Here is a 57,671-nt window from a genome sequence, read left to right as displayed (position 1 = left end):
AAACGTAGATTTAGTAGGGAACGAAGAATTGGTAGTTACATCAACAGATGGATCAAGAAACATATCGTCAGAAATGCGATTGACTGTTAAAGATACGACAGCACCGGCAAGCACCAACGGTGAATGAAGTGACAAGTGAAGGTACACAAGTAACAGGAACAGGCGAACCAGGCTCCACAATAACAGTGAAGTTCCCAGATGGAAGTGTGTTAACAGGTACAGTAGATGACCAAGGAAATTACGTTATTGATTTACCAGCTGATAAGCAATTGAATGGCAACAAAGAGTTAATTGTTACGGCTACTGACTCATCAGGAAACGTATCGTCAGAAACGCGATTAACGGTTAAAGATACGACAGCACCTGTAGCCCCAACGGTGAATGAAGTGACAAGTGATGGCACGCAAGTAACAGGAACAGGCGAACCAGGATCAATAATCACAGTTAAATTCCCAGATGGAAGCACATTAACAGGCACAGTCGATAATCAAGGAAATTACGTGATCAATTTACCAGCTGATAAGCAATTGAATGGCAACGAAGAGTTAGTTATCACCTCAACAGATCCATCGGGTAATGTATCACCAGAAACAAGATTGACTGTTAAAGATACGACAGCACCTGTAGCTCCAACGGTGAATGAGGTAACGAGTGGAGACATGAAAGTAACAGGAACGGGCGAACCAGGCTCAACAATCACAGTGAAGTTTCCAGATGGAAGTACAGTTACAGGTACAGTCGATAATCAAGGCAAATACGTAATTAATATACCTACTAATGTCAATGTAAAACCTGGGGATAAAATACAAGTGTCAGCGATTGATAAGAAAGGCAATACATCTAGAACAACAATTATCGTGAGTAGCAATAGTAATTCAACCTCTAACCAATCGAATGTTCACGATAATACTAGCAATAATTATGATTCAAGCAATAAATTAGGTTTGAATGGAAATAAAGCGAAAGATGGAAAATTAAATAGAAATATAAATAGTAGCAACAAACTTTCGAATACTTCAATTAACGATAAAGCTGAAACAGCAGAAGGTTCGAAAGGCGATGTTTTACAAATTAAAGATAAGAAAGGTATTATTTCAAATCTGAATAATGACAAAAATAAACTTGGTAACTCAGATAATAAAAAGGTAGATAAATTACCTGACACGGGTGAAAGTGAGAACCAAGCCAATGGATTATTAAGTTCATTATTAGCTATGATTGGTGCGTTCTTATTAATTGGAAGACGTCGAAAAAATAAAGAAGATCACCAATAAAAATTAATATTATAATGAGAAAGATATTATAGTATTACAAAATCAATAAGACGGAATGCTCTTTAGATAGAGCTTCCGTCTTATTTTTACTATATAACTTATTAATGATATGCCATTTCTAAAAATATAGCTTAGGCGTATAATGGAATAATTACTAAGGAAGGGTGTGGGAAAATGCAAAAAGCTTATCGGCAACTCGTATTAGGGATGATTTGTTTGTTTATTGTGATGGCAATTGGTCGTTTTGCATACACACCTATTATGCCATTTATGCAACAAACGGGACATATGGATAATCAGAGCGCAGGATTACTGGCAACTATTAATTACTTAGGTTATTTAATTGGAGCAATTATTCCTATATGGATAGTTGTATTTAGCAAGGTTACAGATTTGAAAGTTTACTTACTGATCAATATAGTTTCAACAATATTGATGGGACTGTTTGATAATTTTACACTGTGGATTATTTTTCGTTTAATTGCAGGTATCACGAGTGGAACCGTTTTTGTCTTAGCCTCAAATGTGGCCCTCGAAGCATTGAGAGCAGCGAACAAAGGTCGTATCTCAGGTATGCTTTATAGTGGTGTGGGTCTAGGCATTTTCACAAGTAGTATATTTATATTTTTATTCACTACAGAAAATAATTGGAAGACAACGTGGGTTTTACTTGGTATTTTTGCTTTAGTTATGGGAAGTTTTGTAATTTTTGGTATGCGTCAAAATTCAAATATTGAAAATGAAACACAAAACTTAAATGAAAAAGAAGATAAACCAAAAGTTAAGTTGAATAAAAAATTTATTTGGGGATTTTCAATAGCGTATTTTTGTGAAGGTGCGGGTTACATAATTACAGGAACATTCTTAGTAGCAATCGTTAAATCTATACCTGAGTTTGCAGATTATGCGGCGTTAAGTTGGATGTTTGTAGGGTTGGGAGCTATTCCATCTACGATTTTATGGTCTATGATGGCTGAAAAATTAGGACACGGTAAAGCAACTAATTTAGCATTTATTTTACAAATTATTGCCGTGATATTGCCTGTTTTTTCAGAAAGCATGACGAGTTTAGTGATAAGTTCTATTTTATTTGGTGCTACGTTTCTTGGTTTAACGACATTGTTTATGTCTAAAGCACAAACGTTAATGTTTCAAAGTAATAGTAAAATAAATTTAGTTGCTTCATTAACTGTTATTTACAGTTTGGGACAAATGATTGCACCAAGCACTTTCTGGTGTATTAATTGGTGAATCAGGAAATTATAATGCAGCATTAATTTTTGCGGCGACTATACTTTGCGTTGGACTATTAAGCAGTATGTATAGTTATAGAGTCAGAAATTAAATGATATATTCAAAAGAGAAAACTGGTTTAAAGAAATAAAAAAGTTAGAAGAGTTATATACACGTGTAGAAGCACTCTATGCAGGCTTTTTAGCAGTCATAATACTTTTGTGTAAATTGACTTTTTGTGGTAATATCGTCATGGATAAAAATTCGAGATAATAATAGATAAGAAGGTTTAAATATATATGAAAGAAAATTTTTGGCGTGAATTACCGCGTCCATTTTTTGTTTTGGCACCAATGGAAGATGTTACAGATGTTGTTTTTCGTCATGTTGTCAGTGAAGCAGGCAGACCTGACGTTTTCTTCACTGAGTTTACAAATACAGAAAGCTTTTGCCACCCTGAAGGTGTACACAGTGTACGCGGACGCTTAACATTTACTGAAGATGAACAGCCTATTGTCGCTCATATTTGGGGAGATAAGCCAGAGCACTTCCGTGAAATGAGTATCGGTATGGCAGAAATGGGCTTTAAAGGCATAGATTTAAATATGGGCTGTCCAGTGCCGAACGTTGCAACGAAAGGTAAAGGTTCAGGTCTAATTCAACGTCCTGAAACTGCAGCTGAAATTATTCAGGCGGCTAAAGCAGGAGGTCTGCCAGTAAGTGTTAAAACTCGACTTGGCTATTCTGATATTGATGAGTGGAGAGACTGGCTGACACATGTGTTCGAACAGGATATTGCGAACCTGTCGATTCACCTTCGGACGCGCAAAGAGATGAGTAAAGTAGATGCGCATTGGGAATTAATTGGAGAAATTAAAAAGGTTCGTGATGAAATTGCACCAGAGACATTGTTAACGATTAATGGAGATATACCGGATAGAAAAACAGGCCTTGAACTGGCAGAGAAGTATGGTATTGACGGTGTAATGATTGGACGTGGGATTTTCCAAAACCCGCATGCATTTGAAAAAGAACCGAGAGAACATACGAGTGAAGAGCTTTTAGGGCTGTTAAGACTTCATCTTGACCTATTCGACAAATATACAAAAGAAGAAACGCGTCAGTTTAAACCATTACGCAGATTCTTTAAAGTATACGTACGCGGTATCAAAGGAGCAAGTGAACTGAGACATCAGTTAATGAGCACAAGTACAACGGATGAGGTTCGGATACTCCTTGATGAATTTGAAGCACAAATGACACCTATGGAATAACATTCATAAACTTGGACGAAAATGGTGAAGAAGTATAAAGAAACGACTTAAAAATCTTGATTTTAAGATTTTTAAGTCGTTTTTTGTTTGATTGTTAATGAAATAATGAATGCAATAAGCATGAAAGCTGTGATCATAAATACAACACCTGGCCATTGTATCAACCCATAGAAGATACCTGCTAATGTACCCCCAATAGATGAACCCATGTAATAAAATAATAAATATAAACTAGATGCTTGCGCTTTATGATGTTCAGCACGACTTGCAACTACACCACTTGCTATCGCGTGACCACTGAAAAATGCATAAACACTGAATGCCAATCCGAGTATTTTAAAAACTAAAAAAGGTAAAAGTGTAATCCAAATACCAACGATTAATAGTAAGATGCTAAATTTTAAGGCATTTAATGTACCTAATTTAGTACGTAATTTTGCATTTAATATAGAAGATATCATACCAATTAAGAATAATAAGTAAACAAAGCTAATAATACTGTCATGCAATTGATAAGGTTTAGCCGCCAACACAAAGCCAATATAGTTAAAAGCAGCGATGTTACAGCCTAATAATAGAAATCCAATCATAAAAGGTTTTAGTAAACGAATGTTTTTCAAATGTTGACTATAGCTCAATACTAAAGCTTTAACAGAAAAACGTTGCTTCTCAAAATGTCGAGATGCTGGTAGTAAGAAAGCAAATAATATTGTCGCGACAACACTAATAACTGCAATGGAGAATAAGCCGACTTGATAACCATAAATACTTGAAATAAATCCAGTGAATATTCTACCAAACGCACCACCAAAGGCATTGCCACTTATATAAATACCCATTGCCTCGGGTAAACTATGCGCAGAAATTTCTTCACCGATATATGCCATGGCTATAGAGGGTAAGCCTGCTAAACAGATACCTTGTATAAGCCTAACAATTAAGAAGGTATTGAAATCTGTAATAAAGGGTTGCACTAGTGCTAATAATGACACCGAAATTACAGAAAAAATCATAATAGGTTTACGTCCAATTACTTCTGATATTGCACCAAAAAATAACATAGCAAAAGCTAATGTCAAGGTTGCGACCGACAATGCCAAACTTGCAACAGTTTCACTCACATTAAATGATTGTGTGAAATGGGGGATCAATGGTTGAACGCTATATAGTATTGAAAAAATAGTGAATCCTGAAATGAAAAGCGCAACGATAATTTTAATATATGCTTTTGAACCTCTATTTACATAGCTGTTTTTCAAATCCTCCATTATATGCCCCCTTCATTCTTAATATATCTATAGTATCACGTAACAAATAATATAAAAAAGGCATTAGTTCTTTTAAAAGGTGTAATGCTATAATTTTTTATGTCATTGAGAAGTGGTTATGTTTAAAATTTATACCAAGCATATTTTAATATATATTATAGATAGAATTTTCAAAATAATTACAGGTGTCTCAAATCAATTACCAAAAAATTAAAAATCAGTTTCTGCTATTCTCTTAATATAATTTCTTTGCTATTGTTAGCTAAGGAAAAATTTTGGGAGGATTTATTAATTATGAAAAAAATCGTTACAGCAACAATTGCTACATTGTCATTGGGAGCAGTGGGCATAGCACAGTCAGACGCAGAAGCATCAGAGAATAATCAATCAGGTACGCAATATTCAAGTAACCAATCTACAAATGATATCTTTGAATATGGTTATATTGATGAAGATAATAGTGGGAATTATCACCATACATTAGATGGAAACTGGGATCAATCAATGTTTGATCAACAACAATATTATTTCTATTTAATTGATGAAGAAGGAAATTACCATTATTACTATTTCCCTATGAATGATCAAGGCACAAACTCAACAAATACGAATGCAACAAATGCATATAATGATAACAACTATAGTGCTGATAAAAGTCATGAAGCTGTTCAACAGAGTGGCTACGATGTAAATGAAGCACCAACGCAATCACAAGAAGCACCACAAAGTTCTAATAATGAAGTTTCTGCTCAAACTTCATCACAAGAACAAAGCACAACAACTAACGACAACGCATCTTATACACAAAATAATACATCATCAAACGAAAACTATGAAAGTAGTTATACACGCAATGACGGTAATGGTGTTGAAGATGTGAAACAAAATGCAACGTCAAATAACGTAGAGAACACAACAAATACACCTGCTACAGAATCAACAAACACAAATAGTTCTAATGAAGGACAAGCTACGCAACAAGAAGCGGCACCTTCATCAGAAGCTTCAAACAACAATAACAGCACGAACACATCAGAAGCTTCAAACAATAATACATCATCAAACAATAATAACAGCACAAGTTCATCAAATTGGTTAACAAGTAATAGTCAAATGCAACCATATGGTCAATATCATGGTGGCGGGGCACATTACGGTGTCGACTATGCAATGGATGAAAACACGCCAGTATATTCATTAGCAGATGGTACTGTTGTACAAAGTGGTTGGAGTAATTATGGTGGCGGAAACCAAGTTACAATCCAAGAACAAAATAGTGACAACTATCAATGGTATATGCACATGAATTCATTAAACGTTCAAAAAGGTGACCAAGTTAAAGAAGGACAACAAATCGGTGAATCAGGTAGCACTGGTAACTCTACTGCACCACATTTACACTTCCAACGCATGGAAGGCGGAATTGGTAACGGTTATTCAGTAGACCCAACTTCATACGTAAACTCAAAAGCATAAATTAAGATGATAAAATAAAACGTTCTTGAAATTCTGTTATAGAATTCAAGGGCGTTTTTTTATATTAATATGCAGAATTAATAAAGAATATTTGAAATATCTTTGAGACCATATCATAATTGCATTAAATTTAAATTGAAGAGGATGATGGTATGTTTACTGTTTATGGACATAGAGGTTTACCAAGTAAAGCGCCAGAAAATACGCTCGCATCTTATAAAGAAGCTGGAAATACGCCTGGATTAAAATGGATTGAGTTAGATGTAGCGATTACCAAAGATGAACAGTTGATTTTAATTCATGATGATTTTTTAGATAGAACAACGAATATGGTAGGAGAAGTGACACAATTAAATTATGACGACATCAAAGATACATCAGCAGGTAGCTGGTTTGGAACAGAATTTGAAGCAGAAAAACTACCTACGTTTGATGAAGTAATTGAATTGGCAAATGCCTATAATATGAACTTGAATATTGAATTGAAGGGCGTTACAGGTCCGAATGGCACAGTACTGTCAGAAAGTATGATTAAACAAGTTGCAGATAAATTAAAAGATTTAGATGTGGAATTAAAAGTATTGATATCAAGCTTTAATTTGGTTTTAGTGAAATTAGCAGAGCAGTTCATGCCAGACTATGAGAGAGCTGTCATATTTAAATCTGCAGCTTTTGGTGATGATTGGAGAACGCTATTAGATTATTGTGGTTCGAAAATAGTGAATATTGAAGATGCTAAATTGACGCAAGCACGTGTTAAAAAAATCAAAAATGCTGGATATGTGTTAAATGTGTGGACAGTAAATAAGCAATTGCGTGCAAATCAATTAGCGAATTGGGGCGTTGATGGCATTTTTACAGACAAAGCAGATGAAATGATTCATTTAGAAAGATTATAGAATCGTACTTGTGAGGTGGGTAGAGGAAATCAAATGTCGAATTTTGATTTCCTTCCACTTCTTTTTATCAATATAATTTAAAATCAGAGGTCCTTTGTCTTAATTATACATTAAATAATAATATTATTATAGACTACTTCTTTATTGTTTAGCAGTTTATACTGGTGAATAGCTTAGATGAAGAAGGAGTGTTGAACAATGGTAGAACAAAAAGAAGTGTTGGATCAAGGACCATTTTTTCATGGGACAAAGGCTGAATTACAAATAGGTGATTTACTACAAACACAGCGAATTTCTAATTATCAAAACCGTAAAATGAACCATATTTATTTTACTGGCGCTCTAGACACAGCTAAGTGGGGGGCAGAACTTTCGGTCGCATTAGCTGACGAACCGGCACAAGAATACATTTATATTATTGAACCTATTGGGCCATTTGAAAATGATCCTAATGTCACAGATAAAAAATTTCCTGGTAATCCAACTCGCTCATATCGCTCGAAGGAACCTTTGAGAATTGTAGCAAAATTAGCTACATGGGAACGACACTCGAATCATGATATTGAACAAATGTTAAAAGGGTTAGCACAATTACGTAAAGATGGATTAGACATTATTGAAGATTAATATACAACTGTAATGAAAATAATGTAAAGCAGTCTATAATTAATAACAGTGGGCTGCTTGTTTATATAAAAAAAGATTATTCTCAGTGAGGTATTATCTGTCACATATTAGTGTTAAAATTCATTTGATAAATGAGATGGATCATATCGATTTTCAAAGCAATATAAACAGATGTAACGCTTGGAATTCGATAAAATAGTATAGTTATTATGTATGTAATATTCAAATATAAATAAAAAGGATTAATAAATGATATGTTTCGAAAATTTATAAGTGTAATACCGACTGCTATTTGTGGCTTAGCATTGGGTATTTCAGCATTAAGTAATCTTTTGTACATTATGGATAGGAATGTTTTAGCTACAATATTTTTAATTATTAGTGTTATTGTGGTTGGATTATTTATACTAAAATGTATACAATTTCCTAGCATTGTATTGAAAGAATTATCTGACCGTAATATATGTGCGACTTTTCCCACGTTTACAATGACGTTTCTGACATTACTTTATATCTTATACCACCAACTGAATATTACCTGGGGAATCATAATTTGGTTGTGGTGGTTCGTTGTGATACTGCAGTTTGTTATTATTGGGTTATTTATTTATTACCATATTTATTTACATGAAAATGAACGTATCGTTCCGAGTACCAGTTGGTTTGTTACATTTGTGGGAATTGGCGTTATTTCAGAAACTGCTGAAGATTTTTCACCATTCTTTGGGGAATTGATCGTGTATATAGCGACGCTATGCTTTTTAGTATTAATATGTATCGTACTGTTTAAAAAGACATGGCGATTATATAACGAAAATCAATTTCCTATGACAATCATCATAGCGAGCACCAGACTTCACTTTGTTTAAACGGTTATTTATTAAGTGTAGTACATACACAAATGTTTTACATTATAACGATGTTGATTATCTCTCAACTCATATTTATATACTCATTAACATTTATACCGAAATTATATAAATTGAATTTTAGATTTTCATTCTCAGCATTAACCTTCCCGTGGGTGACAACAGCGACATCACTCTATAACTTACTTGAAATTGAATCTTTACCTCATAAAGTACAAAGTGTGTTGTATTTTGTAATGATATTTGAAGTGATATTTGCAATCGTGACTGTGATTTACGTGATTTTAGGATATGCTTCATTTCTAAAGAAACGTACAATTGAAATAAAATAACCTAAATTAAAGAACGAACCTATCATCTAGTCAGCATAGTGGGAGTGGGTATACGAAATTAAATTTTGATTTCGTATACCCACTCCTTTTTAACTGCAATGAATTGAGTCGTTTTAACTGACGGATTTGCTTGCTTCAAATAGAGCATCTAGATGACTTGTAGTTAGTGCTGTATTTTGATTGAGTGCTTTAACATCGTTATAAAGTGCTTCAAGCTCTTTAAAAGAACCTTGTGTTTGATTGATGAGGCCAATGTTCATAACTGTTTTTAATACTATATTGGATAATCCTTTGAAATTTTTAAATATAACAGACTGTGCTTTTGGTTTTATAGTATGGCCTTTGTGTTCTAACAATTGATGTAGTTCAGTAAAAGCAGCTATCGTTTCTTTGGTTATCGTATGCGCACTAGTGTCTTGGTTTTGTTTTAGAATAAATAACATGTTTAAAGGTAAGACTAAAGCAGCGTGTGACATCAACCAATCTTCAAAGTTCTGCTCATAAGTTAGTTTGATTTTCGCATTTTTAAATATTGAATTTAGTTTGTCTGAGAACGTAATTTCTCCATGCATGTTTCCTACTTTGAGCTCTCCGAGCATTAAATCTTAAAATATTAGTATGGCTTGCTTCTCTTGAACCACCAGTCATTAAAAAGCCGAAAGTGATATGCTTAAGGTGATTACTCTGTTGTGTCAATGTGCTTTGTAGTAATTTAGGATCCATGTTATTTCCAATGAAAATAATGTTTTCACTTTTGTTTTGAGCTAATGTTGGTACGACATTGTAAAAATCTGAATATTTCATAGTTACAAAAATAACGTCATATATATCATCTTTTGAAAGTGTGCTTGTCGTTGTTATATGTTCATTTGTCGTTTTTCTTTGCAATGAATGCTTAAGTTTCAAACCTTTTTGATTCAAGTGCTCTAAAGTTTTTCCACGTGCAAACATTGTAATGTCATTATCTTTGGTATTTAGTGCGTGAGCTAAAAATTGCCCCTGTACACCCGCACCATATATTAAAATTTTCATATCATTATCACTCCAATTTAGTTATTGAACAATTGTTTAATAACTTGAAGTTATCATCAATAAGATTTAAACTCAATGAACAATACAACCTTGTTGATGTTTAATGAACAAATATTGAAAATTGTTGATATTAAAAGGAGTTAAAATGGATAAACGAAAAGAAAAATCCCAAAAACTTATTATTCGTAGCTTTGTTGAACTGATTAGAGAAAAAGACTTTGATAAAATATCAATGAATGATATTGCTCAACATTCCAATATAAATAGAGGTACGATTTATTTGAATTTTATAGATAAGTACGACATTTTAGATCATGCAATTGATTATATTTTGGGCGCAGCAGTTGATAAATGCAATATTTATCTTGCAGAATCAGGAGATAATAAAGAAACGTTGCGTGAAGTCATGTACGTGATTGACGATCAGTACGATATTTTGAAAACTTTGGTTAAAAAGTCAGATCTTAATATGCTTAAGCAAACATTATCAAAGAAAATGCGCGACACCATAAATAAACAAAACAGTGAAATTACTGCCCAGTTTTTATCCTCTGCTGTAGTAGGCATTATTATATGGTGGATTGAAGAATCAAAACCATGTGATATAGATACTTTAGTAGGAGAGCTTTCCGGATTATTGGAGCCACATTTAAAGCACTTGTAGAGTTCGACTGAAGTGTTATCAATACATTAATTAGTAACCCCCCACTGATGCGCTAAAAATTACAAAAAAGGAATGTGAATAATGGAAGGTAATAATAATGATTATGAGAATTTGTTATTTTATTTTGCTTACAAAACGTTTATAAATACAGCAGATGAAATTATTGAAGCATATGGCTTAAATAGACAACATCATAGGTTCTTGTTTTTTATCGAAAAAGTACCTGGAATTACAATAAAAGATTTATTGAAAAGTTTAGAGATTTCTAAACAAGGCAGTCATGCAACGTTGAAAAAATTAAAAGATGAGGCATATATCACTGAACAACCCACTGAAGCGGATAAACGTATTAAAGCTTTGTACCCCACAGAAAAAGGAAAAAAATTAGTACAAGAACTTAATAAAACGCAAAATGATTTATTTCAAGATATACAGAAAAAAGTAGGCAATGATTGGTATGCGATAATGGAAGAATTTGCTTCTTATCGTACAGGATTCCAAGAAGTGAAATATTTAAAAGACGAGAATAAGAAAGACTAAATTATAAAAATCACTTTATGCCATTTAAATATTAAACATTTTCTAACCACAAATGGTGTAATTAACTTGTTGAATTACTATTATGAAATAAAGAAGAGGATGATTATATGGTTAAGATAGCAATTGCAGGGGCCGGAGCAATGGGTGGTCGTGTTGGAACGCAAATTGCCGAAGCAGGATATGATGTAACTTTAATAGATTATTGGACAGAACACATTACGAATATTCAGCAACATGGCTTGAATATACAAACAGAAAATGAAACATATCATATTAATATCAAAGCGCAGTTGCCAGAACAAATCGATGAACAATATGATTTGATTATCATTTTAACCAAAGCGATGGATTCAGAAGCAATGATCGAGGCGTTGAATGAAGCTAATGCGATTAAAGAAACGACGGCGGTATTAACAATGATGAATGGCTTAGGACATGAAGAACGTTTTGCCAAAATTATACCGAAATCACAAATATTTTTAGCAGTCACGATGTGGACAGCAGGATTAAGAGGCCCTGGACAAATACTATTAGAAGGTACAGGAACAATAGAACTGCAACGTGCAGACGGTGGCGAAGACTATCGTACAGAAGCGATAAATACAATTTTTAATAATGCAAAATTAAATTCTACGATCAGTGACAACGTCTTTGAATCTATATGGTCAAAAGCTACATTGAACAGTGTATTGAATCCATTATGTACGATTTTAGATAAAACAATAAACCAATTTTCACAATATGAACAAGCACGACAAATGGTTATTCCTATTATTGAAGAAATTGTAGCTGTAGCAAAAGCCCGTGGATTAGAACTCAATTTTGAAAATTTAATTAACAAAATTGAAGTCGCTTATCCAATTGAATCACAAGGCTTACATTATCCATCGATGCATCAAGATTTATATAAAGGGCGTCTAACAGAAATAGATTATTTAAATGGACAAATTGTTACATACGGTAAAGCCTGTGGTGTGGCGACGCCGAATAATGAAATGCTGACACATATGATTCATCAGTTAGAATTAACATATAAAAAATAGCGAAAAATAAAGTCAACATCATTGACCTTTCATCTTAATTAAGTTAAGTTTGTAGTGTAATAGAGATGGATAAAAAAGGGGAAATGATGAATGAAAAAACGTATAGGACAATATTTAATGGACTGTATCAGTGCTGTTGGCGTTGATAAAGTGTTTGGTGTGCCAGGTGACTTTAACCTTACTTTTCTAGATGATATTATTCGTCGTGATGACATAGAGTGGGTTGGTAACACAAATGAATTAAATGCTAGTTATGCGGCTGATGGCTATGCGCGCTTAAAAGGGATGAGCGCAATGGTAACAACATTTGGTGTAGGAGAACTCAGTGCTGTTAACGGTATTGCTGGCGCATATGCTGAACGTGTTCCGGTTATTCAAATTACCGGTGCGCCTACAAGAGCAGTAGAAAATGCAGGGAAATATGTCCATCATTCCTTAGGAGAAGGGAATTTTGATGACTATAGAAAAATGTATGAGCCGATTACAACGACACAAGCGTATCTTACGCCTGAAAATGCCCTAGTAGAAATACCTAGAGTAATTGAAGCAACACTAACTGAAAAACGTCCAGTGCATATACATTTACCAATTGACGTAGCAAGCGTAGAAATTGAAGTAGACCAACCGTTTGAATTGCCGCAACATCAGGAGATGGATGTTGCTAAGTATGTGAACATGATTAAAGAAAAGTTACAAAGTGCAGATAAACCAGTCATAATTACCGGCCACGAGATTAATAGTTTTGATTTACATGAAAAGCTTGAGCAATTTGTGAATCAAACGCATATTCCTGTAGCACAACTATCACTAGGCAAAGGTGCTTTTAATGAGGAAAATCCATATTACATGGGTATTTATGATGGCTCATTAGCAGAAGAAGATATTAGAAATTACGTGGATCAAAGTGATGCAATTTTGAATATTGGAGCGAAATTAACAGATTCAGCAACTGCAGGATATTCATATCAATTTGATATTGATGATGTCGTTATGATTAATCATCGTCATTTCAAAATGAATGAAACGAAAGATATGGGAGTCGCACTGATCGATTTATTGGATGGCTTAAATACAATTAATTACGTTAATGACACAACGTTCCCTCAATTTCAACGTCCTGAGGAAAACCAATACGATTTGAATGGAGATCCTTTATCTCAAGCAACTTATTTTAAAATGATGCAAGATTTTATTAAGCAAGATGACGTGATATTAGCTGAACAAGGCACATCATTCTTTGGTGCTTATGATTTAGCGTTATATAGTAACAATACATTTATAGGACAGCCTTTATGGGGTTCAATCGGCTATACACTACCGACGACACTGGGCACACAAATGGCAAATACACAGCGCAGAAATTTATTGTTAATTGGAGATGGATCTCTACAATTAACAGTACAAGAAATGTCTTCGATGATCAGAGCGCAAATCAAACCGATTATTTTTGTTATTAATAATGATGGTTATACAGTTGAACGTAAAATTCACGGAGAAAATGAGCCATACAATGATATTAAAATGTGGGATTATAAATTATTACCAACAGTCTTCGGTGGGAAAGATGAAGTCATCGTACACGATGTGACAACAAGTGAGACACTACAAAATACATTCTTCGAAATAGAGGCACAACCAGACATGATGCACCTAGTTGAAGTGAAGATGGCAGTACATGATGCACCACATAAATTAAATGCAATTGGCCAAGCATTTGCCAAACAAAATGGTTAAATTCACATAAAACCTAACAAGAAAGCATTGGACATGATACGGTCCAATGCTTTTTACATATTTTGAGATATTAATTCATTTTTACAAAGCAATCACGTGATATAAAAAAGACAAACAAAGCTGTTTTATCTGCTCAGTTTGTCAGTATTTTAAATTAATCTTTTTCTATTGCTTTATAATCTACTTGATCATAGTTTGTTTCAAGCTTACGTAACTCGTCACGGGTTTCTTTTTTTAACCCTTCGCCGTAGTCCATCATTTTAACGATATCTTTAAAAGCTGCGTATGGAATCGCGAGTTCATCAATATCGTCGATTGTTACATGTAAATCAATATCCTCTGGACGATCTTCTTGTAATTTTAAGACAAAATCTGGCTCTGTCACAAATGGAGACGACATCCCTACCATATCTGCATGTTGTAAGGCATCGAGCGCACTTTCAGGTGAATTAATACCACCACTAGCAATGACAGGAATTCTACCATCAAGGTAATCATGGACGACAGCATTGACATATTGTCCTGTGTGCTTGCCGTCAGAACGGACTTTATTTTGATAAATTTGACGTCCCCAACTTGCGATTGCTAAATATTGCACATTCGCTGTATCTAATACCCACTCTAGATGTTCGTTGAATTCGTCTATTGTATAACCGACATCACTACCTCGTGTTTCCTCAGGTGTAGCGCGATAGCCTAAAATAAATTGTGGTGGTGCTTCTTTATCAATGACATCTTGTACAGCGCCTAGTATTTCCAACCCGATACGTGCACGATTTTCCAAATTTTGATTTCCATATTGATCTGTTCGTTGGTTAGAAAAAGTAGAGAAAAATGTTTGTATAAGTAAGCGTTGGGCAGCTGAAACTTCTACACCATCAAAGCCAGCTTGTATAGCACGAGAAGTTGCCTCGGCATATTGACGCGTTACAGAGGTAATTTTATCTACAGACATAGCTAGAACGTCATGTTGAATAGGGACATTTAAAGACATAGGGCTTGGGCCATAAACTTGTCCATAATTTAAGATGGCTTGATTTGAAAATCGGCCTGCATGTGTCAGTTGTAAAATGGCTTTATTGCCATTTTTTTTCATTGCAGTTGCTAATTTTTTCAAACCAGGTATACAACTGTCATCAGTGATGCTAAAACCATATTCAAATAATTGACCATAAGGTTCAATATAGGCTGCACCTGTTACTTGTAGGGGCGCAGCGTGTGCCCGACGTTGTGCATAAAGTAGGTCTTGCTCGGTAATATGACCGTCTTGTGTTGAGGAATTCGTAGTCATAGGTGATAGCACAAAACGGTTATTGAAGACGACGCCATTGGGTAATGTTAATGGTTCGAATAATGCTTGATAATGAGTTTTCATAACTATAACCTCTATCTTCGTTGTAATATGTAATTTCAAATTAACACTAATAGGATATAGTGGTCAATTAAATAAAAATTATGGTGATTTTTTCAAGCAAAATGTAACAAAAATTTTCTATATCAGTTATCCTAGAGAGTGAGGGTAATTTAAAATGGGGAACATGTTTTGCAGTAACGTGTGCAAAGCTTTGTACATGGAATTTAGCATAACGGAGTTACGATATACACTCAAGCGAAAGTGCTTACATGATAAGCCCAAATAAAGTATATAAGGTCAGTACCGGTGGAGGTGGTCACACACGTGGTTCAATTGAATATTTTAGACTATGCTGTGATAGATGAAGGCAAGTCAGCACAAGATGCCTTACAAGACACAGTACGCTTAGCACAATTAGCAGACAATCTTGGTTATAAGCGCTTTTGGATGACGGAACATCATAATGTACCAGCATTTGCATGTAGCAGCCCAGAATTATTGATGATGCAATTACTGGCAAAGACGAAGCAAATTCGACTCGGTTCAGGTGGAGTAATGTTACCGCATTACAGCCCGTTTAAAGTGGCAGAAAATTTTCGATTATTAGAAGCATTTTACCCAGGCCGTGTAGACTTAGGTATCGGTAATAATTCTGGTACACCCAGTGTAAAACAAGCTATGAATGAAACGAAAACACATTTCTTAGACTACGAGCAGTCTATTACGGATGTGCGACACTATCTAACGGAGCATGAACCAGAGCAACGTTTTAAACAAGTATTCGCACAACCTCGTGTGACGACGATGCCTCAAATGTGGCTGTTAAGTACGAGTGTATCATCAGCACAAATGGCAGGACGTCAAGGCATAGGCTACACACTAGGGACTTTTTTATTACCTAATGAAAAAGCAATTAAAAAAGCTGAAAGTAGTGTGCAAGCTTATAGAGAAGCCTTTAAACCTACGGCATTAAATATGAAGCCTACTGTTATGCTCACTACATTTGTTGCAGTTGCTGATACAGCATCAGAAGCCGAAGCACTGGCACAAGCGTTAGACGTATGGCTATTAGGTAAACAACAATTTGCCGAATTTGAGCACCTGCCTTCTATCGAAACTGCAAGATTGTATCAACGTTCTGAAAGAGATGAACGTTTGATTACTCAAAGCCGTGCTCGTATAATTGTAGGTACAAAAGAAAGTGCAAAAAAACAAATAGACACAATGATTCAAACATTTAATGCTGACGAAGTGATGGTTGTACCCTTGATTCCAGACATAGCGCAACGCTGTCGTACAATCGAATTACTCGCGCAAATATATTTATAACAAGTTGGAGAAAGGAAGATATTTTATGAAAAAATTAGCGAATTATTTATGGGTAGAAAAAGTTGGAGAACAGTATGTATACAGTATGACACCTGAATTACAAGATGATGTAGGAACAGTAGGTTATGTTGAATTTATGGGTGGAGACGATATTAAAGTGGACGACGAAATCGTTAGTATTGAAGCTTCTAAAACAGTATTAGACGTTCAATCACCATTAGCAGGTAAAATTGTTGCACGTAATACAAAAGCTGAAGATGAACCAACACTTTTAAATTCTGAAAAAGCTGAAGAAAATTGGTTGGTTAAATTAGAAAATGTTGACGAAGCAGCATTTAATGCACTTCCTGAGGCATAAAATATGCAACAAACAGAACGTTTGGCGTATTTGATTGAGTATTTGTGGCAAGAGACACATGACGGTGCCATTGCAGACTTACCTGATACGGAAGCAGAACGTTTCGAAATGTTTCGAAGGTTAGTAAATGTAAGGCCAAGCAACACCGATTGCAGCAGATTTTATTGAGATGCAGGATGTATTTTTAAAAAATTACAATGCGCAACAAGTTACGTCTCTAACATCATTAACCCCATATCTCAATGACGATATATATTTATGGCAAGGTGATATCACGCAGCTTGAGGTAGACGCCATTGTAAATGCGGCTAACAGTAAGCTGTTAGGCTGTTTTGAGCCGAATCATAACTGTATCGATAATATCATCCATACTAAAGCAGGCGTCCAGTTACGTTTAGCTTGTGCAGATTTAATAGATAAACAAGGTAGACGTGAAGGTGTTGGTAAAGCAAAAATCACCCCTGGTTATAACTTGCCTGCTCAATATGTCATTCATACAGTGGGACCACAAATTCGTAAGACACCGGTGTCACAAATGAACCGTGATTTACTTGCGCGCTCGTATCGAAGTTGTCTCGAACTTGCGGATCAGCAAAACTTATCAAGTATTGCTTTTTGTTGTATTTCAACAGGCGTATTTGGTTTCCCTCAAGATGAGGCAACACAGATAGCAATTTCGACTGTAATGCATTATAAACAAGAACATCATTCTGATATAAGTGTGATTTTCAATGTATTTACAGATAAAGATGCTCGCATTGTATAAGGAAGGACTGAAACATTATGACTGAATCAACTTGGGATGTCTTAACTACAAATTATGATCGACAATCCGATATATTAGCAGATGCTTTAAATGAAGCGGAAGCAGTTGTAGTTGGGATAGGCGCCGGTATGTCAGCATCAGACGGGTTTACGTATATAGGTGAGCGTTTCACACAAAATTTCCCAGATTTTATTAAAAAATACGGTTTCTTTGATATGTTACAAGCAAGTCTTCATACATTCGAAAGTTGGCAGGAGTATTGGGCATTTCAAAGTCGATTTGTTGCGCTGAATTATTTAGACCAACCTGTAGGCGCATCTTATACTGCGCTTAATCAAATTTTAAGTCATAAAGATTATCATATCATCACGACGAATGCAGATAATGCATTTGCAGTGGCAGATTTTGATTTGGATAAAGTTTTTCATATTCAAGGAGAGTACATCTTGTGGCAATGTAGTCAACATTGTCATGCGCAGACTTATCGTGATGATGCTCGCAATACGTCAAATGATTGCAGAACAAGAGCATATGGAAGTGCCACGAGAACTCTTGCCGCATTGCCCTAAATGTGATGCGCCGATGGAAATTAATAAGCGAAAAGCACAGGTTGGTATGGTAGAGGATGCAGATTTTCATGCGCAGTTATCTCGCTACAATCAGTTCCTTGAGGCACATAAAGAAGATAAAGTATTATATCTAGAAATAGGTATCGGTTATACGACACCACAATATGTGAAACAACCTTTTCAACGCATGACACGACATAATCCAAATGCCTTATTTATGACAATGAATAAGAAAGCATATCGTATTCCAGAGAATATTCGAGATAGAACAATACATCTAACTGAAGATATTTCAACACTCATGATAGAAGCCAACAAAAAATTAACTATATAGGAGAACAATATGTATTTAATTGAACCTATTCGCAATGGCGAATATATAACAGATGGTGCAGTTGCATTAGCGATGCAAATTCACGTTAGCCAAAATATATTTTTAAATGAGGATATCTTATTTCCGTATATCTGTGATCCAAAAGTGGAGATAGGTCGTTTTCAAAATACTGCGGTAGAAATTAACCAAGATTATTTAGACGAACATGGTATTCAAGTCGTTCGTCGTGATACAGGTGGTGGCGCAGTTTATGTAGACAGTGGTGCAGTGAATATGTGTTGTATTTTAGAAAAAGACGATACAATTTATGGTAATTTCAAACGCTTTTACGAACCAGGTATACAGGCTTTACATCAACTGGGTGCAACAGAAGTTGTGCAAAGTGGACGTAATGATTTAGCCATTCACGATAAAAAAGTATCTGGGGCGGCAATGACTTTGATTAAGGGACGTATCTATGGTGGCTATTCTTTATTATTGGATGTAGATTATGAACCTATGGTTAAAGTATTGAAGCCGAATCGTAAAAAGATAGAATCTAAAGGTATTAAATCTGTAAGATCACGTGTAGGCAATATTCGTGAATATTTGGCACCAGAATATCAAAATGTAACGATCCATGAATTTAAAGATTTGATGGTTAAAGAGATTTTAGGCATTGATGATATGAATGACGCAAAGCGTTATGAATTAACTGATGCTGATTGGGAAGCCGTTGATGAAATGCTAGCCTCAAAATATAAAAATTGGGAATGGAATTTTGGTGGTTCTCCACGCTATGAATATAATAGAGACGCGAGATTAGCGGCAGGCACGATTGATATCTCTCTTTCTGTAGAAAAAGGACGTATTTCAGCATGTCGTATTTATGGAGATTTCTTTGGTCAAGGCGACATTAAAGATGTTGAAGAACAACTCAAAGACGTACGTGTAGTCAAAGAGGATTTGTTAAAAGCTTTAAGTGAAATAGACATTACATATTATTTCGGTAAAGCCACTGCAGAAGAATTAGTAGATGTAATATTAAGTTAATGAACATTGATTATCAAGGCTGGGACATAAATACATGTCTCAGCTTTAATTATTATATACAAGTTGGTCATCATGCCATTTACTGATTTTACAAATGAATGTATTAAAAAGGAAAAGCAGTTTATTATGTTTTCTTTGATTTGAAAAATAGCTTAAGGGTAAAAGATGAAGAGATTCGAAATACAATTAGCTTTTACTTAAGGAGGTTGTAGCATGGATAAGCAACATATTAAAGAAGCGCTAGATAAGCATTCAGAAATAATTATCGAAACTATAGAACATGACCGCATTACTGTAAAGAAAATTGAAGATAACGACGATGCACAGTATTTACATGTATTGGAGCCTAAAGACCAAAAAGTAGAAATTGCTAAAATTACAGATCTCCAAGAAAATAACTTTAATCAATTATAATCAATATGTATAAAAGATATAATGTACCCCGCATCCTAATTAAAAGAATGCGGGGTACATTGATTTAGCTAATTAATTTAAATTTAGAGTACGTTTGCTCGCGCGTTGATCTGTAACAATGAGTAGTACATTACCCTGATCCATAAGTTCTTCGTAATCTTGTGCATCACTTTCAGAAACGCCAAGAATTTGTAACTTATCTCTTAGTTGATCACCTTGTTTTGGTTCTTTTTCGCCAACATTGGAACGATTGTAATCAATGCCAGAGACTTCTGTATTTTTCACGATACGTGCTGTATGATCGGCATCATGAGATAGAACATAAATGTCTTTTGCATTAATTTTTTGATCTTTCAATGTGTTGATATTAATTTCAATATCTTCGTCATTTGAATAAGCTTTAACAATTGGTGTCATATACATACTCCTTTAATAATTGAATTATTTTATAATGCCACTATTTGTTTTTTCATTTTCATTGACCGTTTTAAGACGTTCATAACGATCATGTGCGATATAAAATTTAGTGTGTTTAAGAGAAAAGTCATATAGTTCTTCTCTTTTAATACCTTCAGGCATTTCAAATTCTGTCACGACTTTTTCTTCACTTTGATTTTCTACTTGTACGACTTGTTCAGGTTCAACATCTAATGTTTCTTTAGGATAAACCAAAGCAATTGTTGTTTTACTTTCTTTAACATCTTCTAAATTTTCTATTTGAAAAGCTTCGTTAATATAGTTTTCTACTCTTTTTTCGCGTTTACGTTTTCTTTTATTAACTGCGCCTTCCTTTTTATAATTTTTTCGGAAAATGAAATAGATAATTAAAACGATTACTATAAATATTAAAAAATAAAATATGGACACAAAAATGCCTCCTTTATTTAAAGAATATAAAATGATTTTATGTTATACCTTTATACTAATTGTATACCACTAGTGAGATTTTCAAAACAAAATACGAATTGTATCAAGGCTGTAGTTTTTGAATTGCATGATGAATTCAAATATAATGGTATATTGAATGGATTTTAAAATAGCTATCAATAATTTAATATTGCACCAAGTGATAATACATCATCATTTAGATTAAGTGAGAAGGAGAGACAAACATGAAATTAGGTATCGTAGGGGCGGGCAAGATTGTCAAAGAAGCATTACCAGTGATGGAAGAAATTTCAGACATTGAGTTTCATAGCATTGTTTCAACAGGAAGAAATCCAGAAAATGTAGAAAGTTTACAAAAACAATTTAATATTAAAACAATTTTTACAGACTATAATCAGTTTCTTCAAGATGAAGATATGGATACGATTTATTTAGCTGTACCAAATCATCTGCACTTTGATTATGCACGCAAAGCAATTGAGCAACAGAAGCATGTAATATGTGAAAAACCATTTACTTTAACTAAAGAAGAATTAACAACATTAAAAGCATTGGCTGAAGCGCATAACGTTATTATTATCGAAGCTATTACTAACCTTTATTTGAGTAATTATGATGTATTGAAACAATCTGTGAGTGAAATAGGGACTTGTAAAATAGCCCAATTTAATTATTCACAGTACTCTTCAAGATATGATAATTTCAAAAAAGGCATCATTCAACCTGCTTTCGATCCTGAGAAGGGTGGAGGCGCACTCATGGATATCAATGTATACAATATCCATTTAGCAGTTGGGCTCTTCGGTATGCCTAAAGGTGTTGCTTATTTTGCTAACGTTAAAAACGATATTGATACATCTGGTATCTTAAATCTTGATTATGATGAAATGAAAGTTGTTTGTATTGGTGCAAAAGACTCTAGTTCTGACAATCAGTCGTACATACAAGGTGAAAATGCAACAATTCATATTAAAGGTCCAACAAATGAACTAAAAGCGTTTGATCTAACATTTAACCAAGGTGGTACGCAATCATATCAAGTTAATCAACAAAAACATCGTATGTACGAAGAATTTGTGAAGATGGTTCAGATTATTAATGATAAAAACTTCGATTTAGCAGAAGAAAAATTAGAACATAGTATTCAAGTTGTTGAAGTACTTGAACTTGCATTAGATAGTGCAAATATTAAAGTAGGTCCTTCTCTAAAATAATTTAAGCAATAAAAAATCCAGTACTTCACTTAAGTGTGAGTGCTGGATTTTATGCTGTCTCTTGAGTTTTTAATTTTGAAGCAGTCTTTTGTGCACGCTTTCCGCGGGCACAGCCTCAGCCTGTAGTCTTTGGCTCGTGCTAGGTTATTTTATTCGTCTATTTTAATGTGGTTATAAACTTCATGCTGTATTTCATTGTAAACAGTTGAGAAAGACTTGCCAGATTGAATTGCTGCATTTTTTACATCTTCAAATTCTGGTTTCGCTTTGATAATTTTATTATGCATCATGCCTATTTTCACTAATATAGCACCATACTTTGTGTGAATTGTTTGAAACTGGCGATGGAGAATTTTGCGATTGACTGCATAACTTCTTACACCTAAAGAGGTTGTATTTTTAAGTATATAGTCTTCAAAGTATTGTGCGTCGTCAATTTTACTAATCACTGTAAGTTGTGTGGCGGGCCTACTTTTCTTCATCGTAATTGGAGTAAAGTAAGCATCTAACGCACCGTCATCCAGTACTTGTTCTATAAAGAAACCAAGCATCTCTGGTGTCATATCATCAATCTGGCACACTATCACTTGGACTTGTGTCGGCGTGTTTTCTTTTACTGTATATTGAATTGTTCGTAAAACATTGGGAAAATCGAAATCTTTTGTGCCACAACCATAACCGATTTGCTCCATGGTTACTGCGGGTAAAGGGCCGATTTCCGAAACCAATGCTTTAATAAAACCAGCGCCAGTCGGTGTTGTCAATTCACTGTTAACATCAAATGAAGCAAGCGGGATGCCTTTGAGTATTTCAGCAGTAGTCAGGGCAGGCACTGGATAGACACCGTGTGCGATATTGATTTTCCCGTTACCAGTTGGAATAGGCGAGGCATAGAGTTCATCTATAGCTAAATCTTCTAGTGCAAGACATCCGCCAATAATATCAATGATAGAGTCCATAGCACCAACTTCATGAAAGTGAACATCTTCAACAGACATACCGTGAATTTTAGCTTCTGCGTGTGCGATCACGTCAAATACCCTGAGGCTTCGATCCTTTACTCTGCTTGGCAAGCTACTCTCTTTGATCATCTTAAAGATATCTGATGCTTTTCTATGATGGTGCGCTTCTTCGAAATCAATGTTAAGTGACATGGCTTGAATGCCTTGTTTGTTTTGAGTTGAGAAGTCGAGTTTGAAATGATTGAGCGGTAATGTTTTTAATTGTGATTCAATAAAGGTGACATCCGCACCTAAATCTACAAGTGAAGACAATAACATATCTCCGAGCAATACCGGCGTGACAATCAAGATAAATCGCTTTGGACATAATGTTTCACTCCGTTCTAAGCATTTTCAATCATTTTTATAATCATTGCGGCATTATAGCCACCGCCAAATCCATTATCAATGTTGAGCACACTCGTACCAGGTGCACAAGAATTAACCATAGATAATAGTGTGGTAACGCCATCTAAATTGGCGCCGTAACCAACGCTCGTAGGTATTGAAAAGACTGGGTGATCAACTAAACCGGCAACAACACTAGATAGCGCGCCCTCCATACCGGCGATAACTACGGACACCTTACTTTGACGAATTGTTTCGATATGTGCAAAAAGACGATGGATGCCTGAAACACCTACGTCATAAAAACGTTGTACTGAAATACCCATAACTTCAGCTGTAATAGCCGCTTCTTCGGCTACTGGTAGATCAGACGTACCGGCGCAAATAATCGCCGCAAAATGTTCCGTTTTATTAATTTTATTAACAGGTGTACAAACGATACGTGCTGTCTCATGGTATTCAAGTTGTGGATATTTAGCGATGATATCATCTGCTTTAATTTGATCAATTCTAGTAATTAAAATGACTTCATCATGCTTTATTAATGTGTGTACGATTTCGTCTAATTGCGTTACAGTTTTTCCTTCCCCAAATATAACTTCTGGAAAGCCTTGTCGTTTTGTTCTGTGTAAATCAATTTTTGCAAAACCTAATTCATCATAATGACTCAATTTATCTTTTGCTTCTGTAATGGAAAGCGCATTCTCTTTTACCGCTAGAAGTAATGACTCTATTGGGTCTTGGTTTTCAGTCATAGTTATGCCACCTTTATTTTGTTAAATCTCATCTTGTGTATTGATGACTTCATTCATGCTGCCTGTACGATAGCCCTCTAAATCAATAGTTACATAATCAAAACCAAGTTCTTTCAAGCGAAGTGTGATTTGATTTTTATATTGAAGCACTGCGAGGATAGCTGTGTCGTCTACTTCTATTCTTGCGATATTATTATGATAGCGTACTCTGACATGATTAATGTTTAAGCTTAAAATGAATTTTTCAGCTTCATTTACTTTGTTAACCTTTGTGAAATTTAAAGGTTCACCATAAGGAATTCGAGATGCCAAGCTACATAATGCAGGCTTATTCCATACAGGTAGATCATTGGATTTACTTAGTTCTCTAATTTCAGATTTATACAATTCAACTTCTTGTAGCACACTTCTAACACCGAATTCAGTTCTTGCTTTGAGCCCAGGTCTGAAGTCATCTAAATCATCCATAATCATGCCATCGAGAACATAGTCGAAATTGTAGTTTACTCTTAAGTCTTCAAGTTTTGAATATAATAAGCGTTTACTGTAATACCAACTGCTTGGTGTGTTTTCAACTATATTTGGATCTTTTAATTCTTCAATTTCAGTTTCTATCACATTGGCATTTAGTGATTCAGCTAAACGAAGGGCTTGGTCAAATTCTTCATTTCTAAATAATTCGGATTTTACAATAACTGCTTTTACATTGTCAGTGCCGAGTACATCGATAGCTTTCTTTAATACAAAGCTACTATCTACACCTCCTGAAAAAGCGACGATTACACGATTCATATTTTTTAATACACGTTCTAATTGTTGTTCTTTAGTTAATACTTCAGTTAACATAATGATTCCTCCTAAATTATGATTCTACGTATGGGATAGTAAGTGGACCGAGTGGCATAACACCTATCGTCATATCTTTTCCATATTTATCTTCTAATGCTTTAAGTGTCTCATTAATATTATGCACCGGATGCAACATGGCATCTTGGGTTTGTTGGTCACTGAGTTTAGAATATAAATAAACATCAGCGAAAGTTTGAATCACAGCCTGTTTTTGTACTTGCCATTGGTCAAGCATCGCGAAGTTAGGGTCACTGATCATGTCGACAAGCCCTTGAGGGGAGTCAGCCATTTTTAGTATCTCTGCATAATTGCCATGATTAGGATAGCCATCGCTACATTCAGATAACATGATAATGCTGCCACCTTCTTTAACTACTTTATGTGCTCGCACTCATGCCTTTAACTGTTTGATATAAGTTTTGATCTAAAGGATAGCCTGAGTTAGAAGCAATCACGACATCAAAACGCTCATCACACTTGAACATCGCATGTGCTTTTGCATATTCACATCCTTTATCATGTGCTTCGTATAATTCACCGGCGAATACTTCGGTAATCGCTTTTTCTTTATTCAACGTGACGTTGAGCATAAAGTCTGGTTTGCACATTGCATTGATTTCCCGGGTCATATTTTGCACAGGATTATCTTGCATATTGCCCCAAGTTGAACGTATATCGCCAATCATTTTAGCGTTATGAAATGTCATAATTGTTTCTATGCCGGCAATGCCAGGCATAATCCCTTTAGGACCACCAGAGAAGCCAGCGAAGAAGTGAGGCTCGATAAAACCGGTGACAATTTTAAAGTCAGATTCAACATAATCTTTGTTCAGGTAGACATCACAACCATATTGACTATGGCCTACTTTTTTAAGTGTATCCTTATCATTACAATGATTATGTACAATTTTCACTTTGCTTACTATGTCTTCACCAAGCATTTGTACAAGTTCTTCTCGTGTTTGATCGCGATGTGTACCTGTACCATTGATAATTACAAAATTTTCTAAAGGTACGTGGGCTAATGTTTCTATTAGTAATGGTACAAGAATGTGATTAGGTGTTGGTCGTGTGATGTCACTAATAACAATAGATACAGTTTGGTCAGCACTCACCATGTCTTGCAATGGTTCGGAGCCAATTGGATTATTTAATGCTGTGCGTATCGCAGTTACATGGTCTTCGAGTGGCTCAATGTTTTTGGGTTCAATTAATACACTTTGTTCTGGCAAGTCAACTTCAACGTTTGATTTGCCGTATAAAATCGTAGTTTTCAAAGTTAGTCCTCCTTCTTATTTAAAGCGCTTTCATAATCGGCCGTATTTGTGACTTGTTTTACCTTAGAAAATGCTTTGTGATTGGTTTTGAAATGTTCTTGGGTGCCATCAATGCCTTTGCGCTTCTGGTATTTATCTACCATGATAACAGCAATTGGACATAAAATCGCCGTAGTAATAGCAGAAACTGAAATTTGAGCTGTCGCGATAGGTGCTACTTTTTCTATCATAGCAAATTCACTTTGACTCAAATTACCACTAGCTAAAGCAGTTGAGGCAGCTGCGACAACCGCAGCAGGTGTGGAAACGGCGTTACCCGCAGTAGAAGATTCTGAAATAGGGCCTATGACACTTTTTTCTTTAAAGAGTTTGAAAGCAATGACGCCAGTCACAGTAGTACAGACAAATGTAAGCAATGCTAATGTGAGGCCACCAGATAATACTGAGAAATTAAAGAATTCGGCTAAATTCATTCCTGCTCCTAATGAAAAGGCGAAGAAAGGAATGAGTAATGATTCTCCCGGTCGTAAAAATTCTGCGATTTTAGGATCTAAGTTACCTAAGAGCATGCCTATTGCGAGTGGTAATAACACAGAAACGAAAGAAATGACTGGAAAATTTGTACCGATAAAGCCTAAAGAAATTAATGTAAGTAAAGGGCCATCATTGATAGCTAATATAGATAAACCACCAATATCAGAGCGGTTGCCATAGGCACTTGTTAGAGCAAGCATACATACCGCTGTTACTATTGGTCATTGCCGCAATAATTGCGATTGTAGATAAACCAAATAACCCTGTCCATGGATCGAAAATAGCTCCAAGTAAAAGACCAACGCCTAAACCTGAAAAATATTTCGTTGATGTTAATATCATACCTTTTTTCAATGCTTTGCCACCAATTTTTAAGTTCATTTGGCTTCCCACACAAAAGATAAATAGTGCTATTAACACGAGTGCGCTATCTTTAAATAAATCCTGAGAAAATCCCCCAATTTGCAACATCTCATAATGTCCTTCTTCAGTCTTTGGAGCGCCTAAAAATTTTAAACCATTCGTAATAAAATTCAAATGTAATTGATCAATCGTGTTGATTGCGGCGCCTAATAATAATGGAACAACCATCAAGCCACCAGGTACTTTTTCAATCGTATCTTTAATTCTCATAACGAAACATCCCCTTAATTATGCTAGTGGTTATGGAAAAATGTTCTTATGATGTTCTTCGTTGTTTTTTTTATTAATTTTTCCGAATTTGCTATTGTTTCTGCTAGTGACAAAGGACCATCGGTTAAACTAAAAGCACTTACTACACCTACCTCATCAAATTGTTCTATGTCAATTTCAACAGAACCTCCAATAAAGATGACAGGGACATCAAATTGTTTCGCACATTTTGCGATGCCCATAGGTGTCTTACCATAAAAAGTTTGGAAATCAATTTTGCCTTCTCCAGTAATAACTAAATCTGCATTTGGTAAAAGCTGTTCTAATTGCGTATGTTTTATTACTACTTGAATACCATCTTCAAAATGACTAGGTAAAAATGCTTTGAAGGCGCCACCTAGTCCGCCAGCTGCACCAGCTCCTGGCAAATCATGAAGGCTAATATGCGTACTAGCTTCTACAAGATTTGCCCAATGCGTGAGATTGGCATCAAGTTGTTTAATATTATCTTCTGTGGCACCTTTTTGTTCACCAAAAACATATGAAGCGCCATCAGGACCTATTAAAGGATTTTGAACATCCGTCGCAATAATAAATTCACACTGTTTAATTCTAGCGTCAAAATGGGTTAAGTCTATTTGCTTAATATGTTGCAACGCACCTCCTCCAAAGGCGATAGCTTCGCCATTTTCATCTAATAATCTGACGCCTAATGCTTGCAACATACCAAGCACCAAGCATCATTTGTCGCAGAGCCGCCAATAGCTAAAATGAATTTTTTGTAACCTTTATTTAAGGCGTTATAAATTAATTCACCTGTACCATAAGTCGTTGTTGTCATTGCATTTAAAGTATCGTCAGTTAAGTGTCTTAGTCCAGAAGCTTCCGCCATTTCAATCACGCATGTGTCATCATCGAGTACACCATATTGCGCAGTTACATGATTTCCAAGAGGACCTGTTACTGAAACGGTATGAAAGCTTCCGTTAGTGGCATTCACTAGTGCTTCCATCGTACCTTCACCGCCATCACCAACGGGTAAAGCGTGTATGTCAGCTTGTGGATATGCTTCTGTAATGCTGTCTGCCATATATTTTGAGACTTGGGTTGCTGTCATACTCCCTTTAAATGAATCTGGTGCTAAAATGATTTTCACTTGAGGTTCCTCCTTTGTAAACGCTTTCTTTTGATTGTTATTTCATTGTATCGATTTTATTTTATTGAAAATAGAGTTAAACTATACAAATATAAATCTATAATTTTGTATAAAAATGATAAGTGGTGAAATTATGAATATACTTACAGAAGAAATGGCAACATTAATTGTAGAAGAAACAGCTAAAAGAACACAGAGTAATATTAATATCATGAATTTTAACGGGGAAATCATAGCCTCATTTGATAAAAAACGTGTAGGGACAATTCATGAAGGCGCACGTAAAGTGTTAGAACGAGAAGAGACAGTCATATTATCAAAGGAAGATAGTGCGACATTAGAAGGAACACAACCAGGCGTGAATTTACCGATTATTTTTCAAGATAATATCGTTGGTGTGATTGGTATAACAGGTGATCCTGAAAAACTTACACATGTATCGGATTTAGTGAAAATGTCTACGGAATTATTGCTATATCAAAATTATTTTACATATGAATTAGAAGGAAATATACGTAGTCAGGAGTTATTTATTGAAGAATTGCTGAAAAGTGAACCGTCTAAATCTTTTATTCAACATTTGGGCAATCAGCTTAATACGCATTTATTAACATTTGGCAAATGCATTATCATCAATATAGAAAAACAAATATTTTCTAGGAACAGCATTGTGCGTACATTAGCAAGTAAGATTGACCCTAGTTCTTTTGTCATTGCGTTTACAAATCATAACCGTATCGTAATTCTTGCTACTGATGAAGAACAGTGCGCATTAGATGTGAAAATAAATAGAATTCACCAAATGTTTAAAAGCTTACAATTGGAAGTGCATATGACCTCAAGCCTTATATTTACAAATTTAAACGATTTTAAAAAAGCGTATGAAGAATGTGAGCTTGTATTTATGTTAAATGAGCAATCAGCACCACTCGTATCATTTGAAGAAGTAGAAGAAAAAACGTTGTTATATCAAATAGACAGGGAAATTAGAGAAAGATTCAAAAAAAGAATATTAGGGGATTTAGATGAGCAAAGTATTGCAACATTGAAAATATTTTTTAACAACAATTTGAATATTTCTCAAACAGCAAAGCACTTATATATTCATAGAAATACGCTGTTGTATAGATTAGAAAAATGTAAAACAGTTACAGGCTTGAACCCTAAAAAGTATTCTGAGGCATTGAAATTGCAAATTGCGATGTGGTGTTAAAGCGAGAATAGATAGGTGTGATTTGAAAAACAAATGATTATAAAATTTAGAATTTTGATATTTGTCATGATTGAATTTTCAAATTGTAACGGGTATAAAATATTAGAACTTCAATTTTTAGAAAATTATTAAAAACTACTTTACAAATTACACGAACGACAATATAATAAAATTAAGTTATTGCTAAATAATTCTATAAAATAAATAACGAAAATCTTTATAGATGCAAAACGTTTTGTTTTCAGTTTGAAATTTTGTTTGGAAATGGTGCCATTATTGAGTTGTTAAGTAATAACTCACATCAATGTGTCATTGGTGTATTTCGAGATGAAGGAGCGTGAACAAGATGTAAGCGAAATAAAAGTTATTGTTTAGAAAAGTATTTGCAAAGCACGAAGTTATAAAATAAGTATTACACTACAGAGGAAGTAGCACCTTATTTTCAACTTAAAAGTTGAGCATATTCAAAACTAATAATTTCCACCTTTGTTACTCGCGACATAATTCAATTGCAAGTATACCTCTTTATCACTTTATCAAATGATTATATATTAAATATTCACCTACTTTAAAGCAGACCTTTGTTCTGTAACATGTCATTTTGAATGATTGTAAATGCCACAAGTTATAAATGTTATATTGTTTATATAGCACAAATCTATCTATTTAACTCACTTAATCTTTTAACATTTATCAATGAATAGAACCAGTTTATATCAAATGAAAATATTAAATAGATTAACTGTGCGTTTTATGATTGATAGAAATATAACATTTCATTGATGGTGATATGAAAACTACCTATGAAGCGGGTACCTTATATTGTAGCATCATAGTTGCATAGTAAATTAAATGATATCTTACATTCAAATATGACGATAAACTGGTGAACATAAGAAGCTCCAAGCAATGCATTAATAATGATTGCTTGGGCTTTTTTTATGTTTTAAGCAACTAGCATGCGTTTAAATTGGATGAATTTGTAATAAAGAAAAAATAAATATATTTTCCAAATTTTCAAATATTATAGTTGTTTTTTGGGTTTTAATATGACATACTCAATAACAATTAGTATAACGTATTTAAAAATAGGGGTGATTTAGTATGACAAAATATATTTATGCATTTGACGAAGGTCAAAAATCAATGAAAGATTTACTAGGTGGCAAAGGGGCCAATTTAGCTGAAATGAAACGCTTAGGGCTACCTGTTCCAGATGGTTTCACACTTACAACTGAAGCTTGTATTGAATACTTGAAACATGGTTCTAAAGTGCCTGAAGCATTATCAGAACAATTAAATAGTCAATTGGAAGCATTTTCTCAACGTACAGAAAAATCATTTTCATCTGAGGAGCAATTATTACTTGTTTCAGTACGTAGTGGAGCAAAAATATCTATGCCCGGTATGATGGACACAATTTTAAACTTAGGGCTAAATGATGATAATGTGAAAAAATTGGCAGCGAAAACAAATGATGCTCGTTTTGCTTATGACTGTTATCGTAGATTGTTACAAATGTTTGGTGAGGTTGTATATGGCATACCAATGAATGCATTTGATACATATTTTAATGCTTATAAAACGCAACATGATTATCAAAATGATGCTGATATTCCAGCAGAAGGGTTACAAGAAATTTGTGAACATTTTAAAGGTGTATATTTAGATGAAGTATACAAACCATTTCCACAAGCACCATTTGATCAACTAACAGAAGCAATTGAAGCAGTGTTCAAATCGTGGGATAACGACCGTGCTCGAGTTTATCGTGAATTAAATGAAATTCCACATGATATAGGTACTGCAGTTAATATTCAAGAAATGGTATTTGGCAATAGTGGCGAACGCAGTGGAACAGGTGTTGCGTTTACACGTAATCCTGTCACTGGAGAAGCGAAATTATTTGGAGAATATTTATTAAATGCACAAGGTGAAGATGTAGTAGCCGGTATACGTACACCTAAAGATATTGAATCGTTAAAAGATCAAATGCCACATGTACATCAACAATTTGTAGATGTATCGCAACGCTTAGAGACACATTATAAAGATATGCAAGATATAGAATTCACGATTGAGAATGAACAACTCTATATTTTACAAACGCGTAATGGTAAACGTACAGCAAATGCGGCAATTCACATTGCAGTAGATTTAGTTGAAGAAGGTGTAATTACAAAAGAAGAAGCTGTGATGAATGTCGAAGTAAAATCGATTGATCAATTATTGCATCCAAATTTTGATAAAACAGCACTCGAACACGCTTCAGTTATTTCTAAATTAGGATTGCCAGCCAGTCCGGGTGCGGCGAGTGGAAAAATTGTCTTTTCAGCAGAAACAGCTAAAATGCAATTTGAACAAGGTGAAAGGGTTATTTTAATGCGCCCTGAAACCTCCCCTGAAGACATTGAAGGTATGGTCGCAAGTGAAGCAATTGTAACGACGCATGGCGGAATGACTTCTCATGCGGCAGTTGTTGCACGTGGTATGGGTAAATGCTGTGTTACAGGTTGCTCAGATTTAGAAATTAATGTTGTCGATAAAGTTGTAAATTATCCTGGTGGCACATTGCATGAAGGCGATATGATATCTGTTGATGGCGCTCAAGGAGATATCTATGTTGGAGAAGTTGAAACAATGAAAGCAGAAAGAAGTGAGGCTTTCGAACAGTTTATGGAATGGTCTGATGGTGTAGCAAGATTAGATGTACGTATGAATGCGGAAACACCTCAAGATATTCAAGCTGGCTATCAATTTGGGTCAAAAGGCATTGGGCTTGTACGTACAGAGCATATGTTCTTTGGACCTGAACGTCTCATTGAAATGCGCCGTTTCATTCTCTCAGATACACAAGATAAACGTATCGCAGCTTTAAATGAAATTAAACAATATCAAACAGCAGATTTTGAAGAAATATTAAAACTATCTGGAGAACGTCCGACAATTATTCGTTTGTTGGATCCACCACTACATGAATTTTTACCAAAATCAACGGAAGAAAAATCATCTGTTGTTGGGCAATTAAATGTATCAGTAAAAACATTAGAACAATATATAGAAAATTTAAACGAAGTGAATCCAATGCTCGGTCATAGAGGTTGTCGTTTAGCTATTACTTACCCTGAACTCTATGTGATGCAAGTAGAAGCGATTATGGAAAGTGCATTAAGATTAAAAGCACAAGGTATTGATTGCCAACCAGAAATCATGATACCGCTTGTTTCAACAGTTGCAGAATTTACGACATTAAAGACACAAATTACTGAACGTATTGAATCATTACAGCAAGAAGCGGGAGAATCTGTAAATTACCTCATAGGTACAATGATTGAAACACCGCGTGCTTGTCTAATTGCAGGAGACTTAGCAAAAGAATGTGATTTCTTTAGCTTTGGTACGAATGATTTAACACAGTTAACATTTGGTTTTTCACGTGATGATGCTGGGAAATTTATTGGTGCATATTCTGAACAAGGCATCTTAGATATTGATCCTTTCCAAACATTAGATGTAGAAGGGGTAGGACAATTAGTTAAAGTAGCAACGGAACAAGCGAAAGCTGCAAATCCAACACTTAAGATTGGAGTGTGTGGTGAACTTGGCGGTGACCATAAATCAATACAATACTTTAATAATTTAGATATCGATTATGTCTCATGCTCTCCATATAGAGTTCCAGGCGCATTGCTTTCTACTGCACAAAGTGAAGTTGAAGGTGGTCGATTACGTGTTTAATGATACACAGACACCACAACTCACTTTGTTCGTGGTATCAGATTCAATTGGTGAAACTGCACAACGCATGATTCATGCCACGTTAACTCAGTTTCCAGAAGTATCACAAATAGAGATTAAGAAATTTCCATTTATTAAAAGTGAAACAGAATTAATCAATGTTTTGAAACGAGCAAAAGAACGTAGGGCAGTCGTCGTTACGACGTTAGTGAACCCAGAATTTAATATAGTAGGTCAAAAGTATGCACAAAATGAACAAATACCTTATGTCGACTATATGTCAGATTTAATAGGGATTATTCAGCAACTTACGAATTGTTCACCTAGTCATGAAAGTGGCGCTTTACGCAAATTGGATGAAAACTATTTTAAAAGAATTGAAGCGATGGAATACTCAGTGAAATACGATGATGGTAAACATTTTACTGATATCGGCGAAGCAGATGCGCTCATCGTTGGGGTTTCTCGAACATCAAAGACACCTTTGAGCATGTATTTAGCGAATAAGGGTTATAAAGTAGCGAATATTCCTTTAGTGCCAGAAGTTGATATACCAGATGAAGTCTTTAAATATAAGAAGTTGAAAGTATTTGGTCTAACTGCTAGTCCTAATTACATTTTGAATATTCGTAATGAACGTGTAAAAGTTTTAGGATTACATGGACCTACAAATTACAATAGTATTGAACGTATCAGACAAGAACTCGTATATGCGGAAGAAATTTTTGAAAAATTAAACGCGACGGTGATTAATACAGAATATAAATCTATTGAAGAATCTGCATTTTATATTGAAAAATTCTTGTAATAATATCTAATATTCTAGATTTTATAATCGTGTTTCAAAGATCATGAAATATTTAAGACCTAAGGCAGTGTCTGTTTATAAAAAGTGGCGACTAGTTATGTGCGAGAATGGGTACAGTTAAAGTGATATAAAATTTTAATAAGGAGTGTCACTATGCTCAAAACAGTAATACCTTACTTGTTTTTTAACGGCACGTGTAAAGAGGCGTTAGGTTTTTACAGTGAAATATTAGGCGGAACAGCTAAAGGAATGATGACTTATGGTGAAGCGAATGAGGCAGTTGCAGATGATCCAAATAGAATTATTCATAGTCAACTAGAGGTAGATGGTCAATTATTTATGCTGTCTGATATACCTAAAGATGATGAGGCTATGTTACAAGATCGCAATGTTTATATCGTGTTAGAATTTGAAAATGAATCGGACATTGAAGATGCTTATAACAGTCTTAAAGAGGGTGGAGAGGTACAGATGGAACTAGCAGATATGTTCTGGGGTGCCAAGTACGCTAAACTTGTAGATAAATATGATATTGGTTGGGATTTAAGTTATACATTTCCATCATAATAAAACTAAAGAACCACGTGCTCAATTATGAGTACGTGGTCCTTTAGTTTTATTTATCCATATAAGCACGTGTAACCTTTCTACGACCAAGGGTATAAACAAATAAACCAGCTATAATGCCACATCCAATAGAAATGAATAGGTTAATCAGCATATCGGATTTCTCAGGAACACCACTATGTATAATAAAGGGTAGAATATATTGATTAAAGTTTGCAATCAAGAACATCATAACAGCAAAAATATAACTCCCATTACGCACTTTCTTCATTTCTTTTGTCCATGCTTCCTCTGAATAAGCCTCTACTTCATCTATTTTTTTGCTTCTAATAGCGATGGTCATAATTAGAGATAGTATCATAATTAAAGCAAAACCTAACATGCCTATGATAGGTATACGGTGTAAGTAAAATTCTATCCATATATCTGCTATAGAAATAATCATGATGCCCCAAAATAACCACATGAAATATTTGGCATATTCATGAAGTAATTGTTGTCTTTCATATTCATCAGTAAACCTGAAGTTAGGAATTAAATGAAGTAACTTGTTATTTTCCATCATACGTCTCCTTTTGATCAATAAGTTTTACACGTGAATCTTTAGCAATCGTGAATACTGCAATAACGATTACAGGGAAAAATGTATTTAAGTCAGTTAGACGTTCCATATTTAATGCATTTCCCGCAAGCATTGGAGCAATGACTGAGTTAACGAGTAATATATAAGTTATTGCTACAATAAGAAATATAATTCTCTTGTTACGTGAATTTTTTAATGTTCGATGGTACGTTTCTTTGTCAGTTACTTCTATTGAAATAGCATCTGCTGCAAAATGACTCATAGACATTCTGCATGCCAATATAATTATAAATATGATACCGCCTATACTAAAAGGTGAAATAAACGAACGCTCAATATCAAAAAATATAGATAAGTAAAGTAAAGCTAAGAATATGTATAGTGAAATAATTGAAAGTTTAGCAAGCAATTTGTCAATTTCATGTCTTTGATATTCATCAGGAGCGTTCATTGTTCCCGCAAAGCTTTGATAGAGGCTTTTATCTTTGTTATTCATTATTATCATCCTCCCAAAACAAGTCGTTTAAGGTGACACCTAACGCTTTAGCAATCTTTATACATAAATTAAGCGAGGGATTATATTTATCGTTTTCAATCATATTAATGGTTTGGCGTGATACTTCTACTGAACGTGCAAGCGTGAGTTGTGAAATATCTTTAGCAGTACGAAAGCTTTTAACTTTATTCATAATAGATTTACTACCCTTCTTTAGTGTCAAATATATATTACATGTACAATATATCTGACATAAAAGTATGTGTCAAATATACACGACACTTCAAGTTATTTAAGATTATGAAATCTTTATGATGAAACGCCTAAGGAATCAACACGAGTCTAAAATATTTTGAATACAAAATGAGCCATTAGATTTCTGCTAGGAGATTAATGGCTCATAATATTATGATGATTAAAGTGAATGGTTTATTGATAATGAATCGTTGCGGTAAATACAACAGGTTCATCAGTTAGATTAAAGTAACGATGAGGCACGTCACTATTGAAGCGGAAGGCTTGATTACTATTGATTGTATACATTGTTGTATCGACTTCTATTTTTAACTGGCCTTTGTTAACAATAATATATTCTTCAGACTCAGTATGGTGAGGTTCAGAAAGCATCTTGCCTCCTGCTTGTATCTCCATTTTAAACATTTCAAATTTTTTATTATCGTCGTAAGGAAAATAAGGATAAATAGCTATTTGTTCATCGATGATAGGGATGATATCTGATTCATCAATAAAGTCAACGCTATCATTATTCATCGCGGTTAATTGAGACAACGATAAATGTAACCCATTTGCGATTTTCCATAACGTTGTAATCGTTGGATTAGAAGTGCCTTTTTCAATTTGGCTCAGCATGTTTTTACTCACACCAGTTGCAGTTGCAACCTTATCTAAACTGAGGTTGTGTTTTTTTCGGTAGTCAGATAAATTTCTGGCTACTATATTCTGAATATTATACAAGTGAATCCTCCTATTTACAATATAACGTACATATCGTACCATATATTGTGTTGTTTTAAAATAAAGTGAGCAAGGCGGTACAATATGGAAAAGTATAGAACCACAAAACCATTTAATTGGTTATTATTTATAGGAATCTTATTGGTAGGGGCTAACTTAAGAGCGCCGATCACATCTATTGGTGTTGCGTTACCTGACATTAAGATGGATTTAGCGATGTCTAATAGTGCGGTCAGTGTCATAACAGTTGTGCCATTATTGGCATTCTCTGTGATTTCATTATTTGTTGCTCGAACAAGTAATAAAATGGGATTAGAAAAAACAATTTTCTTAGCACTTTGTTTAATCTTTATTGGTGTCCTTGTCAGATCAATTACGGACATTTCATGGTTATATATAGGAACAGTGCTGATAGGTATTGGTATCGGGTTTGGTAATGTACTGGCACCAGCAATGATTAAGGCGAAATTCCCACTACATATCGGTATTATGACAGGTTACTATACCGTTGTAATGAATGTGTTTGGTGGCTTATCCTCATATGGAACAGCGCCTTTAGTAAAGGCATTTAACTATAATATTGCTATCAGTGTTATAGGAATCATCACACTGATAACAATCATTATATGGTCATTTCAATTAAAAGGAACACAAGAAACTGCAACAGCTTTACCTCGGAAAAGTGTAAATGTGTGGAAATCTCCATTAGCATGGCAAATTACGATACTCATGGGAGGACAATCACTTATATTCTATTCATTGATTAATTGGCTGCCGGCTTATTTATCTCATAGTGGCATGTCTATTAATGAGGCAGGCGCATATTTATCTATAATGCAGATAGCCATTATTCCATTTACTTTCATTACACCTATATTTGCAACTAAAATGAAATCGCAATTCTTATTAACCTTTATTACAGGGATATGTTTTATTGTGGGTGTGACAATTATGCTAGTTGTGCCACATCTAGCAATCATTTCTACTATTTTAATTGGCGTTGCGGGTGGTCTCGCGTTTGGCTTAGTGAATACATTCTTTAGTTTAAGAACGGAGCATATTCAAACATCAGCAAAGCTTTCTGGGATGGCTCAGGCAGTAGGCTATCTTGTTGCGAGCAATAGGTCCGTTATTATTTGGTATCTTGCATGATATGACCGGTGAATGGACTGCTTCTCTAAGTATTTTATTAATTACTGCGATTGTTATAACATTGTTCGGCTCACAAGCGGGACGTAACCGTACAATTGAACAATCAAGCACAATCAAAAATAAATAGTTCGAAAATAAGGTGGCATATATTTCATAAATTAAATGAAATATATTTAAAATGGTAAAAATACTCATAATAGAATATAATTGAAATGATTATATCTATTGAAATATTCTTTGTTGAACGTTATTATTTATGACATTCAATTTATATGAGAATAAAATGAAAAGTTTAATACAACAGTTAATTTTTAAATAACAATTTTTATAAAAGTGAAGTAGTGGGGTGATTTTATGCAATTAATGTTTGATACAGGTATAAGTCCAATATTTAGAGGCGTGCTAATCTTCTTCTATCTGATTAATATTGTGTTAGCTTTCCTTATCGTATTTTTAGACAGAGATAGAAGAGATGCGACTGCAACTTGGGCATGGCTATTCTTATTATTCGTTATGCCGATTTTAGGATTTATTGTATATATATTTTTTGGGCGTGCAGTTAGGAAAAAACGCGAACGTGGGTTTGAACATAATCAAATTGAAGACGGTTTGAAAAGGTTACAGTCTCAACTTCAAGATGATACAAACAGAATTAGTGATTCGAAAAATGCTATTGTAAGAAAGCACGCAGACCTTGCTAATGCGTTGTTAACTAAAGAACAATCTTTTTTAAGTAATAATAATAATATCGATATTTATACAGATGGTCATGATTTGTATGACCAAATGAAAAAAGATTTACGCAATGCTAAGCGCTATATTCATATGGAATATTACGTTTTGAAATTAGACGGCTTAGGTACTGAAATTATTGAAATATTAGAAGAAAAAGCCGCAGAAGGTTTAGAGGTCAAACTACTTTATGATGCGGTGGGTTCTAAATCGGTACATAATTCTAATTTTAAAAAGTTTCAGTCAGAGGGCGGACAAGTCGAAGCATTTTTCAAATCTAAAGTCCCTTTTATAAATTTTAGAGTAAATAACCGAAATCACCGTAAAATTGTAATTATTGATGGACAGACAGGTTATGTAGGTGGTTTCAACATAGGTGACGAATATTTAGGTTTAAACAAGAAGTTTGGCTATTGGAGAGATACGCACTTAAGAGTGAGAGGCGACGGTGTGGATGCGTTGCAATTGAGTTTTATACATGATTGGAACTCGCAAGCTAAACGTGAACAGCTAGAGTATAACGAAAAATATTTCCCAGACAATGCCTATCAAGGTGGCAACGTGTCTATGCAACTGGCTGCCAGTGCGCCGAGTGATAATTGGCATCAAATTGAATTTGGATATATGAAGATGATTATGAATGCTAAAAAATCTATTTATATGCACACTCCTTATTTTATACCGGATAAAGGTTTTATTAATGCCTTGCGTATTGCCGCGAAATCAGGCGTCGAGGTTCATTTGATTATACCATGTAAACCTGATCATATATTTGTATATTGGGCGACAATCACAAGCGTGGCACAGCTAATTAAAGATGGTGTGAAAGTGTACACATATGAAGATGGGTTTATCCATTCTAAAATGATCATGATTGATGAAGAAGTATCGAGCGTGGGTACTGCAAATATGGACGTCCGTAGCTTTGAATTAAACTTTGAAATTAATGCGTTTATGTATGACACACAAATCGCGGAACAATTAAAAGCAACATTCATTGAAGATCTTAAAGTTTCAAAAGAACTCACAGAAGAACGTTACGAACAGCGTTCACATTGGATTAAGTTTAAGCAGTCTATTGCTAAATTAGCATCTCCAATTTTATAAGATTTGATTCTAATGTTTGATAATTCCTTACGTAAAATCAATACCAACAGCGGTAGTTAACCTAATGGTGGCTACCGTTGTTTTTTAAATCAAAATAGAAAAATGATTTCATTAGTATAGTAGACTGAATCACGTGTATAATAAACGAATTATAATATAGCGAAGGGGTGTAATTATGCAACGGGACACAGAACAATATATCTATAGACAGTTATATAATCGCTTAAAAGATGATATACTCGCATTCAAATATGAAAGTCATGAAAAAATCCCTTCAAAAAGAGATATGGCAAAGCATCTTAATGTGAGTGTGAACAGTGTGAAATCAGCCTACGAGCAGTTATTAGCTGAAGGTTACATTTATACAAAGGAACGAAAAGGTTATTTTATAGAACCGTTAGATAAATTAATTATAGACCCTGACGCTCAGATTTCATTAGATGGTCACGAGCAAACAACTCGAACTACATTTGATTACTCTTTTTCCCATATGAGTACAGATATATCAGAATTTCCAGTGGATACATGGGCAAAGTTAACAAAGCGTGTATTCCAAGATTATGATTATTATTTATCGACCATTCCGCATGTGAAAGGCCCAATAGAACTTAGACAATCTATTGCGAAACTCGTGTCATATCAAAGAGGAATCCAATGTCATCCTGAACAAATCGTTATAGGATCAGGAACGAATACTTTATTGATGCAGTTAATTCAATTAATGGAAAAAAACGTAACGATTGCTGTAGAAAATCCTGGTTATTCCCGTTTTAGAACATTACTTAATCAAACCAATACATCAACCACAGCAATAGAATTAGATCATAAAGGTATATCTATAGACCAACTCAAACAAGCGCAACCTAATGCTGTTATCGTAACACCATCTCATCAGTTTCCTATGGGTACTATTATGCCTGTCTCAAGACGAATCGATTTATTAAACTGGGCAAGCCAAACGCATAGTTATGTTATAGAAGATGACTACGATAGTGAGTTTAAGTATGAAACAGACAATATACCGTCATTGTTTAGTTTTGATAAAAATGACAGTGTGATTTACTTGGGCACTTTTTCCAAAACATTAATGCCAGGTTTACGTATGAGTTATATGATTTTACCATCAAAATTGATTAAGCAGTTTGAATTACAAAATGACAATATGATACCAGACTTTTCTATGTTGAATGCATTAACACTCAATTTAATGATTAAAGAAGGGCATTACGAAAAATATATTAAAAAAATGCATCAACTATATGGAAAAAGAAGATCTCTATTAATCGAACATTTAGAAAATGTTTTTAAAGATGATATTCAAATAAAAGATACACGTGCAGGTTTACACTTCATCATAGAAGTAACTTCTCCTTATACATATGCAGAAATTGAAACACGTGCAAAAGTACAAAAATTAGAACTCTATACCATAAAACGCTTTTCCGTAAAAACATTTCAAAAGAATGAAGCAGTTAAAATATTAATAATTGGTTTCTCGAAAATTGAACAATCACAGATACCTGAAGCTGTAAATCGTTTGAAACAAGTTCTTTCTGACTAAACTGGTACCATTAGTTTGTTCAAACTGGGTCTTTACATAAGACCAATAATGACTTAAATTTCTAGACAACCATAAATCTTTTTTAATAAGCATGAGGAGGTTTTTTTATGTCAGATCAATTTGAGTATTTTAAAGAAAAAAGAGAAAAATATGTAGCACGTGGTGTGAGTAACGGAAATTTGCATGTTGCAGATAAAGCACAAGGCGCAACAATTACTGATGTAGAGGGTCGTACATTTATTGATTTTGTTGGTGCTATTGGTACGCTTAATGTCGGTCATACGCATCCAGAAATTACTAAACATTTAAAAGAAAAGCTAGATAAATTCATACATCCTGGCTTTAATGTCATGATGTATGAAAGTTACCTTAACCTAGCACAGAAATTAACAGAGATTACGCCAGGTGAATTTGCTAAAAAAGCTATTTTACTAAACTCTGGTGCTGAAGCAGTAGAAAATGCAGTGAAAATTGCTCGGAAATATACAGGAAGACAAGCAGTTGTATCATTTGTACGTGGTTTTCACGGTCGTACAAATTTAACAATGTCTATGACAAGTAAAGTGAAACCTTATAAATATGGATTCGGTCCATTTGCGCCTGAAGTTTATCAAGCACCTTATCCTAATATTTCTGAAAAATCTGAAGAATTAACGGAAGAGGCATATGTAGATCAAGTGATTCATAAATTACATGACTTCTTCATTGAAACTGTAGATCCAAGTGATGTTGCATGTATTGTCATGGAACCCGTACAAGGTGAAGGCGGATTTATTATTCCTGATCAAAAGTTTGTTGATACAGTAAAACAAATTTGTGAAGACAATGGTATCGTTTTTGTTGTAGATGAAATACAAACGGGTTTTGCAAGAACAGGTAAAACCTTTGCAATTGAACATTTTGGTATTGAACCAGACTTAATCACAGTTTCTAAATCACTTGCTGCTGGATTTCCTTTAAGTGGCGTAGTAGGTAAAGCAGAAATTATTGATAGTGCGAGCACCAGGAGAATTAGGGGGCACGTATGCAGGTAATCCATTAGCTTGTGAAGCTGCGTTAAAAGTAATCGATATTATAGAGCAAGAGCAATTAAATGATAAAGCAGAACAGCTTGGCCATAACATTGAAGAATATTTGGAAGAACTCAGTCAGTCACACAAGCAGATCGCACAGATTCGTCGACTAGGTGCTATGGTCGCTTTTGAAGTTGTAGATGCTGAAACAGGTTTACCGGATAAAGCACTAACAGGTAAAATCACACAAATTGCAAATGACAAAGGCTTATTGTTATTATCTGCAGGAATTAAAGGTAATGTTATACGCTTCTTACCGCCATTGGTAATAACCGATGCAGAACTTAACCAAGGCTTAAACATTTTAACGCATGTATTTGATGAAGTGACTTCAAATTATAGCGTCTCTTAACGAATGAAGTTCATTTTCAAAATATTAAAGGGTATAAGTTAATGATAGACATGGAGTATAAAACGTTTTTTATAAGGAGTGAAGGATATGGAACAGTTAGAAGTATATAATCCAACAACGAATGAAGTAGTTAAACGTTTAGATTACACGACGCATGAGGAGATTGATGCGCAGATAGGCCGCGCTCATCAAGCCTTTCAAGAATGGAAAAATGTAGATGCACATGAACGTGCTGGTAAATTAAACCAATGGGCTACACTTATAGATGAACACCAAGATGAACTTGCACGTCTGATCACCCTTGAGGGTGGTAAACCTTTGGCTGAAGCTCAAGGGGAAGTAGCTTATGCAAATTCTTATGTGAAATGGTATGCGGAAGAAGCGAAACGTGTCTATGGGCGTACAATTCCAGCTCATACACCTTCAAAGAAAATGGTTATAGATAAATTTCCAGTTGGTGTGGTTGGAGCAATTACACCTTGGAATTTTCCGGCAGCAATGATTACGCGTAAAATGGCACCAGCTTTAGCGACAGGATGTACAATTATTTGTAAACCAGCAGTGAAGACACCATTAACTACAATCAAATTAGTAGAACTTGCACATGAAGCGGGTATTCCGAAAGATGCGATATCTTATATTATTGCATCAGGTAAAGATGCTTGGTGATATATTTACTGGCCATGGCCAAATTAATAAAATAACGTTTACTGGATCAACAGCTGTTGGTAAAACATTAATTGAACAATCAGCACAAACGGTTAAAAATGTAACGATGGAACTTGGAGGTCTTGCACCGTTTATTGTACATAATGATGCAGATATTGAAGCAGCCGTTGATGGGACGATTGCTTCTAAGTTCAGAAATGCTGGACAAACATGTATATGTGCAAACCGTATCTTTGTACATAAAGATATAGCGGAACAATATACAGCAAGACTAACTGAAAAAGTACATGCACTCACAGTAGGTGATGGTTTAGAGGAGAAAGTTAAAATAGGTCCACTAATAGATCACAATGCTGTCGAGAAAGTGTTAACACATATTACGGATGCACAAGACAAAGGTGGTAAATTATCTCGTAGTTTAGAAGAAATCCAAGCATTAGGTGGTAATTTCTTAAAACCAGTAGTAATTTCTAATGTAGATTTGAACATGAAAGTGATGCATGAAGAAACATTTGGACCTGTGGCACCAATCATGACGTATGAAGATTTAGATGAAGTGATAGACATTGCAAATGATACTGAATTTGGGTTGGCTTCATATTTCTTCACAAATAATTATCGTACTGGATTGAAACTATTTAATGAATTAGAGTACGGCGTCATTGGATGGAACGACGGTGGTCCTTCTGCGAGCACATGCACCTTTTGGTGGTTTGAAAGAAAGTGGCTATGGTCGAGAAGGCGGCACAGAAGGAATTGAACCATATTTAGAAACTAAATATCTATCAATAGAAACTTAGCAGATGAGTTTGATTTTCAACAATTACAATATGAAATGATTTAAAAGTAAACAAAGTGCGGAAATAAAGTGATTGCAAGGTTGGAATTATCGTAATTAATTAGATGTTATTTCAGCCTTGATATATCACTTTTTGAAATTTGATGAATGATATGGGGTATGTTCAATGAAATCAGAATTTAATAAATCTATGAGTATTGTTGATGTCTTGTTTCTTGCTATCGGCGCCATGCTTGGATGGGGATGGGTCGTATTATCAGGAGAATGGGTTTCAACAGCAGGTTTTGTAGGAAGTATTATTGCATTTTTAATAGGTGGATTTTTAGTTATCGTGATAGGACTTACATATGCAGAGTTAGCTGCAGCAATTCCTGAAACAGGGGGAGGATTTGTTTTTGTGAAAAAAGCCTTTTCTCCGGGAATTGCTTTTATATCCGGCTGGTCGGTACTTTTTGGCTATGTCTCTGTAATAACATTCGAAGCGGTTGCTTTGCCAACTGTGATAGATTATGTGATTCCGTTTCAGCATCAAGGGTTATTGTGGAATATCGCAGGATGGGATGTTTATCTAACATGGGTACTCATCGGTTCTGTAGGAAGCATCATCTTAACATCACTTAATTACTTCGGCGTTAAGCCAGCAGCGATTATGCAAACAGTATTTACGATATTTATCGTTGGAGTAGGGTTGCTACTTGTGTTTGGTGCAGGGTTTAATGGTAACTTTAATAATTTACAACCATTTGAAAATGGTGTTGGTGGTACAATGTCTGTCTTAATGATGATTCCCTTCTTGTTTGTGGGATTTGACGTCATACCGCAAATAGCTGAAGAAGTAAAAGCACCGGCTAAAAAAATTGGTGGTATTTTAATATTTTCTATTATTGCGTCAGTCATATTTTATTTATTAATTGTTTTTGGTGTATCCACAGGATTATCTCCACAAGCGCTGACGACAAGTAGCTTAGCAACAGCTGATGCGATGGTCAATTTATTCGGTCATAGTGGTTTCGGTATCTTACTCGTGCTTGGTGGGGTAGCCGGTATTATTACGAGCCGGAATGCTTTCATTATTGGTGGTAGTAGAATCTTATATGCTATGGCAAAAAATAAGATGATTCCTCAATGGTTTGCTTTTATTCATCCGAAGTTTAAAACACCTACACACGGTATTTTATTCTTAGGTGTACTTGCATTTGTTGCACCATTATTAGGTAGACCAAGCACTTCAGTGGATTGTTAATGCAGGTGGCATAGGTGTTGTATTAGGTTATTTACTCGTGGCTATTTCATTCCTTAAGTTACGAAAAACACAGCCAGAGTTAGAACGCCCTTACCGTATTAAGAATGGTAAAGCAGTCGGCATAATTGCAATTGTATTAAGTGTGTTATTCTTAATCATATACTTGCCTGGCATGCCATCATCATTGGCTTGGCCATCAGAATGGTTGATTGTCTTAGTTTGGTATTTCATTGCATTTGTGCTCTATTTTACGCAAAAGAAAAATGTTGTGAGTAGTGAGCAAGTACCAGTACAAGAAGATAGGTAATATTATTTTAATATATGATAAATACAAATAAGCAGCCCAAATATAAAATTTGGGCTGCTTATTTGTGCACGCTTTTCCCGTAAGATTTGGACAAAACCACTGCTATTTAAAAATTAACTAGCGATATGGATAAGTTGATCCCCAGGTTTAATCCATTGCTTATTGAAACATAGTTTATAAAGTGAAAAACTGATTGCTCGCGGGTAAGAGGATGTGGAATACAAGGATTAACAACCAGACTTGCGGCGAACCGCCCATTGTATTGATTGTCATAATTTGTCCGATGAATCCACTTGTTCCCATACCGCGCCAGCAGCATTATTCGTCATAGGGAACAATGTTGTCATGATAGGCGCAACAATTGCACTCGCAAGCGTTGGCGGTAAGAGTATCATAGGGTGCTTAATAATATTTGGAACTTGTAACATGCTTGTACCAATCCCCATAGATAATATACCTCCCCAGCCATTGTCTTTAAAGCCATTGACTGCAAACCCAACCATTTGAGCTGCGCAACCAATTGTCGCCGCGCCAGCAGCTAAACCACTTAAATCAAGCATCAGCGCAAGTGCGGCGCTAGAAATAGGTGCTGTTAAAGCTAAACCAAAGATGACTGCTACGAGAATCCCCATTATAAATGGTTGTTGGTCAGTAGCAGCTGTTAATGATTTTGCCCAATCCAGTCATAAATTGATTGAGCGCTCGGACCAAAACTTTTCGCAATGAAACCCCCAATAATAATTGTTAGTAAGGGTGTTACAATAATATCGATTTTTGTTTTGCCCGCATATAATCTACTCAGTTCAACTACGATTAAAGTAGCAATATATGCCCCCACAGGACCACCTTCAAAAGTGGTATAACCCAATGTTCCTACAATAACACATGAAAAAATAACGAGTGGTTTTGCACCTAATCCATATGCAATTGCAACACCTATCGCCGCACCTGTCACAGACATGGCGACCTTACCAATTTCAGTTAAAAATGATAGATCTAATTGAGGCAGTAATGTTTGACTACCTATTGTATCCAAAATTAACCCGATAATTAATGACCCAAATAACCCTAAAGCCATAAAACTGAGTGCTTCTATGACCCACCTATGTAAATAATTCTTCATTTTAGTCCCCTTAATCTTTAAATAAAGTTATTTTATAAATTAAATTTAGTATATAGATATTTTTCAATGATGGCTAGTATATTTTAAGAATTAGTTTATAGTCAATATACCTTAAAATTAAATAAATGAGATTATAAAAATTCAATTAGGTTATATAGTATAAATACAGGATGTATCAACGGTAAGGGGGATTAGAATGTCGAAAATATATACGATAGGTCACGCGAATCACTCAGAACAACAATTTATAGATATGCTTCAACAATTTAATATAGAGGTCATTGTGGATATACGTGCATTTAGAGGCAGTAAACGCAATCCTCAATTTAATGAAGACAATATAAGACAATGGCTTACTGAAGCAAATATTGAATATCAGTATAATACGTTGTTAGGTGGTAGAAGAAAAGCCTCTGAAAGTGTAGGTAGAACAATTAATCAAGCTTGGAATAATGAGTCTTTCCATAATTATGCTGATTATACTTTGACAGTGGATTTTCAAGAAGGAATCAAAGCATTAGAAGTATTAGGGCATTCAAAACGTGTAGCTTACATGTGTTCTGAACCACATCCAGCGCGATGTCACAGATTAATTGTGAGTAATTGGCTAGCCGCTCACGAATGGTCTGTACATCATATTATGCTTGATAACCAACAACAAATTATTCAGCAACAACATGAATTAGGACAATGGGGTGCTTTGCCTATTATAGAAGATGATGGATATATTGTTTATCCTGAAGTTGAAAAAGGTAATTAGGATGTTATTGGTTATTACATACCATAGGCACTGCTTGAACTTATAATCTCAAATCACCTCACATTTTAGTAAGAGTATGACATAAAAAAGCAGTTCTCTACATTTTGAGTAGAAAACTGCTTTTATTAGTTCACTGAGGTATTCAAATCTCAAGCGCTTTGCTTTTCCTGGGAAATAAATAATGTGTAGGAATTATTTATTTAGGCTTTATTGACTGAAGCGTCATAAATAGATTCGATTGTTTCACCTAAGATTTTATCAAATTCTTCATCTGATTGGTTTACATTTAAATCATTAATAAGTGCACGAGAGAAGCTAGCAATTAAATCTTTGTTTTGTTTAAGGACTTCATTTGCATGTTCTCTACTGTATCCGCCTGATAGTGCAACAACACGTACAACATTAGCATGGTCAATAAGTGTTTGATATTGGTTAGCTTTTGTAGGGATAGATAATTTTAACATTACAAGTTGATCATCGTTTAATTTGTTTAGTTCTTCTAAGATTGAGTCAGTTAAATATGCTTCAATTTCTTCTTTGTTTTCAGCATTAATATTAACTTCTGGTTCAATGATTGGAACTAATCCAGCAGAGATAATTTGTTTAGCAACATCAAATTGTTGTTTTACAACTAAATCAATACCATCTTTATTAAGTTCTAAAATATTAGAACGCATTTTTGTACCAAAAATTTTGTGTTCGTTGGCACGACTTAATAAAGCATCTAAATCTGGCATAGGTTTCATTAATTGAACGCCATCTTTTTGTTCGTCTAAGCCTTTATCAACTTTTAAGAAGGGAACAACGCCTTTATCAGCTAAGTAATCTCCAGTATGTTTACCGTCTACTTCGCGATCCATCGTTTGTTCGAAAAGAATTGCACCAATAATTTTATCAGCGCTGAATGAAGGTGATGATACAATACGTGTACGCATGTCATGAACGAGTTTGAACATTTCATCTTCGCTATCGTATTGATCTTCAGTAACGCCGTAATCTTTAAGCGCTTTTGGTGTACTACCACCACTTTGATCTAATGCGGCAATGAAACCTTTACCATTTTTCACTTTATCAAATTGTTCTTTATTCATTCTTACCACTCCTTTTACTGTATTCTCTTTTAGTATGATAAAAATTGAAGCATAACGCAAGTTCAAGGCACTTAAGATATTAAAATATAATAAATATTCTATCTAATATAAAAAAATGTACATTAAACTAGGTCATAGGTTTAGTAACTGATATTAAAAATATAGGTGTTGGATTATAAAAAGCATCTTGTTCTTTATATATTCGAGTATATACGCCAGTATCAAGATGAATGGCCTCATATCCTAGTTGTTTTAAGATATTCATGTCATATTGTGGTCTTGATTGGTGATTAATAGGTATGCTTTGTTTGATGGCTTCGCTTTCCCGCAACATTTCATCTCCCAGTGTATTATGTGCGTGATCCGTTGAGATATCTCCGTAATTAATAAAGGAATCTTTGCCATAGTTTCCATCTATATTAATAAGATGACCACTTGGTTTTAACACACGTAACCACTCTTTGTAAGTAGCTTGTGTGTGGGGCAATAGCCATGTCACATTTCGAGCGATAACGACATCAAAAGTTTCATTTTCATAATTTAGATGTTCTGCATCCATGACTTTAAATTGTATACTTTGATTTAATTGTTGTGCATTCTGTTTTGCAGATTGAATCATATCAGGAGCAAGATCAATACCTGAAACTTCAGCACCTTGTTGCGCACATAGGATTGCTAGAAAACCAGCACCTGTACCTATGTCTAAGACTTTTAAACCATCTCTTAATGGAATAATTGCTTCTATTTCTTTCAGCCAAGCTTTTGCATGACTACTTTCTAATTCTGCCTGTTTATCTTTACTAAAAGACTCGGCACGCTTATCCCAATAATTTACAATTTGTTTTTTATCCATTTTTAAAACCTCTTTATTCAATACTTTAGTATTCCTTCTATATTATAGAATACTTTTAACTAAAAGTAAGATAATTTAAAAATACATTGAAATTGATTATCATTATCACTATAATGATTTATATATAGGGAAATATGCATAAATATAAACTTCTAATGGTATTGGAGGTAATTAATCAAGTTTTGAGGGCGTATATATAGCTCTAGGTCTTACAAATTAAACTAAGTTATTCTGACTTAGTTTAGAAAAATGGATATGAACAGGAGATCAGCAATGAATAGAAAATATAGTATCCTAGTTGGGATTGTATTGTCAGCTACATTACTTACTGCATGCAGTTCAAACAGCACAGCGAGTAATTCAGAAGATAAAGAATTAACGAAAGAGGAAAAGCTTGTTACGGATCAAACCAATCGTGAAGTGAAGGTTAAAAAAGATCCGGATAGTATTGTAGTAGGCGGCATACTGCCTTATTTCTCTGCTTGGTTTGTAGGGACGAATTCTACTAAAGAAATTAAGGGATTACATCCTAATGCATATAATGCTGCAGAAAATTCAATGCTAGCTAAAATATCACCTGATGTTAAAAAAGCATCTACTGAATTTGTGAAAAATGGTGATATAAATATAGAAGAATTATCTAAAATCAATCCAGATGTCTACTTTGAACTTGCATCTGAAGAGAAAACCTTAGATAAAGTTGCAGAAAGTGGTATACCTACAATTGGTCTTGAAACTGTAAATGATGAAGATGACGATCCATTGACTACATTTAATAGCTGGTTGGAAGTAACTTCAGACATCAAAGGTGGTAAAACAAGTGAGAGAACTGATAAGTTTATGCAAGAGGGCGAAAAATCTCAAAAAATGATTGATGAAAGCTTGAAAGACACAAAAAAATCAGAGAAACCCAAAGTTTTATTTCTACATCAGCACACAGATAATTCTATCGTTGTAGCTGGATCAAATTTCCATAGTGAAAAATGGATTAAAGCAACGGGTGGCGTTGATGTAGTTGGAGAAGATGGCGTAGAAGGACAAAAAGAAGTTAATATGGAACAAATTTATAAATGGAATCCGGATAAAATCTACATTACGAATTTCACTGAAACACAACCAGAAGATTTAATTGAAAATAAAACAGATGGCCAAGATTGGAGCCAAGTGAAAGCAGTGAAAGATAAAGAGGTATATAAAGTACCATTAGGTATTTATCGTTGGTTCCCACCAAATGGCGATGCCCCATTAATGTTGAAATGGATGGCACAACATAACCATCCAGATAAATTTAAATATAATATGGAAGATGAAATTAAAACATATTATCAAAAATTTTATGATTATGAATTATCGGACAAAGATGTAAAATCAATCTTACATCCATCATCTGATGCTCGCAAAATATTAATATTCGATAACAGTAAATGCAATATAAGATGGCAAAAACAAAATTATAAAAATAGATTATGCGTGTCGACAAAATCTCTGACTTTGTTGGCACTTTTTTGTGCACACGTACCTCTCCTTTTTTAGTTTTGAACGCCATTAATTTAAACTCGAAGTTAGTTTAATCTGAAGCAATTTCAAGGCATTTATATTTATAATTATTTTATGCTTTTTAGTAATATTAACAAAAAGCAAGAAATGTAAAAATTAAACGAAATATTTTTTAAAAAACACCGAATACATAAAGAAAATAAAAAAATAAAATAGAATATATATTCATCTTTATTGTATAAAAATACAGTTAGTTAAGTTTGTAAGATTCATTAATTTCGTTAAGTTTAAACTTAACACTGTGATTGTAGCGATTTCCGTATTCAAATTAATTGTTGTTTTTATATAATTATTCATCTTTTACAAATAACTCGTTTGAATGCAATTTGCATTATTATTTAAAATTCGTTAGGCTCATGTTTGTGAATAATTAAATAGTTCTTGCTAATTTATTAAATTTATTAGCGGTAATTTTACATACAAATCTACTATGAGGGGTGTTCAACAATTGAAAAAGAATAAAGTAATGGATTGGACGACCTTTATAGGGTCTTCCGTAATTTTATTAATTGCAGTAATTCCTATGATGGTTTTTCCAAAGGCCAGTCAAGATATTATTACGAAAATGAATGAAGCAGTTGTAAGTACAATTGGTTCAGTATACTTATTTATTGGCTTAGCAATTTTAATATTTGTTTTGTACATTGCATTTGGAAAATATGGAAATGTGACATTAGGTAAATCTACAGATAAACCTGAATTCAATAATTTTAGTTGGGCGACAATGCTGTTCTGTGCTCGGTATTGCTTCAGATATTTTATATTGGGGCGTTATTGAATGGGCTTTTTACTATCAAGATCCGCCACACGGTGGTAAAGGAATGACAGATAGTGCTTTAAACTACGCTACAATGTATGGCATGTTCCACTGGGGTCCTATCGCATGGGCAACATTTGTATTGCCAAGCACTATGTATTGGTTATCTTATATTCGTGAAGAAAAACCAGTCTTTAAAATCAGCCAAACGTTGAGACCTATTTTAAAAAGCCAAACAGATGGCTTTATTGGACAAGTTACTGATATTATATTTATCTTCGGTTTACTTGGAGGCGCCGCAACATCACTCGCACTTGGCGTACCGATGATTACAGCAGGTATAGAAAGATTGACCGGTTTAGACGGAGATAGTATGGTCATGCGTGGTGCGATTCTATTTATCATAACTGCACTTTTTGCATACAGTTCTTATTCTGGATTGAAAAAAGGCATAAAAGTGTTAAGTGATTGGAACGTTATTCTTTCATTTGTTTTACTTGGTTTTGTGCTGATTGTTGGCCCAACTGTGTTTATTATGGAAACAACCATAACAGGTATGGGTAATATGGTGAAAAACTTCTTCCAAATGGCGACATGGATAGAACCATTCGGAGGTATCGGTGGACGTAAGGAAACGAACTTCCCACAAGATTGGACAATATTCTATTGGTCATGGTGGATTGTATATGCACCGTTTATTGGATTGTTTATTGCACGAATTTCTAAGGGACGAACTATGAAAGAAGTCGTTCTAGGTACGATAATATACGGTACTTTAGGCTGTATGTTATTCTTTGGTATTTTCGGTAACTATGCAGTTTATTTACAATTAACTGGAGCGTTTGATGTTGTTCAGAATTTAAACACGCATGGTACAGAAGCAACTATAATTGAAGTGTTGCATCAATTACCATTCCCTAACTTAGTTATTATTTTATTCTTACTTTCTGCGGTACTGTTCTTAGCAACGACTTTTGATTCTGGGTCTTATATTTTAGCAGCAGCATCTCAGAAAAAAGTGGTTGGAGAACCTTTGAAAGCAAACCGTTTATATTGGGCATTCGCTTTATGTTTATTACCATTTGCATTAATGCTTGTTGGTGGTGAGCGATCATTGGAAGTGTTGAAAACAGCTTCCTTACTTGCTAGTGTGCCAGTACTCATTGTCTTCGTCATGATGATGATCTCGTTCTTACGGACATTAAATGAGGATCGACTCAAACTTGAGCGCCGTGCGGATAAATATAAAGAAGTAGAACGACGCTCACTGAGAATTACACAGGTGAGAGAAAAGAAAAATGACGACAACTTATAGATAAAAATATATAAAAAGCAGTGGAGCATCTATGACGATAGATTGCTTTACTGCTTTTTTGTAGTGGAGATGGAAGTGGATTGTGACGTATCAAGAATTTTAAATGCGTATTTTTACATCGTTTTTTCACTAAATATAGTGAACTCAATAATGAAAGTGTATCTGGAAATGAAAAAATGACAGCTAGATATCTAAAGAGAAATCTAACTGCCATTTTTCGATTGTATAATTACTCTGAAATAATGAAATAAGTGTTATTTCTTATTTTCTGGAATAGGGAAGTATTTAAATATTTCGCCACTTTCGATTGCTTGGCCCAAATTATCTAACCAATCATAGTAAGGCAATGTATCAATTAATTGTGCTTTGACTTCGCTAGCTTCTGTCTTTGTAGCCGCATCAGCATTTTTGTCATTGATGACCTTATCAAGGATAGCTACTGATTCATGAACAGCCTCAGAGTTAATTACAATTTCTCTTTTCCATTTGCGGGTAAAGAAGTTACTAAAGAAATTGAAAAAGTCTTTTTCAGCAATGAAATGTTGTTTTCTACTGCCACGTGTAAACTGTTGTTTGACAAGATCGAATTCTTGGAGTCTTTTAACTCCGAGCGCTCATACTAGGTTTGCTCATTTGTAGTTGTTCACGCATTTCATCTAACGTCATGCTGTCTTCAAAGAGCATAGTACCAAATAAATTACCTACACTTCTGTTAATCCCGTATAGGTCCATCGTTTCACCAATTGCGTTGATGACAATGTCTTTAGCTTCATCCAATTGCTTATCAGGGTTGTTTGAATGTACCACGATGTACACCTCCGATAAATTTTTATACAAATTCAAGCTATTGATGATTAAGGAATTCAAAATAACTATATTTTTATAATTATACAAATCCATAACCAGCTTATAACTAAACTCGTTTGACACCCTTTCGATTACTATGCTAACATAAAGCTTGTAAAATTCGTTAAATAAAAATTTAACAAACTTAACGGAGGTAATTTTCATGGAACTTTTAAATCAATTATCTCGTCGTCAATATATTGATGGTGAGTGGGTAAATAGCTCGAACGAAGAAACAAGAAAAATTATTAATCCATATAACCAAGAAGTCATTTTTGAAGTCGCAGAAGGTACTTCAGAAGATAGTGAACGTGCCATTTTAGCTGCAAGAAATGCATTTGAAGGCAGTGAATGGTCTCAAGAAACAAGTGAATCTAGAGGTAAAAAAGTAGGCGCAATTGCTGACTTAATCGTAGAACACCGTGAAGAATTAGCAAGACTTGAGACATTGGATACAGGTAAAACATTAGAAGAATCATATGCGGACATGGACGACATTGCGAATGTATTTCATTATTTTGCTGGTTTAGCTGATAAAGATGGTGGCGAAATGATAGATTCACCAATTCCTAATACTGAAAGTAAAGTGATAAAAGAACCAGTAGGTGTTGTCACACAAATCACACCATGGAACTACCCTTTACTACAAGCTTCATGGAAGATTGCTCCAGCATTAGTTACAGGCTGTACGCTAGTTATGAAGCCAAGTGAAATCACACCGCTAACAACAATTCGTGTATTTGAATTGATGGAGGAAGTTGGCTTCCCTAAAGGTGTTATTAACTTAGTCTTAGGTAAAGGTTCTGAAGTAGGAGAGCCGTTATCATCTCATAAAGAAGTAGACCTAGTATCTTTTACAGGTGGTATTCAAACAGGGAAACATATTATGAAACAAGCTGCTAACCACGTAACGAATGTTGCATTAGAGCTTGGTGGTAAAAATCCTAATATTATTTTTGATGATGCTGATTTTGATCTTGCAGTCGATCAAGCTTTGAATGGTGGTTTTTTCCATGCGGGCCAAGTATGTTCTGCGGGCGCAAGAATCTTAGTACACAACGATATCAAAGATAAATTCGAAACAGCTTTAGTTGAAAGAATTAAAAATATTAAATTAGGTGATGGATTTAATCCAGAAACTGAAATGGGTCCAGTTATATCAGCTGAACACAGAGAAAAAATAGAAAAATATATGGAAGTTGCAAAATCAGAAAACGCAACGATTGCTATTGGTGGTAAAAGACCAGAACGTGAAGACTTACAAGATGGCTTCTTCTTTGAACCAACTGTCATTACAGATTGTGATACTTCAATGCGTATTGTACAAGAAGAAGTATTTGGTCCAGTGGTAACAATTGAAGGCTTTTCAACAGAAGCAGAAGCAATCGAACTAGCAAATGATTCAATTTATGGTCTAGCAGGTGGCGTATTCACTTCAGATATCGGTAAAGCTGAACGTGTTGTAAATAAATTGAAGATGGGTACAGTTTGGATTAATGACTTCCACCCATACTTTGCACAAGCACCATGGGGTGGTTACAAACAATCAGGTATTGGTAGAGAACTTGGTAAAGAAGGCTTAGCAGAATATCAAGTTGAGAAACATATTCTACGTAATACGAACCCAGAGCCAGTAAATTGGTTTGGTAAACAATAGGTGATTTACACACAAATATAAAATATTAATAATTAAAAATTTAGGAGGTTTTATCAAAAATGAAAAAATCATATGATTATATCATTATTGGTGGTGGGAGTGCCGGTTCGGTACTTGGTGGCCGTTTAAGTGAAGATGCGTCTAATGAAGTACTTGTATTAGAAGCCGGACGTAGTGACTATTCATGGGATTTATTAATCCAAATGCCAGCGAGCATTAATGTATCCAGCAGGAAATAAACTATATGACTGGATTTATGAAACAAATGCAGAACCACATATGGGTGGCCGTAAAGTTGGACATGCGCGTGGTAAAGTATTAGGTGGTTCAAGTTCAATTAACGGTATGATTTATCAACGTGGTAACCCATTAGACTATGAAAAATGGGCGCAACCAGAAGGCATGGAATCATGGGACTATGCCCATTGTTTACCATACTTTAAACGTTTGGAAACAACATTCGGTTCTACTAAAGATGATCAGTATCGTGGTCACCACGGTCCAATTAAATTGAGACGTGGACCTGCTAAAAACCCGTTATTCCAAGCATTTTTCAATGCTGGTGTTGACGCAGGTTATAATAAAACACCAGACGTTAATGGTTTCCGTCAAGAAGGCTTTGGACCTTTTGATAGTCAAGTGCATAATGGTAGACGTGTATCAGCGTCAAGAGCTTACTTGCATCCAGCTATGAAACGTAAAAACTTAGACGTACAAACGCGTGCATTTGTAACTAAATTAAATTTTGAAGGTAATAAAGTAAATGGTGTAACATTCAAGAAGAATGGTAAAGAACATACAGTGAATGCGAAAGAAGTTATTTTATCAGGTGGCGCAATTAACTCTCCACAATTATTACAATTATCTGGTATTGGTGATTCAGAACACTTACGTTCAGTTGGTGTTGAACCTCGTTTACATTTACCAGGCGTAGGAGAAAACTTTGAAGACCATTTAGAAGTATACGTGCAACATGCATGTAAACAACCAGTTTCAATGCAACCTAGCCTTAATAAGTTGAAGATGCCATTCATTGGCTTGCAATGGATTTTAGGTCGTAAAGGTGCGAGCAGCATCTAACCACTTCGAAGGTGGTGGATTTGTACGTTCAAATGACGAAGTAGATTATCCAAACTTAATGTTCCACTTCTTACCAATTGCAGTAAGATACGATGGGACTAAAGCGCCACATGCTCATGGTTACCAAGTACACGTAGGTCCAATGTATTCTAACTCTCGTGGTTACTTGAAGATTAAATCT

Annotated in this window: 42 protein-coding genes and 14 pseudogenes (2 of these 56 running past the window's edge); 36 read left to right on the top strand and 20 right to left on the bottom strand. The window is 34.7% G+C overall.

Annotated elements, in window-relative coordinates; genetic code table 11:
* The 4 genes and pseudogenes from ABLV95_RS11450 to ABLV95_RS11435 form a co-directional block, all read left to right on the top strand.
* Positions 1-127, top strand: the final stretch of a protein-coding gene (locus ABLV95_RS11450; RefSeq protein WP_460876755.1) for an Ig-like domain-containing protein. Its footprint begins 4,541 nt before the window's first position; only the last 127 of its 4,668 coding nucleotides appear in the window; its start codon lies off the left edge, out of view; its stop codon occupies positions 125-127.
* Positions 120-1,274 (top strand): Ig-like domain-containing protein, encoded by a 1,155-nt coding sequence (locus tag ABLV95_RS11445; protein ID WP_460872112.1) that lies wholly within the window; start codon positions 120-122, stop codon positions 1,272-1,274. Before ABLV95_RS11450 ends, ABLV95_RS11445 begins: the two co-directional genes overlap by 8 nt.
* Positions 1,275-1,448: 174 nt before the next feature.
* Positions 1,449-2,619: pseudogene (locus tag ABLV95_RS11440) on the top strand (YbfB/YjiJ family MFS transporter).
* Positions 2,620-2,806: 187 nt separating this feature from the next.
* Positions 2,807-3,781, top strand: coding sequence for a tRNA dihydrouridine synthase (locus tag ABLV95_RS11435; protein WP_427706009.1), 975 nt, complete (start codon positions 2,807-2,809; stop codon positions 3,779-3,781).
* Between the two features lie 71 nt (positions 3,782-3,852).
* Here ABLV95_RS11435 and ABLV95_RS11430 read toward each other — a convergent pair whose 3' ends face one another.
* Positions 3,853-5,049, bottom strand: a complete 1,197-nt coding sequence (locus ABLV95_RS11430; RefSeq protein ID WP_460875734.1) for an MFS transporter — start codon at positions 5,047-5,049, stop codon at positions 3,853-3,855.
* A gap of 294 nt (positions 5,050-5,343) precedes the next feature.
* Here ABLV95_RS11430 and ABLV95_RS11425 point away from each other — a divergent pair, with 294 nt between their 5' ends.
* The 5 genes from ABLV95_RS11425 to ABLV95_RS11405 all read left to right on the top strand — a co-directional run bounded on the left by ABLV95_RS11425 (position 5,344) and on the right by ABLV95_RS11405 (position 9,252).
* Positions 5,344-6,525: a M23 family metallopeptidase gene (locus tag ABLV95_RS11425; protein ID WP_460875732.1), complete on the top strand. Its 1,182-nt coding sequence runs from the start codon at positions 5,344-5,346 to the stop codon at positions 6,523-6,525.
* A 152-nt stretch (positions 6,526-6,677) separates the two neighbouring features.
* Positions 6,678-7,424 (top strand): glycerophosphodiester phosphodiesterase family protein, encoded by a 747-nt coding sequence (locus tag ABLV95_RS11420; RefSeq protein ID WP_427706015.1) that lies wholly within the window; start codon positions 6,678-6,680, stop codon positions 7,422-7,424.
* A 198-nt stretch (positions 7,425-7,622) separates the two neighbouring features.
* Positions 7,623-8,051 (top strand): NAD(+)--rifampin ADP-ribosyltransferase, encoded by a 429-nt coding sequence (arr, locus tag ABLV95_RS11415; protein WP_460872111.1) that lies wholly within the window; start codon positions 7,623-7,625, stop codon positions 8,049-8,051.
* A 254-nt stretch (positions 8,052-8,305) separates the two neighbouring features.
* Entirely contained in the window at positions 8,306-8,920 is a 615-nt protein-coding gene (locus ABLV95_RS11410) for a hypothetical protein (RefSeq protein WP_460875730.1), read from the top strand.
* Positions 8,921-8,952: 32 nt separating this feature from the next.
* Positions 8,953-9,252 carry a hypothetical protein gene (locus tag ABLV95_RS11405; RefSeq protein WP_460875728.1) on the top strand — a complete coding sequence of 100 codons (300 nt, stop codon included), beginning with the start codon at positions 8,953-8,955 and terminating at the stop codon, positions 9,250-9,252.
* Between the two features lie 113 nt (positions 9,253-9,365).
* Here ABLV95_RS11405 and ABLV95_RS11400 read toward each other — a convergent pair whose 3' ends face one another.
* Both ABLV95_RS11400 and ABLV95_RS11395 read right to left on the bottom strand, forming a co-directional pair.
* Positions 9,366-9,824 (bottom strand): hypothetical protein, encoded by a 459-nt coding sequence (locus ABLV95_RS11400; protein ID WP_460875726.1) that lies wholly within the window; start codon positions 9,822-9,824, stop codon positions 9,366-9,368.
* Entirely contained in the window at positions 9,778-10,284 is a 507-nt protein-coding gene (locus tag ABLV95_RS11395) for a ketopantoate reductase family protein (RefSeq protein ID WP_460872108.1), read from the bottom strand. The genes ABLV95_RS11400 and ABLV95_RS11395 overlap by 47 nt, the downstream gene beginning before the upstream one ends.
* A gap of 145 nt (positions 10,285-10,429) precedes the next feature.
* On the opposite strand from ABLV95_RS11395, the gene ABLV95_RS11390 reads away from it, so the two are divergent.
* The 4 genes from ABLV95_RS11390 to ABLV95_RS11375 all read left to right on the top strand — a co-directional run bounded on the left by ABLV95_RS11390 (position 10,430) and on the right by ABLV95_RS11375 (position 14,265).
* Complete coding sequence (locus ABLV95_RS11390; protein WP_427706023.1) at positions 10,430-10,948, top strand: TetR/AcrR family transcriptional regulator; 519 nt, start codon at positions 10,430-10,432, stop codon at positions 10,946-10,948.
* An 81-nt stretch (positions 10,949-11,029) separates the two neighbouring features.
* Positions 11,030-11,488, top strand: coding sequence for a MarR family winged helix-turn-helix transcriptional regulator (locus tag ABLV95_RS11385; protein ID WP_069816508.1), 459 nt, complete (start codon positions 11,030-11,032; stop codon positions 11,486-11,488).
* 107 nt (positions 11,489-11,595) lie between these two features.
* The gene (locus ABLV95_RS11380; RefSeq protein WP_460872107.1) at positions 11,596-12,531 is read left to right on the top strand and encodes a ketopantoate reductase family protein; all 936 of its coding nucleotides are present in this window, start codon (positions 11,596-11,598) and stop codon (positions 12,529-12,531) included.
* A 90-nt stretch (positions 12,532-12,621) separates the two neighbouring features.
* Positions 12,622-14,265: an alpha-keto acid decarboxylase family protein gene (locus ABLV95_RS11375; RefSeq protein ID WP_460875724.1), complete on the top strand. Its 1,644-nt coding sequence runs from the start codon at positions 12,622-12,624 to the stop codon at positions 14,263-14,265.
* 154 nt (positions 14,266-14,419) lie between these two features.
* Here ABLV95_RS11375 and ABLV95_RS11370 read toward each other — a convergent pair whose 3' ends face one another.
* Positions 14,420-15,640, bottom strand: coding sequence for an NADH-dependent flavin oxidoreductase (locus ABLV95_RS11370; RefSeq protein ID WP_460872105.1), 1,221 nt, complete (start codon positions 15,638-15,640; stop codon positions 14,420-14,422).
* 303 nt (positions 15,641-15,943) lie between these two features.
* On the opposite strand from ABLV95_RS11370, the gene ABLV95_RS11365 reads away from it, so the two are divergent.
* The 6 genes and pseudogenes from ABLV95_RS11365 to ABLV95_RS11340 all read left to right on the top strand — a co-directional run bounded on the left by ABLV95_RS11365 (position 15,944) and on the right by ABLV95_RS11340 (position 20,421).
* On the top strand, positions 15,944-16,948 hold the full coding sequence (locus ABLV95_RS11365) for an LLM class flavin-dependent oxidoreductase (protein ID WP_069816515.1): 1,005 nt from the start codon (positions 15,944-15,946) through the stop codon (positions 16,946-16,948).
* A 25-nt stretch (positions 16,949-16,973) separates the two neighbouring features.
* Positions 16,974-17,306 (top strand): glycine cleavage system H family protein, encoded by a 333-nt coding sequence (locus tag ABLV95_RS11360; RefSeq protein WP_002506490.1) that lies wholly within the window; start codon positions 16,974-16,976, stop codon positions 17,304-17,306.
* A gap of 3 nt (positions 17,307-17,309) precedes the next feature.
* Positions 17,310-18,072, top strand: a pseudogene (locus ABLV95_RS11355) (protein-ADP-ribose hydrolase).
* Positions 18,073-18,089: 17 nt separating this feature from the next.
* Positions 18,090-18,975: pseudogene (locus ABLV95_RS11350) on the top strand (SIR2 family NAD-dependent protein deacylase).
* Positions 18,976-18,984: 9 nt separating this feature from the next.
* Positions 18,985-20,007, top strand: coding sequence for a lipoate--protein ligase (locus ABLV95_RS11345; protein WP_427706031.1), 1,023 nt, complete (start codon positions 18,985-18,987; stop codon positions 20,005-20,007).
* 213 nt (positions 20,008-20,220) lie between these two features.
* Positions 20,221-20,421, top strand: coding sequence for a hypothetical protein (locus ABLV95_RS11340; RefSeq protein ID WP_069816524.1), 201 nt, complete (start codon positions 20,221-20,223; stop codon positions 20,419-20,421).
* 72 nt (positions 20,422-20,493) lie between these two features.
* Here ABLV95_RS11340 and ABLV95_RS11335 read toward each other — a convergent pair whose 3' ends face one another.
* Both ABLV95_RS11335 and ABLV95_RS11330 read right to left on the bottom strand, forming a co-directional pair.
* Complete coding sequence (locus ABLV95_RS11335) at positions 20,494-20,838, bottom strand: general stress protein (protein ID WP_460875722.1); 345 nt, start codon at positions 20,836-20,838, stop codon at positions 20,494-20,496.
* Between the two features lie 24 nt (positions 20,839-20,862).
* Positions 20,863-21,288, bottom strand: coding sequence for a hypothetical protein (locus ABLV95_RS11330; RefSeq protein ID WP_460875720.1), 426 nt, complete (start codon positions 21,286-21,288; stop codon positions 20,863-20,865).
* A gap of 245 nt (positions 21,289-21,533) precedes the next feature.
* On the opposite strand from ABLV95_RS11330, the gene ABLV95_RS11325 reads away from it, so the two are divergent.
* Complete coding sequence (locus ABLV95_RS11325; protein WP_427706035.1) at positions 21,534-22,523, top strand: Gfo/Idh/MocA family protein; 990 nt, start codon at positions 21,534-21,536, stop codon at positions 22,521-22,523.
* A gap of 149 nt (positions 22,524-22,672) precedes the next feature.
* Here ABLV95_RS11325 and larC read toward each other — a convergent pair.
* The 6 genes and pseudogenes from larC to ABLV95_RS11295 all read right to left on the bottom strand — a co-directional run bounded on the left by larC (position 22,673) and on the right by ABLV95_RS11295 (position 29,076).
* Positions 22,673-23,852, bottom strand: a pseudogene (gene larC / locus ABLV95_RS11320) (nickel pincer cofactor biosynthesis protein LarC).
* 16 nt (positions 23,853-23,868) lie between these two features.
* On the bottom strand, positions 23,869-24,627 hold the full coding sequence (gene larB / locus ABLV95_RS11315) for a nickel pincer cofactor biosynthesis protein LarB (RefSeq protein WP_069816534.1): 759 nt from the start codon (positions 24,625-24,627) through the stop codon (positions 23,869-23,871).
* Between the two features lie 21 nt (positions 24,628-24,648).
* The gene (gene larE, locus ABLV95_RS11310; protein ID WP_460872101.1) at positions 24,649-25,473 is read right to left on the bottom strand and encodes an ATP-dependent sacrificial sulfur transferase LarE; all 825 of its coding nucleotides are present in this window, start codon (positions 25,471-25,473) and stop codon (positions 24,649-24,651) included.
* A 16-nt stretch (positions 25,474-25,489) separates the two neighbouring features.
* Positions 25,490-26,753 (bottom strand): annotated as a pseudogene (larA, locus tag ABLV95_RS11305) (nickel-dependent lactate racemase).
* 2 nt (positions 26,754-26,755) lie between these two features.
* Positions 26,756-27,920, bottom strand: a pseudogene (locus ABLV95_RS11300) (2-keto-3-deoxygluconate permease).
* A gap of 23 nt (positions 27,921-27,943) precedes the next feature.
* A pseudogene (locus tag ABLV95_RS11295) lies at positions 27,944-29,076 on the bottom strand (glycerate kinase).
* A gap of 133 nt (positions 29,077-29,209) precedes the next feature.
* On the opposite strand from ABLV95_RS11295, the gene ABLV95_RS11290 reads away from it, so the two are divergent.
* The 4 genes from ABLV95_RS11290 (at position 29,210) to ABLV95_RS11275 (ending at position 35,402) form a co-directional block, all read left to right on the top strand.
* Positions 29,210-30,289 carry a CdaR family transcriptional regulator gene (locus tag ABLV95_RS11290; RefSeq protein ID WP_069833091.1) on the top strand — a complete coding sequence of 360 codons (1,080 nt, stop codon included), beginning with the start codon at positions 29,210-29,212 and terminating at the stop codon, positions 30,287-30,289.
* A 1,104-nt stretch (positions 30,290-31,393) separates the two neighbouring features.
* The gene (gene ppdK / locus ABLV95_RS11285) at positions 31,394-34,027 is read left to right on the top strand and encodes a pyruvate, phosphate dikinase (RefSeq protein WP_460875717.1); all 2,634 of its coding nucleotides are present in this window, start codon (positions 31,394-31,396) and stop codon (positions 34,025-34,027) included.
* The gene (locus ABLV95_RS11280) at positions 34,020-34,835 is read left to right on the top strand and encodes a pyruvate, water dikinase regulatory protein (protein WP_427706047.1); all 816 of its coding nucleotides are present in this window, start codon (positions 34,020-34,022) and stop codon (positions 34,833-34,835) included. Before ppdK ends, ABLV95_RS11280 begins: the two co-directional genes overlap by 8 nt.
* A 153-nt stretch (positions 34,836-34,988) precedes the next feature.
* The gene (locus ABLV95_RS11275; protein WP_427706049.1) at positions 34,989-35,402 is read left to right on the top strand and encodes a VOC family protein; all 414 of its coding nucleotides are present in this window, start codon (positions 34,989-34,991) and stop codon (positions 35,400-35,402) included.
* Between the two features lie 49 nt (positions 35,403-35,451).
* Here the strand turns inward: ABLV95_RS11275 and ABLV95_RS11270 are convergent, their stop codons facing one another.
* From ABLV95_RS11270 to ABLV95_RS11255, 4 genes are all read right to left on the bottom strand, one after another.
* The gene (locus tag ABLV95_RS11270) at positions 35,452-35,964 is read right to left on the bottom strand and encodes a hypothetical protein (RefSeq protein ID WP_427706051.1); all 513 of its coding nucleotides are present in this window, start codon (positions 35,962-35,964) and stop codon (positions 35,452-35,454) included.
* Positions 35,954-36,481, bottom strand: coding sequence for a hypothetical protein (locus tag ABLV95_RS11265; protein ID WP_427706053.1), 528 nt, complete (start codon positions 36,479-36,481; stop codon positions 35,954-35,956). The genes ABLV95_RS11270 and ABLV95_RS11265 overlap by 11 nt, the downstream gene beginning before the upstream one ends.
* A complete protein-coding gene (locus ABLV95_RS11260; RefSeq protein WP_069816558.1) occupies positions 36,474-36,674 on the bottom strand; it encodes a helix-turn-helix transcriptional regulator in 201 nt (66 codons plus the stop codon). Before ABLV95_RS11260 ends, ABLV95_RS11265 begins: the two co-directional genes overlap by 8 nt.
* A 236-nt stretch (positions 36,675-36,910) precedes the next feature.
* Positions 36,911-37,456, bottom strand: a complete 546-nt coding sequence (locus tag ABLV95_RS11255; RefSeq protein ID WP_427706055.1) for a helix-turn-helix domain-containing protein — start codon at positions 37,454-37,456, stop codon at positions 36,911-36,913.
* Between the two features lie 84 nt (positions 37,457-37,540).
* Here ABLV95_RS11255 and ABLV95_RS11250 point away from each other — a divergent pair.
* The 6 genes and pseudogenes from ABLV95_RS11250 to ABLV95_RS11225 all read left to right on the top strand — a co-directional run bounded on the left by ABLV95_RS11250 (position 37,541) and on the right by ABLV95_RS11225 (position 46,451).
* Positions 37,541-38,735: pseudogene (locus tag ABLV95_RS11250) on the top strand (CynX/NimT family MFS transporter).
* 227 nt (positions 38,736-38,962) lie between these two features.
* Positions 38,963-40,447, top strand: coding sequence for a cardiolipin synthase (gene cls, locus ABLV95_RS11245; protein ID WP_460875715.1), 1,485 nt, complete (start codon positions 38,963-38,965; stop codon positions 40,445-40,447).
* 175 nt (positions 40,448-40,622) lie between these two features.
* A complete protein-coding gene (locus ABLV95_RS11240; protein ID WP_427706061.1) occupies positions 40,623-42,008 on the top strand; it encodes a MocR-like transcriptional regulator GabR in 1,386 nt (461 codons plus the stop codon).
* Between the two features lie 107 nt (positions 42,009-42,115).
* A pseudogene (gene gabT / locus ABLV95_RS11235) lies at positions 42,116-43,433 on the top strand (4-aminobutyrate--2-oxoglutarate transaminase).
* 87 nt (positions 43,434-43,520) lie between these two features.
* A pseudogene (locus tag ABLV95_RS11230) lies at positions 43,521-44,902 on the top strand (NAD-dependent succinate-semialdehyde dehydrogenase).
* A 165-nt stretch (positions 44,903-45,067) separates the two neighbouring features.
* Positions 45,068-46,451 (top strand): annotated as a pseudogene (locus ABLV95_RS11225) (APC family permease).
* A 113-nt stretch (positions 46,452-46,564) separates the two neighbouring features.
* Here the strand turns inward: ABLV95_RS11225 and ABLV95_RS11220 are convergent.
* Positions 46,565-47,574 (bottom strand): annotated as a pseudogene (locus ABLV95_RS11220) (PTS transporter subunit IIC).
* Between the two features lie 196 nt (positions 47,575-47,770).
* On the opposite strand from ABLV95_RS11220, the gene ABLV95_RS11215 reads away from it, so the two are divergent.
* Positions 47,771-48,334, top strand: a complete 564-nt coding sequence (locus ABLV95_RS11215; protein ID WP_427706069.1) for a DUF488 domain-containing protein — start codon at positions 47,771-47,773, stop codon at positions 48,332-48,334.
* Between the two features lie 200 nt (positions 48,335-48,534).
* Here the strand turns inward: ABLV95_RS11215 and ABLV95_RS11210 are convergent, their stop codons facing one another.
* The gene (locus ABLV95_RS11210) at positions 48,535-49,425 is read right to left on the bottom strand and encodes a fructose bisphosphate aldolase (RefSeq protein ID WP_069816577.1); all 891 of its coding nucleotides are present in this window, start codon (positions 49,423-49,425) and stop codon (positions 48,535-48,537) included.
* 127 nt (positions 49,426-49,552) lie between these two features.
* The gene (locus ABLV95_RS11205) at positions 49,553-50,278 is read right to left on the bottom strand and encodes a class I SAM-dependent methyltransferase (protein WP_460875713.1); all 726 of its coding nucleotides are present in this window, start codon (positions 50,276-50,278) and stop codon (positions 49,553-49,555) included.
* A gap of 273 nt (positions 50,279-50,551) precedes the next feature.
* Between ABLV95_RS11205 and ABLV95_RS11200 the strand changes: the two genes are divergently transcribed.
* The 3 genes from ABLV95_RS11200 to ABLV95_RS11190 all read left to right on the top strand — a co-directional run bounded on the left by ABLV95_RS11200 (position 50,552) and on the right by ABLV95_RS11190 (position 53,907).
* The gene (locus ABLV95_RS11200) at positions 50,552-51,811 is read left to right on the top strand and encodes an ABC transporter substrate-binding protein (RefSeq protein ID WP_460875711.1); all 1,260 of its coding nucleotides are present in this window, start codon (positions 50,552-50,554) and stop codon (positions 51,809-51,811) included.
* Positions 51,812-52,283: 472 nt separating this feature from the next.
* Complete coding sequence (locus ABLV95_RS11195; protein ID WP_460875709.1) at positions 52,284-52,613, top strand: BCCT family transporter; 330 nt, start codon at positions 52,284-52,286, stop codon at positions 52,611-52,613.
* Positions 52,570-53,907 (top strand): BCCT family transporter, encoded by a 1,338-nt coding sequence (locus tag ABLV95_RS11190; RefSeq protein ID WP_460875707.1) that lies wholly within the window; start codon positions 52,570-52,572, stop codon positions 53,905-53,907. The genes ABLV95_RS11195 and ABLV95_RS11190 overlap by 44 nt, the downstream gene beginning before the upstream one ends.
* A 254-nt stretch (positions 53,908-54,161) precedes the next feature.
* Here ABLV95_RS11190 and cudC read toward each other — a convergent pair.
* Positions 54,162-54,714: pseudogene (gene cudC, locus ABLV95_RS11185) on the bottom strand (choline uptake/conversion transcriptional regulator CudC).
* Between the two features lie 202 nt (positions 54,715-54,916).
* Between cudC and betB the strand changes: the two are divergent.
* Together betB and betA are read left to right on the top strand one after the other, a co-directional pair.
* Positions 54,917-56,410 (top strand): betaine-aldehyde dehydrogenase, encoded by a 1,494-nt coding sequence (gene betB / locus ABLV95_RS11180; RefSeq protein ID WP_069833103.1) that lies wholly within the window; start codon positions 54,917-54,919, stop codon positions 56,408-56,410.
* Positions 56,411-56,469: 59 nt separating this feature from the next.
* Positions 56,470-57,671: pseudogene (gene betA / locus ABLV95_RS11175) on the top strand (choline dehydrogenase); it runs 484 nt beyond the window's last position.

Origin of the sequence: Staphylococcus sp. Mo2-1 (genome assembly GCF_046721385.1) — a bacterium.
Taxonomy (GTDB): Bacteria; Bacillota; Bacilli; order Staphylococcales; family Staphylococcaceae; genus Staphylococcus; species Staphylococcus equorum_A.
The sequence above is the reverse complement of the archived record's forward strand: the minus strand, read 5'-3'. Positions and strand labels throughout refer to the sequence as shown.

Coding starts and splice junctions, on each gene's coding strand:
- ABLV95_RS11425 (WP_460875732.1), top strand. CDS start 5,344: ATGAAAAAAATCGTTACAGCAACAATTGCTACATTGTCATTGGGAGCA.
- ABLV95_RS11265 (WP_427706053.1), bottom strand. CDS start 36,481: ATGAATAACAAAGATAAAAGCCTCTATCAAAGCTTTGCGGGAACAATG.
- ABLV95_RS11325 (WP_427706035.1), top strand. CDS start 21,534: ATGAAATTAGGTATCGTAGGGGCGGGCAAGATTGTCAAAGAAGCATTA.
- ABLV95_RS11200 (WP_460875711.1), top strand. CDS start 50,552: ATGAATAGAAAATATAGTATCCTAGTTGGGATTGTATTGTCAGCTACA.
- ABLV95_RS11435 (WP_427706009.1), top strand. CDS start 2,807: ATGAAAGAAAATTTTTGGCGTGAATTACCGCGTCCATTTTTTGTTTTG.
- ABLV95_RS11395 (WP_460872108.1), bottom strand. CDS start 10,284: ATGAAAATTTTAATATATGGTGCGGGTGTACAGGGGCAATTTTTAGCT.
- ABLV95_RS11290 (WP_069833091.1), top strand. CDS start 29,210: ATGAATATACTTACAGAAGAAATGGCAACATTAATTGTAGAAGAAACA.
- ABLV95_RS11335 (WP_460875722.1), bottom strand. CDS start 20,838: ATGACACCAATTGTTAAAGCTTATTCAAATGACGAAGATATTGAAATT.
- ABLV95_RS11400 (WP_460875726.1), bottom strand. CDS start 9,824: ATGCATGGAGAAATTACGTTCTCAGACAAACTAAATTCAATATTTAAA.
- ABLV95_RS11260 (WP_069816558.1), bottom strand. CDS start 36,674: ATGAATAAAGTTAAAAGCTTTCGTACTGCTAAAGATATTTCACAACTC.
- ABLV95_RS11340 (WP_069816524.1), top strand. CDS start 20,221: ATGGATAAGCAACATATTAAAGAAGCGCTAGATAAGCATTCAGAAATA.
- ABLV95_RS11430 (WP_460875734.1), bottom strand. CDS start 5,049: ATGGAGGATTTGAAAAACAGCTATGTAAATAGAGGTTCAAAAGCATAT.
- ABLV95_RS11345 (WP_427706031.1), top strand. CDS start 18,985: ATGTATTTAATTGAACCTATTCGCAATGGCGAATATATAACAGATGGT.
- ABLV95_RS11375 (WP_460875724.1), top strand. CDS start 12,622: ATGAAAAAACGTATAGGACAATATTTAATGGACTGTATCAGTGCTGTT.
- ABLV95_RS11370 (WP_460872105.1), bottom strand. CDS start 15,640: ATGAAAACTCATTATCAAGCATTATTCGAACCATTAACATTACCCAAT.
- arr (WP_460872111.1), top strand. CDS start 7,623: ATGGTAGAACAAAAAGAAGTGTTGGATCAAGGACCATTTTTTCATGGG.
- ABLV95_RS11385 (WP_069816508.1), top strand. CDS start 11,030: ATGGAAGGTAATAATAATGATTATGAGAATTTGTTATTTTATTTTGCT.
- ABLV95_RS11390 (WP_427706023.1), top strand. CDS start 10,430: ATGGATAAACGAAAAGAAAAATCCCAAAAACTTATTATTCGTAGCTTT.
- ABLV95_RS11240 (WP_427706061.1), top strand. CDS start 40,623: ATGCAACGGGACACAGAACAATATATCTATAGACAGTTATATAATCGC.
- larB (WP_069816534.1), bottom strand. CDS start 24,627: ATGACTGAAAACCAAGACCCAATAGAGTCATTACTTCTAGCGGTAAAA.
- ABLV95_RS11270 (WP_427706051.1), bottom strand. CDS start 35,964: ATGGAAAATAACAAGTTACTTCATTTAATTCCTAACTTCAGGTTTACT.
- cls (WP_460875715.1), top strand. CDS start 38,963: ATGCAATTAATGTTTGATACAGGTATAAGTCCAATATTTAGAGGCGTG.
- ABLV95_RS11205 (WP_460875713.1), bottom strand. CDS start 50,278: ATGGATAAAAAACAAATTGTAAATTATTGGGATAAGCGTGCCGAGTCT.
- ABLV95_RS11410 (WP_460875730.1), top strand. CDS start 8,306: ATGTTTCGAAAATTTATAAGTGTAATACCGACTGCTATTTGTGGCTTA.
- ABLV95_RS11405 (WP_460875728.1), top strand. CDS start 8,953: ATGTTTTACATTATAACGATGTTGATTATCTCTCAACTCATATTTATA.
- ABLV95_RS11420 (WP_427706015.1), top strand. CDS start 6,678: ATGTTTACTGTTTATGGACATAGAGGTTTACCAAGTAAAGCGCCAGAA.
- larE (WP_460872101.1), bottom strand. CDS start 25,473: ATGTTAACTGAAGTATTAACTAAAGAACAACAATTAGAACGTGTATTA.
- ABLV95_RS11360 (WP_002506490.1), top strand. CDS start 16,974: ATGAAAAAATTAGCGAATTATTTATGGGTAGAAAAAGTTGGAGAACAG.
- ABLV95_RS11210 (WP_069816577.1), bottom strand. CDS start 49,425: ATGAATAAAGAACAATTTGATAAAGTGAAAAATGGTAAAGGTTTCATT.
- ABLV95_RS11275 (WP_427706049.1), top strand. CDS start 34,989: ATGCTCAAAACAGTAATACCTTACTTGTTTTTTAACGGCACGTGTAAA.
- ppdK (WP_460875717.1), top strand. CDS start 31,394: ATGACAAAATATATTTATGCATTTGACGAAGGTCAAAAATCAATGAAA.
- ABLV95_RS11215 (WP_427706069.1), top strand. CDS start 47,771: ATGTCGAAAATATATACGATAGGTCACGCGAATCACTCAGAACAACAA.
- ABLV95_RS11380 (WP_460872107.1), top strand. CDS start 11,596: ATGGTTAAGATAGCAATTGCAGGGGCCGGAGCAATGGGTGGTCGTGTT.
- betB (WP_069833103.1), top strand. CDS start 54,917: ATGGAACTTTTAAATCAATTATCTCGTCGTCAATATATTGATGGTGAG.